Here is a 55,212-nt window from a genome sequence, read left to right as displayed (position 1 = left end):
GGATTTCTGTCGCTTGGACATCTGGTTGGAAATGAAGATATTGGGCGCGTAAAAGCCGAGATAGCCAAACCCCAGCACGGCCATCAGGCGAATGCCGAACGGTCGCGTGCCCAGATTTCCCATGACGAAGACCCACAGAAACGCCAGCAGCAGGAAAACGAAGGGGAGGAGGAAGCGGGCTGCGAGAAAGGTGTTCAGCGCGTTTTGCGAGCGATAGCCGGCAGCGCGCAGCTTGTTGACCGTATTGGCGTCCACCAATGCTTCACGCAGGTTGAAGCGCTCGACGATCTTTCGGGCCGACTTGTTGTTGTTGGCCCGCAACGACGCCTTTTCACCCTTCGCAGCTTCGCTCATGCGTTCGCGCTCGCGGCTTCTGATCTGGTCGCGCTCGGTGGACACCGCTTTCATGCGTTTGTTGAGATCTCCCTTTTCGAAATAGGGAATGGCCAGCGTATAGAACGTCGCAAACACCGCCACGGACACCAGAATGGCGATGATCAGATGTGGGTTCATGAGGCTGGATGCGAATTGCTCTGACATGGTGCTGCCGCCTCAAAAATCGAAGTTGATCATCTGGCGCATGACGACGATACCGATGGACATCCACAGCGCCGAAGCACCCAGAATGAGATGGCCGCGGGAATCGGTGAAAAGCACCGATATGTAGTCTGGCGACGTCAGATAGACGAGCGTTGCTACGATGAAGGGAAGCGCGCCGATGATGACGGCAGACGCCTTCGCTTCCATGGAGAGCGCAGCCACTTTCGCCTTCATCTTGCGACGTTCACGCAGCACCTTCGACAGATTGGCCAGCGCTTCGGACAAATTGCCACCGGCCTGGGCCTGAATGGTGATGACGGTGCCGAAGAAGTTCACTTCCGGTAGCGGCATCGTCAGCATCATGCGGCCGATCCCCTCCGGGATCGTCATGCCCACCTGCTGCGCTTCGACCACCCGCTGGAACTCCGTCTTGACCGGCTCCTGCCCGTCCGATGCAATCAGCCGGATGGAATCGTTAAGCGGCAGACCTGACTTGATGGAGCGGTACATGACGTCGAGCGCGTTCGGAAACTCCTCGAGAAACTTGTTCTGGCGACGTTTGACCAGAAAGCCGAGCACCCAACGAGGTAGACCGAGCGCACCCACAAAGCCGCCGCCAAGCGCCAGAAAAAGCGGTGCCGCATAGAGCAGCGCAACCAGAAAAATGGCAAGCCCGAGGCCTGCGCTGATGAGATAGAATTTTTGAACGGAGATGGAAAGACCAGCCTGCACCAGCCTGCCGCGAAGGCTGGTATCTTTCCGGTCCTTCGATTTTTCGTTCTGCTTCTTTTCCAGGTCTTTCAGCGTATCCTGCACCGATTTACGCCGCTTGCTCATTTCCTGAACGCGGTCTCTTGCGGCCTTGATCTTGGTGTGGTCGGTCTCTGCGGATTTGACGCGGCTGACGCGGCTGGCGGTCTTCTTCTCAACCTCGATCTGCGGGAACAGAAAGACATAGGCTATCGCTCCTGCCGAAATGGCGACGAGGATCACGAGCAGCATCACCGTCATGTTCATTTGCTGTTCCGCCTTGACCTGGCCTTACGTTGCGACATTTGACACTTTCTACTGGGACTTGCTTTCCATTTCATCCAAGGCCGCCGCCAGGCGCTTCTCCTCGTTGAAATATCGGGCCCGGTCCCAGAAATGCGGTTTGCTGATACCCGTTGAGACATGGCGCCCGATGATCCGGCCACCCGCGTCTTCGCCGTCCATCTCGAAACGCATCAAATCCTGGGTGATGATCACATCGCCTTCCATGCCCATCACTTCCGTAATCTGCGTAATCCGACGCGAGCCATCGCGAAGACGGGCGGCCTGAATGACGATATCGACCGATGAGGAGATGATTTCGCGTACCGTTTTCGCAGGCAGGCTGAAACCACCCATGGCGATCATCGATTCCATACGGCTCAGACACTCACGTGGCGTGTTGGCATGGATCGTCCCCATGGAGCCGTCATGGCCGGTGTTCATGGCCTGCAACAGGTCGAAGACCTCAGGTCCACGCACTTCACCGACGATGATGCGTTCGGGGCGCATACGCAGGCAGTTCTTGACGAGATCACGCATGGTGATTTCGCCTTCGCCCTCGATATTGGGTGGCCGTGTTTCCAGCCGCACCACATGCGGCTGCTGAAGCTGAAGTTCGGCGGTATCTTCGCAGGTGATGACCCGTTCGGTCTTGTCGATATAGCTGGTCAGGCAGTTCAAGAGCGTCGTCTTGCCTGAACCCGTTCCGCCCGAGATGACGACATTGCAGCGTACACGCCCGATGATCTGGAGAAGAACCGCGCCTTCCGGCGTGATCGCACCGAAACGTACAAGCTGATCGAGCGTCAGCTTGTCCTTCTTGAACTTGCGGATCGTCAGCGCCGGGCCGTCGATGGCCAGCGGCGGCGCGATGACGTTGACACGCGAACCGTCCGGCAGGCGGGCATCACAAATCGGGCTGGATTCATCGACACGACGACCGACTTGGCTGACGATGCGCTGGCAGATGGACAGGAGCTGGGCATTGTCGCGAAACCGGATATCGGATTCGATGGTCTTTCCACCCACTTCGACGAAGGTCTGGCCTGAGCCATTGACCATGATATCGGAAATGTCGTCGCGCGCCAGAAGCGGCTCCAGCGGACCGTAACCCAAAACGTCGTTGCAGATGTCTTCCAGCAGCTCTTCCTGCTCGGAAATCGACATCGCAAAATTCTTGATTGTGATGATATCGTTGACGATATCGCGGATTTCCTCGCGTGCGCTCTCGGTGTCGAGTTTAGCCAGCTGCGACAGATCGATGGTGTCGATCAGCGCGGAAAAGACCTGCGCCTTCGTCTGGTAATACTCCTCGGTGCGCGCACGCTTGCGTGTCTGGGGCGGTGCCGCATGGGTTGGCGGGGCAGGTGGTGCGAGCACCAGGGTCTCTGCGGGTTCGGCGCGCGGCATGGACGCAACAGAAGACGAGGCAGGGGGAGACGCCACCTGCCCGATCTGTGCGCTCCTGGGGGAGCCTTCGTTGCCACGTTTTCCGAACATATCTGTCTTCCGGTCGCCTGCTGCACGCGGTGGCGTGCATCACTTGCGCTTTATGAGGTCCATGAATTTGCCCAGTCCGGCTCGCTTTGCCTTGCGTGCTGAAGACCGGCCCGTCACGATGTGGGATATCTGCGAGATGGTTTCGGCAATCGGCGATTTCGCGTCGATCTCGCTGATCATGCGCCCGCTATTGGCCGCATTGCCAAACAGCTGCACATCGAACGGAATGATGGCAATCGGTTCGATCTCCAGGGGCTCGAAGAAATCGGCAGGCGCGATTTCCGGGCGTTTGAGCATGCCGACCTGATTGAGCACCAGATGCGGGACCTTGTCGTTTGGTCTCAGCCTTTTCAGGGCATCCAGCAGGTTTTTGGTGTTGCGAAGATTGGCAAGATCCGGCACCGCCGTGATCACGACCTTGTCGGCCTCGGCCAGCACAGTCTGCGTCCAGTCAGACCAGATATGCGGGACGTCCAGAACGGCAACGGGAGAGCTGCGTTGCAGCAGTTCCAAAAGTGGCTGAAAGGCCAGACGTTCGAAATCATAGGGCCGGTCGAGCAGGGAGGGGGCGGCCAGCAATGACAGATGCTCGGAGCATTTGGTCAGCAGGCGATCCAGAAAAACCTCGTCCAGACGTTCCGGTGCATAGACGGCTTCTGCAATGCCCTGCGCAGGGTCCTGATCGAAATCGATATTGGCGGTTCCGAAGGGCAGGTCGAGATCGGCCAGAATGGTCTCTGTCGAAAACAACGTCGAAATGCCGAAGGCGCAATTGTGGGCGATCGTGGACGAACCGACGCCGCCCTTTGCCCCGATGAAAGCGATGTTACGGCCAAGTGGCTCGGATTCGGGATCCACGAAAATGGCCGAGATCGATGCCAGCAGATCCGGCATGGTCACCGGTGCGACGAGGTATTCCGAAATGCCATTGCGGATCAGATCGCGATAAAGCGAAATGTCGTTGTGGCGACCGATGATGATGACGCGTGTGGTCGGATCGCAGACCTCGGCAAGCGGCGCGAGATCATTGAGAAGGGTCGATGGCTCGCGCGCTGTTTCAAGAATGATCAGGTTGGGCGTTGGACTTGCCGCAAACATGGTTGCAGCGGCTTCGACCTCACCATTGGTCACCCGCAGGCTGACCTTGTTCATGCGCCGGTCGCCCGAAAGGCGCTCGATCACCCGCTGCAAACCGTCGCTTTCGCAAAAAGCGTGCACGGAGATGCGCGGCAGGGGCCGAAGCGCGTCGAGATCGCTCGTCCGCACAGGCTCGTCCGCGTAGGGTTCCTGCGAAGGTCCGCGTTGAATGTCGTAATCAACCGAGCTCATGGTTTATCCTGTTGCCGCAAACGGCCTGTGCTGAACGTCATTCCGTTGTTGCCGTGTTCTTGCCTGCACGATAATTGCCGATGACAGCGGAGCGGCGCTCCGCATCGATCGGGCTCATGCCGCGCGGACCGACGAGGTCCATCGGGTTTGCGATTTGTGCGGCGAGGTTGTTTTGAGACGCGCAGCCGAAATTGTACCAGTTCTTGTTGGAATAGGTGTTGTCGGATAGGTCTTCCGGCCATTGGCCGCACTGTCCGGTCATGGCGGTCATCGCGATGAAGCTCAAGCGAATGGGAGCGGCATCACCCGTGGGGGCCGCGCCATAATGGGTTTCCACGATCTTGCTTGACGCTATGCCGGACGACGTGAGCACGGAACGGATCTGGCGCTTGAGGATGGACGCTGCGGCGGAATTCGCAGATCCTGTCGGCACCTGAATCTGGACGACGCCGGAAGATGTCGCGGTATAGCTCTGGGCAAACCCCTTGATGGTGTCTGCCATGCCCACCGTCAGGCGGTTGTCTCCGGCCGAGACTGGAATATCGAGGGAATGCTGCGCTTCCGAGAGCGTAATCGGGTGGCGGGTGCGATAATCGTCGGGAATGGCGCCGGTCGACATCGGGTCGCGTGCACATCCCTGCGCAAGCGCTGCCGTGGTCAACAGCGCCAATACCAGGCCTGCCCGGCGGAGCGAGCGCGCATGTGCGAGCGGTTTCATCTGATCCATCTGTGTCATTTGTAGATAAATCCTACCGAGCCCTGATAGGGCTGTGTGTGTGCCTCTTGCCGGTTGCCGTAGACCTTGTTCACCCGGTTCATGAAATACATGGCGGCATCATTTTCCGGGTTGAAGTTGTCGTCGGGCCGCGCGATCTCGTTGCGCGATACCGGACGCACGAGGTAAGGCGTGGCGATGATGACGAGTTCGGTTTCGTTGCGAATGAAGTCCTTGCTGCGAAACAACGTGCCCAGAACGGGCACCTTGGAAACACCCGGTATGCCGGACATGGCCTGACGCACATTGTCCTGAACCAGACCGGCGATGACGATGGAGCCACCCGAGGGCAGTTCCACGCTGGTGGAAGCCTCGCGCTTGCGGATCGACAGATAGGTGCTGCCGGGAACCGAAACGCTGCTGCCATTGCCCGTCGCAGCGCTGCCTTCGAAGGTAGGCTCGGATACGTTGGTTTCGATTTTCAGGCTGATCCGTCCGGGCGACAGCACCACAGGGCGGAAATTCAACTCGATGCCGTAATCCACCGTATCGGTGGAGCGCGTGACTGTCGGGCGGCCGGTGGCGTCATCGATGGCCACCTCCTGTTCCGCGGGTAGGCGGAATTCGCCGCCGACATAGAACTTGGCCTGCTCGCCGGAAATTGCGGTGAGGCTCGGTTCAGCCAGCGTGCGCATGACGCCAGCCTGCTCCATGGCATTGAAATAGCTGCCCAGCGTCAGCTTGCCGATGGTGCCCGCGACATTGCCCGTAGCGGCGAGACCAATGGCGTTGCCGAGATTGGAGGGATTGGAGAACGCGATGCGCCCGCCCAGATCACTGCCTGAACCGCTGATCGAGCCGTTGAAGCCCAGTTGCTTCAACACCTGACGGCTGACCTCCGCAACCGTGACCTTGAGCGTGACCTGATCTTCACCCTCGATGGTCAGCATGTTGACGATGGAGGATTGCTGACGGTCTTCGGCAAAAATCGCGACTGCGCCATCACCGTTGCTCTGGCTGGTCTCGGTAATGTTGCGCGTGGTGGCCTCGCCACCCTTGAGAAAGGCGGATGCCAATTGCACGGCGCGGGCCGAATCCTGTGGCGTGCGCACGCTGCCCGACAGCACGATATTATCCGAGACGATCTCGACGCGAATGTCCGATTCGGGAATGAAGCGGCGCAAATTGGCCTGGAGGCCTGAAATGTCGCGTTCGACCTCAAGGTCGAGGCTGACGATTTCCTGGCCCTGATCCCCGAAGATGAAGATGTTGGTTTGTCCCACCGACTTGCCGAACAGATAGATCCGGCGCGAGCTGCGCGTGACCGCATCCGCCATGCTGGGGTCGGCGACGAGAATGTCGTGCGCATCCTGCGGCAGATCGATGACGAGCGCCTTGTTCAAGCCAAGTTTCAGCCGTTTGCGAACGCCCTGTCCGCTTTCGCTGATCCGCACGATGCTGGCGCTTTGGGCGAGCGCCTCAGATGTCGAAAGACCGAGCGGGGCATGCAGACCGGGAAAGCCGGAGAACGCAATGCAGAACGCCAGGCCGCCGGCAACGGACGAGCGCATGGACTGTACAAGGCGGGAAAATGCGCGATATCTGGTCATTGTGACGACCCTCCCTGTCCGTCCCGCACGATCGAGCCGGATTTGATAATCTGGATGGCCGGTTTTCCCGAACCGCCGCTCAAGAGGTAATCGGCTGATGGGGTTTCGCTTTCCTGGGCATCGGCGACGGATCGAAGCGACAATGTCAGCCGGTCCGCCATCTGTTGGGCGACCGTCATGATCTTGGCCTGTTCGGGCGTCAGTTCCAGCGTGGCGGTGGCACCGACGACTGATGTGGTGCCGTTTTCGCCTTCCTTGATCTGCTGGTCGATGGCCAGAACCCGGACATTGTTGAGAACATTCTCGGTCAAGAAGGCCCCGCCATCGCCCTTGCGGACCATGATGACGTCGACACGGTCATTGGGCAGCACGAACCCGCCTGCACCCGTAGCGACCGAAATCTCCGTGGCGACGGCGCGTTTGCCCGCAGGCAGCAACGAAGACATGATGCTCGTGCCGGAATCGACAACTTTTTCCGGGCGCAGCGGCTCACCTTCGAACAGTGGCAGGCGCACGATCGAACCGGTCAACTCGGCAATGGCGTCAGGCCGTTTGCTCTCGGTCAGGTAATTGTCGTTGATGCTGCCTTGCGGCCATGGTGCCCAGCGCACGGAATCCGCACTCAGCCGGCTCCCGACGGGCAGATTGATGGAGGAGACCAGAATATTGACGGTCGGCTCTTTCTGGATGATCGCTTCGGCCTGCTCGACAACCTGCTGCGGACCACCGAGCTGCATGGCCAGCAACCCTGCAAGACCGGCAGCAACAACAGCTACGGAAAGAATGACGACGCGCGACGGTTTCATGCTCGGGCCTTGAAGGAGTCAGAATCTTATCTCTGACCATGGCCCGCCATTGGTGTAATTATGGTTAATAAAATGTGTTGGCTTGTGGTTAATGAGAAATAAACGGTGCAATATCGCTGTCTATTCGCCTCACATCATAGCCTGCATGGCAAATTGCACGATGGGTGCCTCTGGATAAGTGAGCAAGCCCGCCGCAGCAATCGCAATGCCGTAAGGAACTTTGTCAGCGACGAGAAGCGAGTCTGGAACCGGAAGGCCGGTAGCCATAATCTGTTGGTGACGGGAGCGGATGAATAGAATTCCTATAGTCAGTATGCCACCGAAAACGGCAACGGCTACCATATAGAGTGCCAACGCTTGGTCAAAGCCAAACCAGACGGTAGATGCCGTCAAAAGTTTGGCGTCGCCTCCGCCCATCACGTTCAGCGCAAAAAGTGCGAAGCATGCGGCGAATACTGCAAGCCCAGCCAGCAGGCTCATGCTGATGCCTTGCCAACCCAAGTCCGTGAACGGCGAAACTATGACGAAGGAGCAGAAAAGGATCAAGGAAATCCGATTCGGTATCGTCATTGTAAAAAGGTCGGTTAGTGCAGCCAAAGCAAGACATATCGGGAGGATAAGGAATATTGATGCGGCTATCATAAATCACCTCCAGTACTAACCGATAAGTATCGGACTCTTTAAAATTTAAAGCAAAATGCCGCCCTAGTAAAAAAAGGGCGACATTGTGAGTCTGGTATTTACGGTCTGATCAACTACTGGTTGGCAGTCGTCAACTCGGTTCCAATATTGTTGAATAGAACAGTCAACTGAGTACCGACTGTTGTCGCGCCAGTGATGATGGCAACGGAAATCAGAGCTGCGATCAGGCCGTATTCGATGGCGGTCGCGCCGGACTCGTCTTTCATGAAGCGAGCGAAAATGTTTGTCATGGTTTGTCTCCTGAGACTCGTCGATTGTTGATCAGCACGCCGCCAACTGTTTGCCGTTGTTCGGTTGACGCCAAATTACAGACGGTCACTTTCCAATCGCTTAAAAAATTTCCTTAAGAAGTCGTAAACAGCCCATGTAATTTGGTGTAGTAAACAATATATCAAAGTAAAATATCGATTTTTACAGAACGGGAGACATGCTTATTCTCAAGGGTTTCGAGATGTTTTGCTTGCAGTAATATTTCCCGGGATGATGCAAGTCCCGTGTCATTATGATGCATTGTTATCACATAAAATCTATATTGGTGGTGCCTGCATTGCTGCGTCTCATTGTGGGATTTGTGTTTAACGGTTGATTCACCAATCCAGCGCATGATGTCCGGGATTAGAGACCGCGTGATGCGTCAACAAGGGCTGCCCATATCCATGTCATCCGTTTTCGTGGCCAGAATTGCTGTTGCGCTTGTCGTGCTTGCCGCGATACCGGCCACGGCGATGTCCAGCGAGGACGACATGTTGCGCGTTTCCATGAACCACGCCCGTGTCCTGAAACTGGATCGGCCGGTCAGCAAGGTCATCATCGGCAATTCCAAGGTCGCAGATGCGACGGTTGCGGATGCGACAACCATCGTCCTCACCGGACGAAGCTTCGGCACGACCAATCTGGTTCTTTTGGATAGCGACGGAAACGCCATCGTTGATCAACGCGTGCTCGTGTCCATCGATGAAGGCAACACCGTCCGCGTCTTCCGCCAGACCGCCCGCACGGTTCTGTCCTGCACACCCAATTGCGAAGAGCATTCCCCCAATGAGGGCTCGACTGGTAGCGGCCAGTAATCGTAACCAGCATATTCCGAGTGGATGATATCTGCTGCGACGAAGCCCCATCAAGCCAAGCGCGCATCAACGCAAAAAACGCCCGAAGGCGCTGTTTTTTGTGCGATTTTTTTAGCTAAGTGTCTGATCTGGCTAAGATCAAAAATGGAATGGTGCCCAGAAGAGGACTCGAACCTCCACACCCTTTCGAGTACCAGCACCTGAAGCTGGCGCGTCTACCAATTCCGCCATCTGGGCGACGAGGAGCCATGTACGGGGGCAGCCCTCTGGTGTCAACAAAGATTTTGAAGTTTTGTGACGATCATTGATTTTTCAGCGAAAAAATCGATGCGGCAGACCAATGGGCCAGACCAATGCCTGTTCTGCAAGGCGGGTGATTGCCTTAGATGTTCATCGAGAATCAGGTGTCCAGTCCTTCGTTTTTCGGCCTGTCGAGGTGGCCGAGGTCACGGGTAGGGTCTATCACATCTCGAACGCGCTGCTTGAGGTCTTTTACGCCGGGAAAACCGCCATCGCGTTTGCGCTCCCAGATGACGTTGCCGTCCACCAGGATTTCAAAACGCCCACCGGTCGCTGGCACGAGCGCGACTTCGCCGAGACCGTCGGCGAAGGTCTGCAGAAGCTCCTGCGCCATCCAGGAGGAGCGCAAAAGCCAGTTACACTGCGTGCAATAGACAATGGAAATGCGCGGTTTGGGGGGTGCGTCTGCCATGGTGCCCTCATTCGTCCTGCGCGGGATCATTCTTCAGTCGGCGCGGCTTTGCAAGGGGCGGTCGCTTGCCCTTTTCGTTGGTCGAGACATGAGGCGCTACGCGATCCGCTTGTAAAACAAAGTAGTGCCACAAAAAGCCCCGTCGGGGAAAAGCGCATAGTCCGGGATGACGCCTACGCGTTCCCAGCCAAACCGAGGGTAGATCGTCTCTGCGTCGCTGCCGGTTGCCGTATCCAGAACGAGAAGCGTTCTTCCGCGACTTGCGGCCTCTGCCTCCACATGTGTCATCAGCCGGCGCGAAAGGCCAAGTCCGCGTGCCGAACGGTGCACCAGAAGCTTCATCAGATCACCCCGGTGGGGCTGGTTGGGTTTGGAGGCAAGTCCGATCTGAACAGTGCCGACTGTCTTTCCATCCATCTGTGCCACGCCGTGGATCGTGTCGCCATGATCCACGGCCTCTGCCACGCTTTGCCAATAGGCCATCGCATCGGCGGGTTCGAAAGGCAGCATGAAGCCGACAGAGGCACCGCCATTGACGCAATCGGCCAGGATGTCGCAAAGGTCTGGCAGTGCGGCCAGTGTCTCGCCACCGGTTAATGTGCGGATGATCGTCATTCAAAATCTCCTGAAATATCAGCGTTTACGCTGGTCCAGCACCACGGCGTAGCGGGCGGGGGTGTCAGACGGGTTATGGAATGTGTGGCCTTCGCCAACGGGCATGAACAGGCAGTCCCCCTGAGACATCCGGTGCACTCCATCGCCCGTGGTCATTTCGAGCGTGCCCTCCAGCAACCAGACATATTGCGTCATGCCATGGCTGGCCGCATGCGGCGGAAAGCTGACTTGTGCGCGCGCGGGAAAATTCACCTCGACGATATCGACATCCGAGCCGACGCGGGGAGGGGAGATGGCGCGCCGTGTGTAGCCCGTATCCGGGTCCTGCCATATCGGTTGGTCCTGCCTTTTGATCAGCGGCGACACGGCGTCTTCATTCTTCGCGAAGAAACCCGACAGCGAAAGCCCGAATGCCGCGCAGATCCGGGCCAGAAGCGCTGCGGTGGGGCTGGCCTCGCCACGCTCGATCCGGGAGATCATGGCGCGGCTGACGCCGGATGCGTTTGCCAGTTGGTCGAGTGTCAGGTTGGCTTTCAAGCGCAGCTGTCTGATGCGGTCTGCGAGTGAACGTTCAAAGTTATCGTTTTCCATTATGTGATATTATAATTCTCTTATGGTGGAGTCAATGACCAGATATCGAGATATCCAGTGCCGTCACCATCCATCACGCTTTGCAGGTTGGAAAAAGCCCGATTTAAAAGGCTTTTAACCAAATTCCCGCTTTTCCAGCGCAAAGGCCCCTGCTATAGCGCGGGGCATGAGCACACATTCGACCCGCACCCCGCTTGACCATATCCGCAACTTCTCCATCGTCGCCCATATCGACCATGGCAAATCCACGCTGGCCGACCGGTTGATCCAGTCGACAGGTGGCCTTGCCGAGCGCGATATGTCCGAGCAGGTGCTCGACAATATGGATATCGAGCGGGAACGCGGCATTACCATCAAGGCACAGACCGTGCGCCTGCATTACAAGGCGAACAACGGCGAAATCTATGTGCTGAACCTCATCGATACTCCTGGCCATGTGGACTTCGCCTACGAAGTCTCGCGCTCGCTGTCGGCCTGCGAAGGCTCGCTCCTGGTGGTGGATGCGTCCCAGGGCGTGGAAGCGCAGACGCTGGCCAATGTCTATCAGGCCATCGACAACGACCATGAGATCGTGACGGTCCTGAACAAGATCGACCTGCCAGCCGCAGAGCCCGACCGCATTCGCGAACAGATCGAGGAAGTTATCGGCATCGATGCGTCTCAGGCCGTGCTGATTTCGGCCAAGACCGGCCTTGGCATCCCCGACGTTCTGGAAGCCATCGTCCACCAATTGCCACCGCCGAAAAGCGAGCTTGGTGAAAAGGGTCCGCTGAAAGCGCTGCTCGTGGATAGCTGGTACGATACCTATCTCGGTGTCATGGTTCTGGTGCGTGTGCTCGATGGCGTGCTGACCAAGGGTCAGACCATCCGCATGATGGGTACGGACGCGAAATATCAGGTGGAGCGCGTTGGCGTTCTGACGCCAAAGATGGTGGCTGTCGATAGCCTCGGCCCCGGCGAAATCGGTTTCATCACCGGCTCGATCAAGGAAGTGGCGGACACCCGCGTTGGCGACACCATCACCGAAGACAAGAAACCGACCGCCCAGGCGCTGCCGGGCTTCAAACCGGCTCAGCCGGTGGTGTTCTGCGGTCTCTTCCCGGTTGATGCGGCGGATTTCGAAGATCTGCGCGCTGCCATGGGCAAGCTTCGCCTCAACGATGCGTCCTTTTCCTTCGAAATGGAATCGTCCGCCGCTCTCGGTTTTGGTTTCCGCTGCGGCTTCCTCGGTCTGCTGCATTTGGAAATCATCCAGGAGCGTCTGGAACGCGAATTCGATCTTGATCTGATCGCGACGGCCCCTTCGGTCGTCTATCAGCTGACGATGACTGATGGGTCTGAGCGCGAGCTGCACAACCCGGCGGATATGCCGGATGTTGTGCGCATCTCTGAAATCCGCGAACCTTGGATCAAGGCAACGATCCTGACGCCGGATGATTATCTCGGCGGCATCCTAAAACTTTGTCAGGATCGCCGTGGCATACAGACTGAACTCACTTACGTCGGCAAGCGCGCCATGCTCACCTACGAGCTGCCGCTCAACGAAGTCGTTTTCGATTTCTACGATCGCCTGAAATCCATCTCCAAGGGCTACGCGTCCTTCGACTACCATCTGGACGGTTACCGCGAAGGCAATCTTGTGAAGATGTCGATCATGGTCAATGGCGAGCCGGTCGATGCGCTTTCCATGCTGGTCCACCGCACCGCAGCCGAAAAACGCGGCCGCGACATGTGCGAGAAGCTGAAAGACCTTATCCCGCGCCATATGTTCAAGATTCCGATTCAGGCGGCCATCGGCGGCAACGTCATCGCCCGCGAAACGATCTCGGCCATGCGCAAGGACGTCACGGCCAAATGCTACGGCGGCGACGCCACCCGCAAGCGCAAACTTCTGGACAAGCAGAAGGAAGGCAAGAAGCGCATGCGTCAGTTTGGCAAGGTGGACATCCCGCAGGAAGCCTTTATCGCAGCGCTGAAAATGAGCGACGATTGATATAAAAAGGGCGCCGCGGCGCCCTTTGTTTTGCGATTTTTCACCAGCTCTTTCCGGCAGGTAAGCCTCATGCCCGGAGGCAAGCGGTCTATGTCTGACGAATATATCAGTCCTATGGCTGTGTCTGCGTACCGCCGGTGTTCGGCGAAGCGGGAGCCGTGTTGCTTGGCGCGGCGGGCGTCATGGGCGCTGGCGTTGACGTCGTTGCGTCAGTGGTTGACGGGGTACTCATCTGCATCCAGATGAAACCGCCGACCAAGAGAACGACGATAACCGCTACCCACGGCGCCCAGCTAGCCGATTTGCGGGCTGCTGCGGGTGTTGTACGAAGCTCTGGACGGTCTGGACGAAGATTGGGGTCACGGGGCAGGTTTGGATCGAATGTCATGGTGTTTCTCCTCTTCCTATCAGATAAAATACAATTTTGCGTGATTGGTTCCGGAGATCTATAAGGGGTGAAAACTGGTAGCTCTATGATGTCGCGCGCGCGATATCGATTGCTTCCTGCAAAACCTCTGTGAATTTTGGGTCGTCGCATTGTGAGATATTGAACCGCATGTGTGATGACGCGCTTTTCGACTGACTGAAGATATTGCCTGGGGCGAGGACAACATCTTTCGAGAGGGCAACTCGAGCGACAGCTGCCGCATCGACACCGTCAGGCAGGCTGCACCACAAAAACAGACCCGCCTGCGGCTCGATCCATGGCTTGATGTCAAGCGTGCGAAGCCGTGCTGCCGTTTCCATCCTTGTTCGCGACAGTCTGACTTTCACCGCTTCCATGTGACGCCTGTAGCCGCCATCCTTCAGCGCGGCCAGGACCAGTGCCTCGCAAAGCTGGTTGCCGGAAAAACTCGTGGCGATCTTGAGGTCTGTCAAAGGCTCTATCCACCTTTGTGGCGCGGCGATGTAGCCGCAGCGAACGGACGAAGAGAGTGTCTTGGAAAAACTGCCGATCTGCACGACACGGTTCAGCCCATCGAAGGCCGCAAGTCGCGGTGCTCTATGGTCTTCGAAATCCGCAAAAATATCGTCTTCAATGATCGTCAGTCCGGCTCTTTCCGCCAACATCAGCACCCGATGCGCTGTGACCGGTGAAAGAACCGCGCCGGTTGGATTATGGATCGCAGAATTGGTTATGTAGAGGCGCGGCTGATATTCGTTCAGCACCTGTTCAAACGCCGCCACATCAGGTCCGGACGGCGTGTACGGCACGCCGATGACCTTGACCCTATGGGCGCGCAGGAGAGCGTGGAAGTTGAAATAGCAGGGGTCATCGACCAGGACCGTCTCCCCTGGCTCCAGCAGGAAACGGCAAAGCAGATCTATGGCATGCGTGCCGCTATCGGTCAGCATGATGTGTTCCGGTGCAGCATGTACGCCGTTTTCCGACAGTCGCCGTGCCAGCAGTTTCCTCAAGGATAGAAGTCCGAGCGGTGTGCCGTAGTCGGTCAACAGGTGTGGATCTGCGCGTGCCACGGTGCGCATGGCTCGGCGCATTGCCTCTTCCGGCATCCATGAAGGCGGCATCCAGCCACAACCGGGCTTGATCATGCCGTCCTGACCATCGAGCGCAAGGCGCGAGACCCAGAAGGGATCAACCGCGCGGTCGAGCTTGGGGCCGATCTCGGCTAGAGACAGTGGAGCCAAAGCAGCGACGACATAGAATCCCGATCCGGGCCGAGATTGAAGGACACCCTCTGCAATCAGTCGTTCATAGGCTTCAACGACGGTTGAGGTTGAAACCTGCATTATCTTTGCAAACGCACGCACGGATGGGAGTTTTGCCCCCGCCGCAAGGCTGCGTGAAGAAATTCGCTGCCTGATTTCCATCATCACGCTAGTGATGCGCGGCGCGCGATCACCAGGTTCAGGTGCCGTTGAACTCATCTGTATCGCTCATGTTGCCATAACAGTTTTTACAAACTGTATCGTACTGTCGCTATCAGTACCATCCGTTCCCGCCCATACCTTTATGGCAACGGAGTATTCAAATGGACCGGAAGTCGAGTGGTTGGTGGAGCGGATTTTTGGGCGTGGTGATTTTCAGTGGCTCTTTGCCTGCAACGCGCTTGGCGGTCTTGGGGTTCGACCCCGTATTTCTGACCTTGGCGCGAGCCAGTATTGCAGGACTGCTCGGCGGAGCGCTTCTCATGGTTTTTCGACAGAAGCGTCCCGCGCGGCCCGACATGCTGTCCCTGGCCATCGTTTCGCTGGGTGTCGTCGTCGGCTTCCCGTTGCTGACAGCCATGGCGTTGCAGCACATCACCTCAGCCCATTCTGTCGTCTTCATCGGCCTGCTGCCATTGGCCACGGCCATATGTGCCGTTGTGCGAGGAGGTGAGCGCCTGCCTTTGACCTTCTGGCTGTACTCATGTGCGGGAAGTGCACTGGTCGCGGGCTTCGCGATGACACAGGGCGGGTCGGCATCGCTGGCCGGCGATCTCCTAATGTTGGCGGCCATCGCGCTTTGCGGCATTGGCTATGCGGAGGGTGCCACCTTGTCTCGCAGGCTTGGCGGTTGGCAGGTCATTTCGTGGGCGCTGGTTTTGTCGCTGCCCATCATGCTGCCGCTCGCGCTCTTCACCCTGCCAGCAACGTGGAGCACGATTGGAGTTGCCGCATGGGGAGGGCTTGTCTACGTGTCGCTGTTCAGCATGTTGATCGGCTTTATCTTCTGGTATCGCGGACTGGCGCTGGGCGGCATCGCAGCCGTTGGCCAGTTGCAATTGCTCCAGCCCTTCATGGGCCTTGTGCTGGCAGCAAGCTTGCTGGGCGAAATTGTCAGCATCCCGATGCTGCTGACAACCGTTGGCGTCGTGGCCTGTGTCGCCGGCGCGAAAAAATCCGCGACGAAGCCGCAGCCTGATTAGCCCTTGCCACGGCGCGATGTCCAGCGAAGCCAGCTTTCCTCGTTGCCGCTGAAGACGTTGAGGTCGATTTTGCCCTCCACGCCATGGGACAGGCCGGAGCCGGAATATTGCCAGAACATCCATTTGCGATCGGGATAGACCTTGGAGGGATGCTGGGCGACAGCGCGCAGCCAGAAGGGATAGTTCAGGAATTCGCCCGACAGGTGGTCCTTGTAGAAATCCGGTGCCGTGTAGATGATCGGGCGTTGGCCGTAATGGCGTTCCAGCATGTCCATGAAGACCTGCATTTTTTCCAGAACCTTGGCGCGTGGCAGGCGCATCTTGCAGCTGGATTCGCCATTATATTCCACGTCGATGACGGGCGGCAGCGCATCCGGATCGCGCGGGACGTTGCGAATGAACCAGTCCGCCTGCTGGCTTGCGGGACGGCACCAGTAGAAGAAGTGGTAGGCGCCCCTGCGTAGTCCTGCGGCCTTGGAGCGGTTCCAGTTGGTCTTGAACATCGGGTCCAGATGGTCGCCGCCATCGGTCGCCTTGATGAAGGCAAAGTTCGCACCGCGTGATCTCAGCCTCTCCCAATCGATATTGCCCTGCCAGCGAGACACATCGACGCCATGCACGGCGAAATGCCGTGGCGTAATCTTGCCGAAATTGATCGGCTTGGCATCGCTGAAGTTGGACCGGAAGATGCGGGAACGTACGGCTGGGCCGGCATTGATGGCGGGTGCGGCAGCCATGGCCATCTGCACCGACGCCTCGTCTGGAAGTCCGACACCAGCTTGTGGCGACATGGATGTGTCGATCTGAGGCACGACACGGCGCGGCGCAGCCTCTTGATCGAGAGCGGCAAAAGCTTTGGGTTCCTGCGGAACCGGTCCGCCCCAGGCCAACACCTTCTGGGCAGGTTCGGCCCGAAGTGGCGCGCGCGTCTGGCCGACACTGGCCTGCGGCACCGGTGCCGAAGGCGTGACCGAACTCGTCGTTTCCTTGGAAGGAATTCCCGCCATCAGGCTTTCCGGCCCGGAACTGGACGTACATCCCGCAAGGGATAGGCAGGCTAGAAGAATGGCTGGCACTGTCGATCGATACATGAGAATCCGTACGCAAAACAGACGGGAAAGCACGAGATGCACCACCCTGGAACCGTGAAAAAAGATGACTAACGACAAATTATCAAAAAAGGCTGAATCCAACCTTTACGATGGGAAAATCACGAGAAAGACGAGATGACGTTTGCGTGAGACGACGTTGAGGGTGACAGCAAAAAGCGCGGACGAAACCGCCCGCGCTTACGTTCTGGATTTCCGTTCTGGCGTCAGGCAGCGCGCCGGTGATCTCGCGTGCTGTCAAGGCGGAACTGCTCCAGCAGACCGAGCAACTGATCCGTCTCTTCGTTCAGCTGTTCGCTGGCTGCACTTGTCTCTTCCACCATCGCCGCATTCTGCTGTGTCAGCAGATCCACTTCACCCACGGAGCTGTTGATCTGCTGCATGGCAACCGATTGGTCCTGCGTGGCCTGCGTGATCTGCCGGACATGGTCGCTGACATCGGAAATCTGCGTGCCGATCTGTGCCAGCGCTTCGCCGGTCTGGGTCACGAGGCTGGAACCTGCGGCAACCTCCTGGTTTGAAACGGCAATCAGCTGACGGATTTCCCTGGCAGCTGCGGCCGATCTTTGCGCCAGCTCGCGAACTTCATGGGCAACGACGGCAAAGCCCTTGCCCGCCTCACCGGCGCGTGCGGCTTCGACGCCGGCATTCAGAGCCAGCAAATTCGTCTGGAACGAAATGGAATCGATGACCTCGGTAATGTTGCCGATGGTCTTCGATGCATTCTCGATCCGCTCCATGGCCGATATCGCATTGCCGACGATGACGAGAGAATCATCGGTGTTGCGGCGGGTCTTGTCGACAATGGTGTTGGCTTCACGGGCACGGTCCACGGCGTTACGCATATTGGAATTGACCTCATCCACGGCTGCCGCCGTTTCCTCCAGCGAGGCAGCCTGACGTTCCGTGCGACGCGCAAGATCGACGGCAGATTCCGACATTTGCCGGGCGTTGCCCCTGATGGCGCCGACATTTTCCAATATGCCGCCCATGGTTTCGCGCAATCGCAGCATGGACTGGTTGAAATCGACGCGCAACTGCTCGAGACGATCACTGAAAGGGGTGTCGATGGTGGTGGAAATGTCGCCTGCGGACAGTCGCTTGAGACCGTCGGCCAAAGCGGCAACAGCAAACTGGATCTGGCGATCCAGTTCTTTTCGTTCGGCATCGTTCAACTGGCGGGCCGCTTCGGCGGAGGCGCGCTGTTCCCGCGTGGAGGCTTCAAGACGGGTGCGCTCTTCGGCATTTTCCTTGAAGACTTCAAGCGCACGCGCCATATCGCCGATTTCGTCGTAACGGTTCTTTCCATCCAGCGGAATGTCGATCTCTCCCTTTGCCAGACGTTTCATGGCGCTGACGATACCGAGGATCGGTCCCTTGAAGGTCATGACCAGACCAATACCGGCGAAAATCGCGACGAGCACACCGATGACCATGGCGGACAGAGAGATATCATTGGCCTTGCTGCGCTCGGTATCGGCGGCGGTGCGCTGCTTTTCTGCAAACGACGTGAGGCTTGCCCAAACGTTGCGAATTTCGTCTTCCGCCATGCCAAACGCAACCTTGCGCTGCTGGGAAATGGCAAGAAGCGCGGTCGCGGAACCATCCAGCTTGGTGGCCAGACCATCGATGGCCTTGGCGCTGTTGCGTGTAGCGTCAGACATCTTGGTGTCACCAGTCATTTCGCCGGTGGAAACATTCAGGCGAAAGGCAGCATCGCGGAAGGTCTCGAGCGCCGCCTTGCTAGGTGCGGCCACATATCGCACCATTTCAAGTTCGAGATTTCTGGCGTCGTCGCCAATCTGTCGGGCGGTCGCAAGGAAGGCCGTTGCCTGTTCGATAGGCTGGTCGAGCTTGCCGAACACTTCGGTTGCCTGCCGTGATTTCACGGAGGCAAATCCCTGTAGGCGAATGGTCGCTGGGCGCATCAGGTTCACGACGCGGTCTATGGCCCCGACGGTGGCGTCATTGACCACACCGATGTCCAACTGCGCGCGGATCTGCGTCACGCCATCGGCAAGCTGGTCGACAATCATCTTCTGATCGACATTGGCGATGGCGACAAGTTCCTTGACGGTACTTTCCAGTGTGCCGATGGCAGCTTTTACGACTGCGGTCTTTTCGTCAGGCGCCGTGACCTTGTTGAAGTCGGTGACGACGGTTGCGATGATGGTAGCGCCGCGGTTCAGCTTGTCGGCTTCGCGCAACAGCAGCTTGGCTTTCGCCTCATCTGTTTGCAGCGTACTTCTGATGTTTGTGGCGTTGGCCAGAAGACCGTTCAGCTCGCGGGTGATGGTTACGAGATCGGCGCTCATTCCGGCGCGCAGGGTCTGTTCCTGATTGTGGCTGGTCCAGAGCTCATCGACCTGCTTGTCGATGGTTGCTGTGCGCTCGATGGCTTCTTTTATTTCCGGAGAATTGCCGTCTTCGGTTGCACGCAGAAAATTGGCCTGCTCTGAAAGCTGGCGGTGCAGCGCCGCCCGTGTATCATCATTAGTATTGCTGAGAAACGATGTCATGCCGCCATAGACTTCCTTGAATCCGGTCAAGGATTGCAGGATCGTGTTGGAAACATCCATGCGGCTTTGAAGCAGGTTCGATGCGTATAGTCCCGACAAACCGACAGCCAGAATACTGGCAACGAATGGCGCGATGAACACAATGACCTTGGTTTGTATCTTAAACCGCGCCAGCAAATTATCGATGATCATTAACTTTCCCCAAAGCCCGCTTCTGAACTGACGTCCCCGTTTCTCGTGGGATCGTCGTGTTTCAACTTGTGCAACCGAGGTTTGAAAAAAATGTTAAGACCGAAGGGCTTGGCGATAGATGAGCTTGATATCATGAACGCCGGCGCAATCATCCGGCGTCCTGCTAAAGTGTGGTTGTAACCGTTGGCTTTGGTCAGTTGTCGGCTTTCAGTGTTGTGCGAAATGCACTGACGATCAGCGTTGCCAGTTGCGCGTGGATGTCGTCCCGGTCGCGGCCAGTGGGTGTGCAAATCGGGTCAATCTCTCCAACCGATTTCAGAAGCTCTGCCGCACCCGGCTTGCACACCGGCAAAAAGCTGAAGTGGTCCGCATCGTCGATCTGCACATATGTCCCGTCCTGCACCTCTCTGGCGAGTTGATCGGACAGGACAGAGACGGGAATTTTGCCGACACTGCCCAAATTGATAAAGGACAGCGGTATCTGGATATCTTTCAAGCTGTCTTTTGTGAAGGCAACCTCAAGGCCGGGATCGACCAGCACTGCGGTGTGGATGCGCACATCGTGGTTGGACTGTTCAAAGCGCGCTTTATCGACGCTGCGCAAATCAAACGGGGGCACTTGGATACGCTCTCCATTTCTATAACCACGCCCGCCAGTGAACCATGTGCAATCCATGGATTGCGCGTAATCGATGCAGTATTTCACATAGGCGTCGAGATCGGCCCGCGCGCCTGCCAGTTCCAACGCCGTGCTGCCGCCCAGGGAAAAGCCCAACACTCCGATGCGATCTGGATCGATGGAAGACAACCATTGAGCATTATGGGTCAAGGACGTGATGACGGTGGAGATGTCATCCGTACGCTCCCAGATTTTCGGCGTATCTTCAGGGGCGGAATCGCCACTGGTCGTTCCCGGATGATCGGGTGCTGCAACGATGAAACCCGCTTGCGCCAGTGCAGTGGCGATCCAGGCCATGCCGATGCCGCGAGAGCCGGAGCCATGCGACAGGAGCACCAGGGGTCGTTGGCCGGATTGAGGCGTAGCGTTCTTGAGTGCGGGAGCGCCCATAAAAATCCTGTTTTCGCCGACATCGACACGCTCACCCTGTTCATCGGTAGGATACCAGAGGGTCACGGCAAGGTCCTTGCCGCGCGCGGGCGAGTGGATGGAAATGTCGCGGGTGCCGACATCGCCACCTGCAAACGCGGGCGTCATGGCGATGGTGGAAAGGAAGATAGCGGAGAGAATGGTTCGCATCGAAAGGCCTCATGGGTTGGAGCAACGATGCCGGTTTCGTCCCGCATTATTTTTTTCACGCCCTGAAACACGTTTGAGGTCGTCCGCGAACACGATTCAGTCCATGTAGGAGCCATTGTCGGTTCAAGTTATGGGTCAGCCCACGTGCTTTTCATTCCTTTACCCATTGTCGTTTCACTTCTGCTGTTCCTGATGCTGGTCTCGATCCTCCATGGAGATGGGACAGGTAAAGCCAACCGCCCGTTTCTGGCGCTGATTGCGCTCAGTGCCGTGCAATCCGCGCTCGTGGGTCTGCGCTGGGGGTATCAGATCGAATGGCTGCGATTTGCCCTGCCGATCATGGCCTCGCTTTTGCCACCGCTGGCCTTTGCCAGTTTTCGCAGCCTGATGCACGGCTGGCGTCTGGAAAGCGCGGCGACGATTACGAGCGTCGTCGTGCCGCCCTTGGTGATCGCAGCGCTTTTGGTCGTCTATCCCGTGGCCATCGACGCCACGCTGATTGCGCTGTTTGTGGGCTACGCCATCGCCATCGTGCTGCTCGGCAGCCGTGGCCCGGACGGGCTGGAGGAGGCGCAATTCGCAAGCGTTGTACCGGTCCATCGCGCGCTTTATCTCGCCGCCGCCGCACTGTGCCTTTCGGCGGCTTTCGATATTCTCGTTGTGCTGGATTTTCATTGGGCGCGCGGAGAAAATGCGGGCGTCATCATCAGCAATGGCAACTTGCTGGGTCTGCTTCTCATTGGCCTTACCGCATGGGTCGCGGGTGATAGCAAACCGGAGGTATCGTCAAGCGGCGTACAGCTGGAGCCAGAGCCATCCAGCCCTACGGCCGAGGATCATGACATCATGGTGCGGCTTGGGGCATTGATGGTGGGGCAGAAGGTTTACCGCGACGAGAACCTCAACCTGTCCCGTCTTGCCCGCAAGCTGGCTCTGCCCAGCCGCCAGATTTCCCAGGCCATCAACCGTGCCACGGGTGGCAATGTCTCGCAATATATCAATCAGTTGAGGGTTGCAGATGCCTGCCGCCTGCTGGAAGAGACCGAGCAATCAGTCACAGCCATCATGCTGGAAAGCGGTTTCCAGACCAAGTCCAATTTCAACCGCGAATTTCGCCGCATCACCGGCATGAGTCCCCTTGCCTGGCGCGAACGTCAGGTCTGGAAACTGGTGTCAGCCAACAACAAAGGCCACGCGGAATAACCACGTGGCCTTTCCAATGCGTCTGATCGGGTTGATTACAGCGTGCCGTTGCGCTGCTGGATCATCATATAGGTGTCGTAGGTATATTCGGAAATCTGGGCCCAGAGATAGGCATCTTTCTTGAACGCCTGCTGGCTCTCATAGATCTTCTTGAAGTTCTCGTTGACCGAGGAAAGCTCCGCATAGGTTTCGAGCGCCGCCTTGTGGCAGACGTCCAGGATTTCCTGGCTGAAGGGACGCAGGATAGCGCCTTGCGCGACCAGTTCCTTCAAAGCCTTGGGGTTGCGGGCATCGTAACGCTCCAGCATTGAGGCGCTGCCCGCGGCGCAGGCATCTTGAAGCATGCGCTTGTAATTATCAGGCAGGCTGTTGAACTTTTCAAGGTTGACGAAGGCATGGCATGCCGGGCCACCTTCCCACCATGCGGGATAGTAGTAGTATTTTGCGACCTTGTAGAAACCGAGTTTCTGGTCGTCGTAGGGCCCGACGAATTCGGTGGCGTCGATGGTGCCCTTTTCCAGTGCCGCATAGACGTCGCCGCCTGCGATCTGCTGCGGTGTGATGCCGACCTTCTGCATGACCTGGCCCGTCAGGCCCGCGATCCGCATTTTCAGACCCTTGAGATCATCGATCGTATTGATTTCCTTGCGGAACCAGCCACCCATCTGCGCGCCGGTATTACCCAGCAGAATGGAGTGGATGTTATGTTTGGCCAGAAACGCGTTCAGCAGCTCGTTGCCACCCGCCTGGTTGAACCAGGCATTGGTCTGGCGGGCGTTGAGGCCGAAGGGAATGCTTGTGCCAAGCGCAAAGGTCGGGTCTTTGCCGACGTAATAATAGGAGCAGGTATGGGCCATTTCGACCGTTCCTGCCGTTACTGCATCTGCGGCCTGAAGGGCAGGGACGATCTCGCCACCGGCGAAATGCTGAATGGTGAAATTGCCGCCGGAGGCTTCCTTTACATGATCGGCAACGATCTGACCTGCACCGAACAGGATGTCTAGGCCTTTCGTGAAGGACGATGTCATGCGCCAGTTGATCTTGGGGTTTTCCTGCGCAATGGCAGGTGCGGCAAGAGCCGTTGCTGTGACGCCTGCGCCGACGGCACCAGCCCGGCGGATAAATGATCTGCGATCCATGTCGATTCAAGCCCTGAAAGTAGAAAAACAGGCGAACCGCCTGGTACGCCTCCCGCGAACTAATAACCATGTCCTCCATGAGCCTTCAAGATAATCTTGGTGATATTGAGTCTGGGAGGTCAGTTTTCCGGGCCCGGGAGACCCACGGCACGTCCTTGTCACGCTGCGGTTTAGGACCTTGATCGAACTTTTTAGAATAGTTCTAATTTATCTTGCGCTTTTGTGGGTGTGGCTGTAATTAGAATTATTCTAAAGAGGATAGATCCATGTTCCGCAGCATCTTGCCAGGGTCAAAGCGCCCCTTCTCATCCCTTAGCGAGCGGGAAATTCTTGCCCTTGCCATATCGTCTGAGGAGGACGATGCGCGCATCTACCGCTCCTATGCAGAGCATCTGAAGGCGCAATTTCCGCAATCCGCGAAAGTCTTCGAAGATATGGCGGAGGTGGAGCACGCACATCGCAATATGCTGATCGGCATGCACCAGGATCGCTTTGGCGAAACGATTCCGCTCATTCGGCGGGAACATGTCAGTGGCTTCTATGAGCGCAAGCCTGATTGGCTGGTGAAAAACCTGCCGTTGGAAAAAATCCGTGCACAGGCCGAAGAGATGGAGCAGCAGGCGATCCGTTTCTACGACGAGGCGGTCAAGCATGTAACCGACGCCTCGACGCGAAAGCTGCTGGGTGACCTCGCCGAAGCCGAACGCGGGCACGAAGACATCGCCGGCATGCTGGATGGGAAGCATCTGCCTGATGATGCGAAGTCCGAGGAAGAAGAGACTGCAAAACGGCAATTTATTTTGACGTATGTCCAGCCGGGTCTGGCGGGGCTGATGGATGGTTCTGTCTCCACGCTCGCCCCCATCTTCGCCGCCGCCTTTGCCACGCAAGACACCTGGCAGACCTTTCTGATCGGTCTGTCCGCATCCGTCGGGGCTGGCATCTCCATGGGCTTTACGGAAGCCGCGCATGATGATGGTAAGCTGTCGGGTCGTGGATCGCCGTTAAAGCGCGGACTTGCATCCGGCATCATGACGGCCATCGGTGGTCTCGGACATACGTTGCCCTATCTCATCTCACATTTCTGGACGGCAACCGCCGTCGCTGCCGTCATCGTCTTCATGGAGCTCTGGGCCATCGCCTTCATTCAGAACCGCTATATGGAAACCCCGTTCCTGCGGGCAGTCTTTCAGGTGGTGCTGGGTGGTTCTCTGGTGCTGGCCGCCGGTATTCTCATCGGCAATGGTTGACGATGGTGAGGGCGGGCGAAGCCGCCCGCCCTATCTCTATGTCAGTCCTTCGACGGAAGTCGCGCAATGACCTTGATCTCGAAATCGAACCCGGCCAGCCAGGTTACGCCAACCGCCGTCCAGGTGGGGTAAGGCTTCTTGTCGAAAACTGTCTCCTTAACGCTCATGATGGTTTCGAGCTGGTTTTCCGGGTCGGTGTGGAAGGTCGTCACGTCAACAATGTTGTCAAAGGTGGCGCCTGCCGCCGCCAGAACGGCTTTCAGATTGTCGAAAGCAAGCTGCACCTGTTTGGCGAACTCCGGCTCGGCCGATCCGTCGTCGCGGCTGCCGACCTGACCTGAAACGAACAGCAACTCGCCCGAGCGGACCGCAGGCGAATAGCCGTGCTTGTCATAGAGGGCGTGTCGATTGGGTAGAAAAACGGCGTCGCGTGTGCTCATGATGATCTCCGGTTTTGAGGCAGCCATCCCCGATGCCTGGCAAGGTGCTTGCAGGGTTTGGGGTCGGCTTGTCATTGATGTTCAGGCCGTAGTTTGATATACGGCTCGTATGTCTATATAGGTAACATACGCAACGTATGTCAATGAACATACGTTGCGTATGTGATTTAAAGGACGGACTATGTCACCCAAGACGCGCGCGCAAATGGTGGAAGAAACACGCGGAAAGCTGATTGCCGCTGCGCGAAAAGCATTCGCATCAAAGGGTTATGCAGCATCTTCCATGGATGATCTGACAGCGGAAGCAGGTCTGACGCGGGGCGCTCTCTACCATAATTTCGGAGATAAAAAAGGTCTGCTCCAAGCCGTCATCGATCAGATCGATGCAGAAATGCTGGAGCGCCTGCGGGTGGTGCAGGAGGGCGCTGAAACGCCATGGCTTGGTCTGATGTCCGAAAGCACCGCCTATATTGAAATGGCACTGGAGCCGGAAATTCAGCGGGTCATGCTGTTGGACGGACCGGCGGTTTTGGGCGATCCGGCCCAATGGCCCAACCAGACTGCTTGTCTTCGCCGCATCGAGGAAACCGTTCAGGCCTTGGTCGATGACGGAACGCTCGAGCGGGTCGATGCAAAAGCGGCAACATGGCTGCTCAATGGTGCCGTCTTGAATGCGGCTTTGTGGATTGCGGCCGCCGACGATCCACGCGCCGCTTTTCCAAAGGCAGTCGAAGCCTTTCGCCACATGGCGTCCGGCCTGTTGGCCGAACCTTGAAGCGGAATCAGACTGTTATCGCAGCGCGCCGACCAGAACGTCGCGGCCATCTTCGATGGAAACCCAGCGTCCCGTGTTGAAGGAGGCCTGACGCTTGAGATAAGTGTAGTTGGTATCTGTCCAGAGTTTGACGTCATCCGACAGGTTGTCAAGAATGAAATCGCCATCATTGGTGCGCAATGTCAGAACGGCATGGCCCTCACCATCCGGCTTGCGCACGACGGTGACCAGAAGGTCGGAAACGGCAAAGCCGCGTTCGGTGAGCTTCTTTCGCTTCAGCAACACGAAATCTTCGCAATCACCAGCCGTTTTAGGATATTCCCAGACTTCTTCCTTGCCGTACACTTCCATGTCGGTCATCGCGATGATGTTGGAGTTCACCTCCGTATTGATCTCGCGAATGACCTTCCAGCCATAGTCGGTGACACGCGGCGGCGGGGTCAGCTTGCTGCGGATATCGCACTCGGACACATATTTCTGGCAGAACTCGTAGTGACCGATAGGCTGAGAGGTAATGCCTCCGGTGACCATGGACGGGCTGCCCTTGTTCTCTGCCAGCGCAGAGGCCGCAGAAAGTAGTCCGGCCGCAACTGCGATGAGCAGAGCAAGCGCCCGAGGTGCGTTCTTCATGAAACCCGTCCCTTAAAATCTTAACGAAAAGTTAAGAGACGGCAGGGGTATGTGTCAATCGGAACTCAACGTCCATGAACGGAAGATGAATAATATGGTTAAGACCGTGACCGGTTTGCCGAAGCAGCAAGGCTTTTGACCGCCGCCAACATGCGCTCGATGTCCTGCGGACGCGAGAGACGATGGTCACCGTCGCGGATAAGGCTGAGCACCACATCGTCGATGGGCAGATGCTCGAGCAGTTTCAGGGCATGTGTGTAGGGCACATCATCGTCTTTCATGCCCTGGAGAATGTGAACAGGGCATCCCGTTTCGATGATGCCGTGCAGCACCAGGTTGTTGCGCCCATCCTCGATCAGGTCGCGGGTAAAGATGTTTGGCTCTGAACTATATTCGGACGGCTCCTCGAAATAACCGCGCTCGACAAGCGAGGTCTTTTCCGCATCCGAAAGATTGGGTTCGATCAGTTCGGCGGTAAAGTCCGGAGCCGGGGCGATCAGCAGCAGACCCGATACCTGCGGCCCGGTCTTGTCCTTGCGCAGTTCATCAATCAGTCTCAGCGCAATCCACCCGCCCATGGATGACCCGATCACCACGATGCGTTTTGGTGCCTTGTAGCGCAAGACGGCGATGGTTTCTTCCAGCCAGCGCGAAATCGTACCCTTGTTGAAATCACCCTTCGATGCGCCGTGACCGGAATAATCCAGGCGAATACAGGCAAGGCCGTGTTCTGCGGCAAAGCGGTCCAGTTCGACAGCCTTGGTGCCGGTCATGTCGGAGCGATAGCCGCCAAGCCACACCAGGGTTGGAGCATCGTCATCGTCTCGCGCGTCACGGGAAAGAAGTGCGATCTCGCGTGTGTCGCCTGCGGCGCCGACAGTAATGAACTCGATGGGTTGCTCGGTCATGATGGTGTTATTCTCCTGAAATTTGCCCTTCATGTAGTGCAAATTCTGAAAAAGCACGACAGGAGGTGATTTTTTTGCGTAAGCGTGCTATTGACTTCGCGGCGGCATTCACGACATTTCCGCCATTTGCACCGACAAGCTGGTTTTTGCCGACGCGATCCCGAAACAGATCAGGAGAATACGACCATTCGCAGACCGTTCAAAGCCGATGCCCCCGTCAAAGAGGGCCCGCGCTCCAACAGGGAAATTCGAATTCCCAAGATTCAGCTGATTGATGAAGAAGGCCAGAACCTTGGCGTCATGGCGACGGACGAGGCTCTGAAGATGGCGGAAGACGCCGGCCTCGATCTCGTTGAGATTTCGCCGAACGCCGAACCTCCGGTATGCAAGATTCTTGATCTCGGCAAGCTGAAATATTCGTCGCAGAAGAAGGCGGCAGAAGCGCGCAAGAAGCAGAAGATCGTTGAGGTCAAGGAAATCAAGATGCGTCCCAACATCGACACCCACGATTACGAGGTGAAGATGAAGGCGATGAACCGTTTCTTTGACGAGGGCGACAAGGTAAAAGTTACGCTGAAGTTCCGTGGCCGCGAAATGGCCCACCAGGAACTCGGCATGAAACTTCTGCTGCAGGTCAAGGAAGACACCGTGGCCATTGCCAAGGTCGAAGCCGAACCAAAGCTCGAGGGACGTCAGATGATGATGGTCCTGGCACCAAAATAAACCGGAAGCGTCTGAATTTCGGACGCTTTGACCACCGCGCAGGGGAATTTCTCATTCCCCGTTGCTCTTTTCCGTGAACGCGGTTATACGAGCGCGTCCGAACGGTCCGGCAGGGCATGCCGTGGCCGTTCTAGAATAGCTTGAAAGCAGGCTTCGTCTGCCTGTCTTTCGATACAAAATAATGGAGTAGCAAAATGCCCAAGATGAAGACGAAGTCCGCCGCTAAAAAGCGGTTCAAGATCACAGGCACCGGCAAGGTTCTCGCAGCCGCCGCCGGTAAGCGCCACGGCATGATCAAGCGTTCCAACAAGTTCATTCGCGACGCGCGCGGAACCATGGTTCTGGCCGAAGCTGACGCCAAGAAGGTCGTCAAGAACTATCTGCCGAACGGTCTCTAAGACTTTTCCGCACTTTTGGACATTTTAAGGAGATCATGACATGGCACGCGTAAAACGTGGCGTAACTTCCCGCGCCAAGCACACCAAGACACTCAAGGCAGCCAAGGGCTTCTACGGCCGCCGCAAGAACACCATCCGCGCAGCCAAGGCTGCCGTGGATCGTTCCAAGCAGTACGCCTACCGCGACCGCAAGGTCAACAAGCGCAACTTCCGCGCTCTGTGGATCCAGCGTATCAACGCCGCTGTTCGCGAATTCGGCCTGACCTACGGCCGCTTCATCGATGGCCTGAACAAGGCTGGCATCGAAGTCGACCGCAAGGTTCTGTCCGACATGGCGATCCATGAGCCAGCAGCATTCGGCGTTCTCGTCGACAGCGCCAAGAAGGCTCTTGAGTACCTCAAGGACGCAGGCACCACCAACGAGTTTGAAACCGCTGTAAAGTAATTACGGCGCGGACAATCTGTTGTTCATTTGAAGCCCGCGCCGGTCTCCGGCGCGGGCTTCTGTCTTGTCACGAAGGCACTCTCTCAATCGGTGCAGATTATCATGATCCAAACGGCAGACGATCAGGCGAAACATGATGGCTTCCGCGTTCATCTGCACGACGAGGACATCTCGGCTTTGATGCAAACGCTGCTTGCAAGCAAAAAGCGTGTTCAGCAGGTCAAGCTGTCCTCCGGCACGGTCTGGATCAAGCGTCAGGGCACGGAAAAGCCGTCCTGGTGGGTCAAGTCGCTCGGGGTTTTCGCCAAGCTTCTCCCCTATGCCTTCATGCGGCCCTCACCGGCGCTCGATCCTACCAGCATGATGCGCCGCGAGATCGACGCCATGGAGCGCTTTGCGGCCAAGGGTTTCCCCGTTCCACAGATCATCTACGCGTCCGATACGGCCATGGTTCTTTCCGACGCCGGTCTGACCATCGCCCAGCGGCTGGATCGGCTGGAGGATGCGCCGGCGGAGCATGACGCGCTGATGGTGGAGTGCGCCGCCGCCCTTGGCGATTTGCACAGGGCCGGTCTGTGTCACGGACGCCCGCATGTGCGGGACTTCTTCATGCAGGACGGGCGCATCGGCTTCATGGATTTCGAGGAGTTGCCGCAGTCGGTCATGCCGCTGGAAACCGCCCAGGCGCGGGATCTGTGGTTGCTGTTTCTGCCGCTTTCCACGCGGGTCTTGAACGGCGAACTGACGCTGGACGCAGCCTACCGCGCCTGGGCTGCACGTGCCCCACGGGCGGCCATTTCAGAATTGCGGCGGCTGACCATGATTCTGGGGCGTTTTTTGCCGCTTGCCCGGTTGATTGGCCGCGTGCAGATGGGTAGTGATCTGCGACGCTTTATCGTGGCTACCGATTTTTTGATGAATGCTCTCAAACGCGATGCCATCGAGACCGATGCTGGCAAGGCAGGACAGAATGACCGAACTTGATACATTGAAATCCCAACTGATCTCGGACATTGCCGCAGCATCGGATGAACCCGCCATCGAGGCCGTTCGCGTTTCGGCGCTCGGCAAGAAAGGTTCGGTCTCCGAGCTTTTGAAGACGCTGGGCTCGATGACGCCGGAAGAGCGCCAGACCCGCGGTGCCGCCATCAACCAGCTCAAGACAGAAGTGACGGACCTGATCACGGCCCGCAAGAGCGAGTTGAAAGATGCCGCCATCACCGCGCGTCTGACAGCGGAAACGCTGGATATCAGCCTGCCGGTTCGCCAGTCTCCGGCGGAGCGCGGCCGCATTCACCCGATCAGCCAGATCGTCGATGAAATCACCGCCATCTTTGCCGATATGGGTTTTTCCATTGCCGAAGGCCCGGACATCGAGACCGACTATTATAACTTCACAGCTCTGAACTTCCCTGAGGGACATCCAGCCCGTGAAATGCACGACACCTTCTTCTTCCCGCCGGATGAGAAGGGTGAGCGCAAGGTGCTGCGCACGCACACCTCGCCGGTGCAGATCCGCACGATGGAAGCGCAGAAGCCACCGATCCGGATCGTCATTCCCGGCAAGACCTACCGTCAGGACAGTGACGCCACGCACTCGCCGATGTTCCATCAGGTCGAAGGTCTGGTCATCGACAAGAAATCCCATGTCGGCAATCTGCGCTGGATATTGGAAGAATTCTGCAAGACCTTCTTCGAGGTCGACAGCGTCACCATGCGCTTCCGCCCGTCCTTCTTCCCCTTCACGGAGCCAAGCTTCGAGGTGGATATCCAGTGCGACCGCTCCGGCCCCATCGTCAAGTTCGGCGAAGGCAAGGACTGGATGGAAATCCTCGGCTGCGGCATGGTGCACCCCAATGTCCTGCGCGCTGGCGGGTTGGACCCGGATGAATATCAGGGATTCGCCTGGGGCATGGGGCTGGACCGCATAGCCATGCTGAAATACGGCATGCCCGACCTGCGCGACTTCTTTAACGCAGACGTCCGCTGGATGAACCACTACGGCTTCCGCCCGCTCGACATGCCGACATTGTTTGGTGGTTTGAGCGCGTAACCATGCCGACCGTGCTCCGAAAATATGGCTTCCGGTTCCATTTTTATGGCTTCGATATGCATGAGCCACGGCACATTCATGTTTCGGGCCATGGCGGGGTGGCAAAGATTTGGCTCGAGCCGATTGTGCTAGTCGATTCCAGAGGCTTTAAATCCAGTGATGTGAAGCGTATTCTGGATGTCGTGAATGAACACAGAGATCAACTTATGGAGGCGTGGGATGAGTTCTTCAAATCCGTATCCTGATAATGAAAGACCCGTCGAAGCTTGGTGTGATCCACACAATCTCCACGTCAAACTTGCTGATGGACGAGAAGTTGTGACGCCTCTTTGGTGGTATCCGCGGCTCCATTCTGCCTCGCCAGCAGACCGTAACAAGGTCGAATTGATGTTCGGTGGCGTTCACTGGCCAGAGGTTGATGAAGACTTATCCATTCGCGGTATGCTGAATGGTTGGAAGTATCCAGGGGTGAGAGCGCCTGAAAAGGCTGCCTGAATTATCTGTCTGGAAGACACAATACCGTTAAGGACGCATAGACATGAAATTCACACTCTCCTGGCTGAAAGAGCATCTGGAAACGGATGCCTCCCTTGAGCAGATTTGCGAACGCCTGACCGCCATTGGCCTTGAGGTTGAGGACGTGGATGACAAGGCGGCGTATAAGCCCTTCGTCATCGCCAGGGTTCTGACCGCTGACAAGCATCCGGAAGCAGACCGCCTCAAGGTGCTCAGCGTCGATGCGGGCGACGGCAAGCCGGTGCAGATCGTGTGCGGTGCGCCGAATGCGCGTGCGGGCCTCATCGGTGCGCTGGCGCGGCCGGGCACGTATGTTCCGGGTATCGACGTGACGCTGGCCGTTGGCAAGATTCGTGGTGTCGAAAGCCACGGCATGATGTGCTCCGAAAAAGAGCTTGATGTGTCCGATAGCCATGACGGCATCATCGATCTGCCTGACGATGCGCCGGTCGGTACGTCGTTCGCGGCCTATGCCGGTCTGGACGATCCTGTCATCGAAATCAACCTGACGCCGAACCGTCCCGATTGCACCTCGATCTATGGCATTGCCCGTGATCTTGCAGCGTCCGGTCTCGGAACGCTCAAGACCAAGCCAGCACCGAGCTTCAAGGTGGACGGCGTCACGCCTGTGGATGTGACGCTGGATCTGGATGATGCAGCGCTTTGCCCCGGCTTTTCCCTGCGCATCGTGCGTGGTGTAAAGAACGGTCCCAGCCCGAAATGGATGCAGCAGCGGTTGATCGCCATCGGCCTGCGTCCGATCAATGCGCTGGTGGATATCACCAACTACATGACCTTCGATCAGGGTCGTCCGATGCATGTGTTCGATGCGGCCAAGGTTGCGGGTAACCTCACCGTGCGCCGTGCCAGGGACGGAGAAACGATCCTTGCGCTGGATCAGCGTGAATACAAGCTTGGACCCAACAACGTCGTTATAGCAGATGATAATGGCCTTGAATCCATCGGCGGCGTCATGGGCGGCGAGCATTCCGGTTGCGATGAAAACACCACGGATGTGCTGATCGAATCCGCTCTCTGGGACCCGATCAACATTGCCAAGACCGGTCGTTCGCACGGCATCATCACCGATGCGCGCTATCGTTTCGAGCGCGGCGTCGATCCCGAATATATGCTGCCCGGTCTGGAGCGCACGACGGAACTGGTTCTGGACCTGTGCGGCGGTACGGCAGGCGAAGCCAAGATCGTTGGTTACAAGGGCTTTGAACCGAAATTCTTGGATTTCCCGCTGTCGGAAGTCAAGCGTTTGACCGGTTTGGACGTTTCCGCCAAAGAAAGCCTCGATATCCTCAAGGGTCTCGGTTTTGGCATCGAAGGATCGGGCGAACGCGTCAGCGTTTCGGTCCCTTCATGGCGTCCCGATGTGGATGGCAAGGCGGATCTGGTGGAAGAGGTCATGCGCATTCATGGCGTCGACAACATCAAGCCGGAGCCGCTGGAAAATCTCGGCGCGGTCAATGGCCGTATCCTGACGACGCTGCAAATCCGCACCCGCACGGCACGGCGCGCGCTGGCAAGCCGTGGCATGCTGGAGGCCGTCACATGGTCCTTCATTCCTGAAGCCCAGGCCAAGCTCTTCGGTGGCGGTTCGGCATCGCTCAAGCTGGCCAACCCCATTGCTGCCGATATGTCCGACATGCGGCCTTCGCTGCTGCCTGGTCTTTTGACTGCGGCGCAGCGCAATGCCGACAAGGGCCATGGGGACGTGGCTGTTTTCGAAGTCTCCGGCACCTATGAAGGCGATACGCCGGACGCCCAGCGCCGCGTGGCTGGTGGTATCCGCCGTGGCACGGCGTCGCTGTCCGGTTCCGGCCGCATGTGGTCCAACGCGGCCAAGGGCGGTGGCAAGCCTGTGGATGTTTACGATGCCAAGGCCGATGCGCTGGCCGTCGTTGAAGCCTGCGGCCTTCCGATGGGCAATGTTCAGATCGAAGCGGGTGCACCCGGCTGGTATCACCCCGGCCGCTCCGGCACCATCAAGATGGGACCGAAGGTCATTCTGGGCACTTTCGGCGAATTCCACCCGAAGACCCTGTCTGAACTGGACGTCTCCGGCGTTTACGCTGGCTTCGAAATCTATCTCGACGCCATGCCCGAGCCGAAGAAGAAGGCAACCCGCACCAAACCTGCTCTGGAACTGTCACCGTTCCAGACCGTCAAGCGCGACTTCGCCTTCGTGGTGGACAAGAGTGTCGAAGCCGGTGCCGTTATCAAGGCGGCAACGAGCGCCGACCGCAAACTCGTGACTGGCGTCAATGTCTTCGATGTCTTCGAAGGCGCATCGGTCGGTGAAAACAAGAAGTCCATCGCCATCGAAGTCCAGATCCAGCCGGTCGACAAGACGCTCACGGACGAGGACTTCGAAGCGCTGACCGCCAAGATCGTCGGCAATGTCGAGAAATCAACGGGCGGTGTTCTCAGGGCTTAAATACCTGTTCTGATTAACAAAGGCCGCGGAAACAGCTTTCCGCGGCCTTTGTTGTTTAACGGTTGGCCATCGCCGCCATTTGCTCGGGATATCGCCCACCGGCGACCTTGGTCGGCGAGAGAAGATCGCCAAGCCTTTGGGCTTCCTCCGCGCTCAAAGAAACATTAGCAGCAGCCACGTTCTTCTCCAGGTTTGCGATTTTGGTGGTGCCGGGAATGGGCACGATGAAATCGCCTTGCGCCATCACCCAGGCGAGTGCCAGTTGACCGGCCTCGACGCCTTTTTCTACCGCCATCTCCTCCAGCAGTGTGATGAGCGCCAGATTGGCATCGAAGTTTTCGGCCTGAAAACGGGGCAGGGAACGGCGGAAATCTGTGTCTGACAGGCCGTCGAGGTTTTTCAGCGCGCCGGTCAGGACGCCGCGACCCAGCGGGCTGAACGGTACGAAGCCGATGCCGAGTTCGCGGCAGGTATCGAGCACGCCATTTTGTTCGACATCGCGCGTCCATAGCGAATACTCGCTCTGAAGTGCGGTGATGGGATGGGTGGCGTGCGCCTTGCGGAGGGTTGCCGCATTGGCTTCCGACAGGCCCAGATGACGGATCTTGCCTGCCTCCACAAGTTCCGCCATCGCACCCACTGTCTCCTCGATCGGTACATTCGGATCGACGCGGTGCTGGTAGAACAGGTCGATGACCTCAACACCCAGACGCTTGAGCGAGGCTTCGGCAGCAGCGTGAACGTTCTCCGGGCGGCTGTCGGTGCCCACCATCATCTGCCCCGATGGTTTGCTGGCATCGATCCTGAAACCGAATTTGGTGGCAATGGTAACCTTGTCGCGGAACGGTTTCAGACCTTTTCCGACGAGCACTTCGTTGGTGTAAGGGCCGTAAACTTCCGCCGTGTCGAAGAAGGTCACGCCGAGGTCCACGGCGCGGTGAAGTGTGGCGATGGATCCGCTTTCGTCTGCCGCCGGGCTATAGGCGTGGCTCATGCCCATGCAGCCGAGGCCCAGCGCCGAAACGGAAAGATTGTCTCCGAGAATTCTGTTTTGCATCTGTCTGCCTTCCATAAGGAACTGCCCGTTAGCGGGCATGTTGGTACCATAGCGCGGCAAGGCGGCAAAAATAATCACGACAAATTCGCGCGGGTTGTTCTATCATTTAGAACAATGAACCGAATGCAACTTTCACAACTGGCCGTTCTGGCCGCCGTCGCAGAGGGCCGCAGCTTCCGAAAGGCAGCAGCAGAGCTCGGCATTGCACCGTCTGCCGTCAGCCACGCTGTGTCCGCGCTGGAGACGAGCCTTGGTATGCGCCTGCTTCACCGCACCACACGCAGCGTTTCTCCCACGGAAGAGGGCAGGCGTCTTCTTGAAACGCTGGCCCCCGCCCTTGCCGATATCGATGCGGTGATCGGCGCACTGGCCGAACAGGGTGGACGTCCCGCCGGGCCGCTACGCATCACCATGCCGCGTCTGGCCGCAGAAGATTTGATCGTGCCGAGACTTGGTGAATTTCTGCGTCTGTACCCGGATATCTCACTCGAAATTTCCACCGATGACCGGTTCGAGGATATCGTCGCCAAGGGGTTCGATGCGGGTTTGCGGCTGGGTGAGAATCTGGAAGCCGACATGATTGCGGTGCGTGCCAGTGGCTCGTGGCGGGGTGCCATCGTCGGTTCGCCAGCCTATTTCGCGCATCATCCCATCCCGCAGCATCCCCGTGACCTGATGCAGCATCGCTGCATTCGCCGCAGGTTTTCCAGCGGGCTGATCTATCGCTGGGAGTTGGAAAAAGACGGCAAATCGCTTGTCGTGGATGTGCCGGGACCGCTGATCCTTACCGACCAGAGCCTTATCCGGGCAGCGACCATCGACGGGGCAGGTCTCGCCTTCGTGTTCGAGCAGCGCGTTGAGGATGATGTGCAGCACGGCAGATTAATCAGGGTACTGGAAGACTGGTGTGCGCCGTTTGACGGGTTTTACATCTATTACCCCTCGCGCCAGCAGATGCGGCCAGCGCTCAGGGCGTTCGTCGATTTCTTTCGGTTCAAGGGGTAGCAGTGCTGATGAGTGTTACCACAGGCACCAGCACTGCTAAGCCATGTCAGAACTTGATGCGGTACCGGATGTGGCCGTCACTCTCCATATAGCTGTCATAAAGCTTGCGGGCGCGCGCATTGTCCTGGTTGGTGTGCCAATACAGGCGCGACCACCCCTTGTCCTCGCAGATGGAAATCAGATCATCGATCAATGCACGGCCAATTCCCTTGCCACGAATGGTCTCGTCAATAAAAAGGTCTTCGAGATAACAATCGGGCGTCTTGACCCAGGTGGAGTCGTGGAAATGGTGGATGGCAAAGCCAACCACCTGTCCATCCAGAACAGCAAGGCGGGCGGAAACGCGAGAGGTCGGATCGATGATCCTGTCCCATGTGTGGGCAGTCACACCCTCAGCCAGATCGACGCTATAAAACGCCAGATAGTCGTTCCACAGCTTTAGCCAATCCGCCCGGTGATCCGGGCGGGCGTCATGAATTGTCAGGCTCATTTATGCGCCAGCCTTGTCGAGAATCGCGACCATCTCGTCCGTCAGTTTCAGATTGACGGCGCGCGTGAAGCTTTCGAGCTGCGAAAGACTGGTGGCGCTGGCGATCGGTGCCGTGACCGTCTTCTTGCGCAGCAGCCAGGCAAGCGCGATGTCGGCAAGCTTTGCCCCGGTTTCGGCAGCGATCGTATCCATGGCACCGAGAATGGTGAGACCGCGCGTGTTGACATAATCTCCGACGCGGTAGGAGCGCGCGACACCTTCCGTATCCGCCTTGCTGCGGTACTTGCCAGTCAGAAATCCTGCGGCGAGGCTGTAATAGTTGATGACGCCGATGTCTTCCTTCTGGGTGAGTTCGGCAAGCGGTCCTTCAAATCTCTCGCGGGTGTAGAGATTGTATTCCGGCTGTACGACATCGAAGCGCGCCAGCCCGGTCTTGGCGGATACATCGAGTGCCGCTTGCAGGTCCGGCGCGTCGTAGTTGGAGCAGCCGATGGCGCGCACCTTGCCTTGTTCCTTCAGCTTGGTGAAGGCGCCGAGTGTTTCCTCGATCGGCGTTTCGGCGTCCGGCTTGTGCGCCAGGTAAAGGTCGATGTAATCCGTTTGCAGACGGCGTAGCGACGCATCGACGGCCTCGGCAATCCGCTCGGCTTTGAGACCCTTGTCATATCCAACCTTGGAAACGATGATGGCCTTGTCGCGCGCAACGCCCCCGCGCTTCAGCCATTTGCCGATGATGGTCTCGGACTCGCCGCCCTGATGGCCAACGACCCATGCGGAATAGACATCCGCCGTGTCGATGGTGTTGAAGCCTGCATCGAAAAACGCATCCAGCAACTGGAAAGATGTCTTCTCATCTGCCGTCCAGCCGAAGACGTTTCCGCCAAAGACGATCGGAGCGAGGGAAAGGCCGGTCCGGCCCAGTGCGCGTTTCTCCATGGATGATACTCCCTGTTTTTTCTGATGTTTCGCGACAGTAGCAAGCGGCTGGATGCTGAACCATTGAATTTCCTTGATGGCTGGCCGTGGCTTGCGTGATGGAAACGACGCTCAGGATGAAAGGGTTCGGTAAAAACTGGGTGGCTGTTCATGATGTTGCTGCCAGACGCGGCGCAGATGGCGGGCGGAAGCAAAGCCGGAGCGCTCGGCCACAGCCTCCATGTCGAGCCTCGAATGCGCAAGAATATCGCGGGCAAGGTTCACCCGCATCAGGTTGATGTAATCGACCACGCTGACCCCGGTATGGTCGCGAAACAGCCGCGACAGGTGTCGTTCGCTCAGGCCCGCCGCTTTGGCTATTCTGGCCAGGGACCAGTCGGCGGCGGGATCCGCGACGATGGCGTCCTGGGCCTTGTGGACGGATGGGTGAATGTGGTTGCGACCTGAAAGCCAAGGCGAGATCTGTGGATCATGCGCCGTGCGCCTGATATAGATGACCATGATCTGGGCAATGCGCGAGGCGATCACGGGGCTTGTGAGGGACGAGACGATGTGCAGCAGAAGATCGATGCCGGTGGAAATCCCAGCACTCGAAAAGCGCCTGCCATCCTCGACGAACAGCCGATTGTCCAGAACATGCGCCAACGGTGCCAGCCGTCTCAGTTCGGTGATGCAGTCTGCATGGGTGGTGCATTGATGACCATCGAAGACACCGGCTTCTGCGGCAATCAACGCGCCGGAGCAGATGGAGACGATCGTTGTGTCGTTTCGCACAACCTGGCGTAGCCAATCTGCGAGAACACGCCGTTCCTGCCCCGCGCCACCTTGTTTCGTTTCCAGCAGAGAGCCACCGGAAATCAGCACCAGGGCATGAGGGGGCAGTTCCTCCGGCAAGGCCTCCAGCCCGGCCAGCGCAAGACCGATGGTCGTCGTCTGCGTGTCGCTTGCCGCGACATATCGGCAATCAAACCGGACAGCATCCTGCTCCTGGTTGGCATACCGCAGAACCTCCACAGGGCCGGCAACATCCAGCAGCAACGTTTGCGGCGGCAAGACCACGAAGACTGGAATGAGGATGGTCTGGGCGCGGCCGCCACTCATTGTCATGCCGCTTCTTGTCGTGGCTGCAAGGCTTCGTCCACGGTTACGATCCGCGCGAAACGCCCGGAAAGGACCAGTTCGGTACGCATGGCGATATCCGCCGCTGAAAAGACCTTGCCGGACGCATGCGTCATCGGGAACGTCAATGTGGCCTCGGTCACGAAATCGACCGTATAGCCGAGATCAGAACCTTGGCGTGTGGTGGTTTCACAGCACTGTTCAGTGCGAATGCCGGAAACAATCAGGCGGTTGATGCCGTTTTGGGTCAACCAGATATCGAGGCCCGTACCGATGAAAGCCGAATGGCGGTTCTTGCGAAAGGTCACGGTCGGCTGGATGCGAAGCCCCTCCAGCGCCCGGACAAAGCCGCTCTCCTCGGCAAAGGCCCGGTCGCCATCGACATGAAAAATCTGCACGATGGGCATGCCCGCCGCTTCTGCGCCATCGATCAGCTTTTGCTGAGCTGCGAGATAGCCAGCCAGCCCGTTTTCATCAAAGTAGGGGGCATGACGGAAAGATTCCTGCACATCAATGACCAGCAGTGCTGTTTGTGGATGGGACATTTTCTGTAACTCCAATTTCTGATTGTTACAGTCTTTCCCATTATCCAATAGGGTAAAAGTACACGTAGCGCCGAATAAAGGACATTTTCAGCCATAGGGGTACGTGTTGTACCCTTGGGTGTCAACGGTTGCGTGTCTGCATTCGCATGCTAAGGTACCCCCATCACAGTGGAGGCATGCATGTTGCGTTTTGGAATATTGTCGACGGCGAAAATCGGTCGTGAGCTTGTTATCCCGGCTATTCAGGATGCGGAAAACGCTGTCGTGACAGCCATTGCCAGCCGTGACCTGACCAAGGCCCGGCAACTGGCAGACCGCTTCTCCGTGCCGCATGCCTTCGGGTCCTATGAGGAGATGCTGGCGTCCGACGTCATCGACGCCGTCTATATTCCGCTGCCCACGGCACAGCATGTGGAGTGGTCCATCAAGGCCGCCGACGCGGGCAAGCATGTGCTGTGCGAAAAGCCGATTGCGCTGAAGGCAGACGAGATCGACAGCCTGATCGCCGCGCGAGACCGGAACCGGGTGCTGATTTCGGAAGCCTATATGGTGACCTATGCACCGGTATGGCTGAAGGTGCGCGAATTGTTGACGGCCGGTACCATCGGCACGCTGAAACACGTGCAGGGCTCCTTTACCTATTTCAACCGCGATCCCGGCAACATGCGCAACATCCCGGAACTTGGCGGTGGCGCGCTTCCCGATATCGGCGTCTACCCGACCATCACCACCCGCTTTGCGACGGGCAAGGAGCCAAAACGCGTCCAGGCCGTGGTCGAGCGCGACCCGGAATTCGGCACGGATTTCTATGCCAGCGTCAAAGCGGATTTTGGCGATTTCGAACTCAGTTTCTACATTTCCACCCAGCTTGCCGGCCGCCAGCTCATGGTGCTGCACGGCACCGAAGGCTATATCGAAGTGAAGTCACCCTTCAACGCCAACCGCTGGGGTGCTGAAGAGGTGGAGCTCACCAATCAGAGCCACGGCCACTCGCAGGTTTTCCGCTTTCAGGATAGCCGCCAGTACCGTCGTGAGATTGAGGCCTTCGCGACGGCTGCGGGCGGCGGCAAAGCCGAGGTCGTTTCGTTGGAAAGTTCAAGGAACAGCCAGCGCTTCATCGATGCGATCTATCGCGCAGCTGAAAAGGACGGGTGGGAGACGGTCTGATCCGGTTCATTCCGCGTCGGAGGTCTGAGCACAAAGTGTAGCTGAGATAAGCCGGGATTGTGGCAATAGGTAGGGGCACACGCCCGCTCACACTGCGTTCAACTGCAGGGCAACTCAACGAGTGGGAGCTTCAAGCGACGCGTTCCGTCTCGGATCACCGAAACGACGCGCAATTGCACCCCGAATGTACACCGCGTTCAAACGGCGCGCAGTCCTCGCATCGCAAGCGCGGCGCCGAAGCCGGTTGCAATTCCGACATTATAACCTGCCAGAGCAACCAGAAGCGCTAAGAATTGGACGCTGGATGCAGAAACCAGGGCTGCCACAGTGAAGGCGACCAGGATCAAGATGCCGGTGGCCGCAATAGCGGTCAAGGAGCGAAGGGCAAGCGCCGCAACGCCGAGCGAAAGTCCAAGAACAAATACCATGATGCCGCTCCTCCTCCAGAGGGCCTGAGGAAAGGCACCGTCATCCTCAAAGACCCGTATTCTCCTCCGTATATGCACGTTCAACTTCCAAAATAGCAGATTGTTGCAATTTTGTGAAATTTAATCGGCAGAAAATTGTCAAATCCGCGTCATCAAGCCGGTTTGCGAATCGCCGGACATGGCGGTAGTAAAGGGCATGAGCGACATTTTCAGCCAGCCCCTCACCAATCTTGCCGAGTTTTCCGTTTCGGAGCTATCGGGCTCGATCAAGCGCACGGTTGAGACCGCTTTCGATCAGGTCCGCGTGCGTGGGGAGATTTCCGGCTATCGTGGCCAGCACACGTCAGGCCATGCCTATTTCTCGCTAAAGGATGACCGTGCCCGCATTGATGCCGTCATCTGGAAGGGCAGCTTTTCCAAGCTGAAGTTCCGGCCGGAAGAGGGCATGGAGGTTATCGCCACCGGCAAGATCACGACCTTCCCCGGCTCATCCAAATACCAGATCGTCATCGAAAGCCTGGAGCCTGCCGGTGCCGGCGCGCTCATGGCGCTTCTGGAAGAGCGTCGTCGCAAGCTGGCCGCCGAAGGTCTGTTCGATCAGACGCGCAAGCGCCGGCTGCCCTATATGCCCCGTGTCATCGGTGTCGTCACATCGCCGACAGGCGCCGTCATCCGTGATATTCTGCACCGCATCTCCGATCGCTTCCCCGTGCATGTGCTGGTCTGGCCGGTGAAAGTGCAGGGCGAAGGGTCGGGCGAAGAGGTTGCCAATGCCATCAGAGGCTTCAACGCGCTGGAGATTGGTGGTCCCATTCCGCGTCCAGACGTGCTCATCGTGGCGCGCGGCGGCGGTAGCCTGGAGGATCTCTGGAGCTTCAATGACGAGATCGTCGTGCGGGCTGCCGCAGAAAGCCAGATCCCGTTGATCTCTGCCGTCGGCCACGAAACCGATACGACACTCATCGACCACGCCGCCGATGTGCGTGCGCCGACGCCCACGGGTGCAGCCGAAATAGCCGTACCTGTTCGGGCTGATCTGGAAGCGCAGCTTGCGGGCCTGTCTGCGCGGCTGTCCGGTTCCATGTCCCGGCAGATGGACAATCGCCGCCAGGGCGTGCGGGCCCTGGTTCGGGCACTCCCTTCCATCGATCAGTTGCTTGCCCTGCCACGTCGTCGTTTCGATGAAGCCGCCAGTGGTCTGGGTCGTGGGCTGGAACTCAATACGCTCAACAAGCGCCGAAGTTTTGAGCGCACCGCATCGGGCCTCCGCCCGGATGTGCTGGCCCACGGCCTCAAACAACAACGCCAGCGTATTCAAGAGCGCATGCAGCGCGCCGAAAGTCTGGTGGAGCGCCGCCTCTTGCAGGCGCAATCGCGCGTGTCGTCCTCGGACTCTTCGCTGCGTGCTCTGCCGGCCCGGCTTCTTGGTCAGCTGGAGCGCCAAAAGGAAAGGGTGGCCAGCGCCGCCCGCCGCACCGATACCGCCGTTTTGCACCGCATGGCGCAAAACCGCTCGGGCCTTGCCGCCCATGACCGTATCCTGCAATCGCTGTCCTACAAGAATGTACTGAAGCGCGGCTACGCGGTCATTCGCGATGAGGATAACAATCCGCTGACCCGTGCGGCCGCTGTCACGTCAGGTACGATGGTGTCGATGGAATTTGCCGACGGTCGCGTTTCGGCGGTTGCCACAGGTGAAGACGTGGCCACAGAAGGCGGCATTGCATCTGTGCCGAAGAAAAAAACCACAAAGGCGCCGATATCGGGTCCGGCTGGTCAGGGCAGCCTGTTTTAGCCGGTCGCCGCCGCCTCACTCAAGGCCGGCGAGAAACGTTTTCAGCAGGCGGTTGAACTCGGCTTTGTCTTTTTCGCTGATGGCGGCAAGCAGCCGGTGCTGGTTTGCGACATGCGCCGTCACCGCCGCGTCCACCGTCGCAAACCCTTTTTCCGTCAAGGCAATCAGCACACTCCGCCGGTCATCCGGATTGTTGATCCGCTCCACCAGTCCTGCTTTTTCCAACTGGTCGATGCGGTTGGTCATGGTGCCTGAGCTGACCATGGTCATTTCAAGCAAGTCGCCGGGCGAGAGTCTGTACGGCTTTCCTGCCCGGCGTAGCGTTGCCATCACATCGAAAGCTGAAGAGGACAATCCGTGTTGCAGCAGAACGGTCTCAACCTCGCGGCTGAGATGGGTGGCCAGACGGTGCAGACGGCCCATAATGCCCATGGGTGCGACATCGAGATCAGGCCTTTCCCGTCCCCATTGGGCCAGAATGGCGTCGACGTGATCAGCTTCGGTTTTTTGACTCATGAACGAAAGATATCAGCAAGTCTCTTGACGTCAAGATAAAGATGCGTACACTGGATTTATCTTGATATAGAGATTCTTGAAATGAAGAAATATGCGCATAACATCTCTGACGTCGCCTTGACGGCAATCGCCCCCGCCATTTGGGGGAGTACCTACTTCGTCACGACCCAGTTTTTGCCGCATGGCTACCCTATGCACGTCGCCATGCTGCGTGCCCTGCCTGCAGGACTGCTGTTGCTGCTGTTTGTTCGCAGGTTACCGTTCGGCATCTGGTGGGGCCGGGCGTTTCTTCTGGGTGGGCTGAACTTCGCTGTCTTCTGGGCCATGTTGTTCGTCGCTGCCTACCGTCTGCCCGGCGGAGTGGCGGCCACTGTAGGCGCAGTACAGCCTCTGATCGTCATCGCGCTATCGCGAGTGTTTCTGGCGCGTCCCATTCGCGCCTTGGCGATCGCCGCCGGTATCATCGGCATGGCAGGCGTGGCATTCTTGGTGGTGACACCCCATGCGGCGTTAGACCCCGTTGGGATTGCAGCCGCTCTTGCCGGTGCTGTCTCCATGGCGTTCGGTACGGTCCTGACGCGCAAATGGCAGCCGCCGGTCTCCAGCCTGACATTTACCGCGTGGCAGCTCACGGCGGGCGGCCTCTTGCTCGTGCCGGTCGCCTGGTATCTCGAGCCCGCTTTGCCCGCACTCAGCGCGGCAAACATTCTCGGTCTGGCATATCTCGGCTTGATCGGCGCGGCCTTTACCTATCTCCTGTGGTTTCGCGGGCTTTCGCGCATCGAGCCATCGGTGGCGGCATCACTCGGCTTCTTAAGCCCCGTGGCAGCGACGCTTTTAGGCTGGCTGGCGCTCGGTCAAAGCCTCGCGCCAGTCCAGATCGCCGGTTTTGTCATGGTGCTGTCCAGCGTGTGGATCAGTCAGAAAACTATGGCGCCACGCTAGACCTCGTCAGGCCCACTCGCCCTTGCGCATCACGGGTACCGCGGTGCCATCGTCTCTGACGCCATCGATATCCACCTGGTCCGAGCCGATCATCCAGTCGATGTGAATGAGGCTGGAGTTGCCCCCCTGCGCCTTGATCTGATCCTGCGTGAGTGACGCACCATCCAGGAAGCACTTGGAATAGCATTGACCCAGCGCGATGTGGCAGGACGCATTTTCATCGAACAGCGTGTTGTAGAACAATATGCCGCTGGCGGAGATGGGGGAGGAGTGCGGCACCAGGGCCACTTCCCCCAGACGTCTTGCGCCCTCGTCCGTATCCAGAACCTTGTTCAGGACGGATTCGCCCTTGGACGCTCTGGCCTCCACGATGCGACCTGCCTCGAACTTGACCTGGATATCGTCGATCAATGTGCCCTGATGCGACAGCGGCTTGGTCGAGGACACGTAGCCATCCACCCGCAGCGCATGCGGCGTGGTGAAGACTTCTTCGGTCGGAATGTTGGGATTGCAGGTGACGCCATTCTTGGCGACAGAGGCACCACCGTGCCATTCATGGCTGTCTGCCAGACCGATGGTCACATCGGTGCCGGGTCCGGTGAAATGCAGGGCGGAGAACCGCTCGCCATTCAGCCACTTGGAGCGCTTTGCAAGGTTGGCATTGTGCTCAGCCCAAGCGGCAACCGGATCGGCCAGATCGACGCGTGACGCCGCAAAAATCGCATCGGCCAGCTTCTTCACAGCCTCGTCTTCGGGAATACCCGGAAACACCTGTTTGGCCCAGGATGGATTGGGGTAGGAGATGATGTTCCAGTTGATATCGAAGTTGGAAATCTTCTCGAGGGCTGGCTTGTAGGCTGTGGAGTTCGCCTTGTTGGCGCGTGCCACCTTGGCTGGGTCAGCATCGGCCAGCAGCATCGGGTTGTCGCCGGAGATGGCCAATCGGGCAGCTCCGTTTGCATAGGCTTTCGCCATGCCTTCATAAAGCCAGCCGGAGGCCCGGTCGAAATTGGCGTCACTGGCATGGTTGTAACGCGCCAGTGTCGTTTCCTCGTCGGAATAGAAAGCCGTCACCAGACCGCCGCCAGCCATATAGGCGTGCTTGGTCAAGAACCGCACCAACGGCAGCGCAGCCAGCGGTGCCGTGATGACCAGATCCTGGTCCTTCTGCAATTGCAGCCCGACCTTGATCGCAACTTCAGCCAGCTTTTCCAGTTTGACGGGATCGATGGGGGAGACTGTCATGATACGCCTTCACGTCTGTATTGAGAGGCGCGAAACATAGCCCATTCACCGCGAAAGCCAACCGGCTTTCTGCTATTCGGTCATGAGCGGCGCGGCGATGGCCCTGAGAACGGCCTGTGCATCGGCAGGTGAAAGCCGGACCTGCAATCCCCGCTGGCCGCCATTCATATAGACGAGATCATGGTGCATCGATTGGTGTTCTATGGCCGTCGGCACCTGCTTTTTCTGGCCGAAAGGGCTGATGCCGCCGACATGATATCCGGTGGCGCGTTCGGCATCGGCTGGCTTCATCATATGGGCAGATTTGCCGCCAAAAGCCGCAGCCAGCTTCTTCATGCTGACCTCATGATCGGAGGGTACGACAACGCAGACCGCCTTGCCATCGACCTCGGCCATCAGGGTTTTCAGCACCAGATGCGGTTCGGCACCGATGGCTTCTGCCGCCTGAAGACCGATGCGCTCCGCATTTGGATCATAGTCATAGGTGATGGTCGTGAAGGAGATACCGGCTTTGGTCAGCACCTGAGTCGCGCGTGTCGTCTTCGACATGGATCTCGCCTAACCGAAAAGCGCGGCATAGGCATCAGGCTTGAAGCCAACCGTGATCTTGCCCTTTGCCTCCAGAACCGGCCGCTTGATCATGGAAGGCTGCGCCTGCATCAAGGTGATGGCCTTTTCGCGGTTCAGATTGGCCTTGTCGGCCTCATCCAGCTTCTTGAACGTTGTGCCTGCGCGGTTCAGCACCGTTTCCCAACCCGTTGCGTCGCACCACGCGTTGAGGTGGGCGTCATCAATCCCGGCATTCTTGTAGTCATGAAACACATGGTCGATGCCCCTCGCTTCCAGCCAGGTGCGCGCCTTCTTCATCGTGTCGCAGTTCTTGATGCCGTAAATCGTAACCGTCATATCATCAACCTTTTCATGCCTGCGCCAGACATAGCAAAATCTCGAACGCTTTCAAATCGCATCGAGCCATGCAAATTTGCACGGTCTGACATCCAAATGAGTTCGAGCTGCGCTGCATGGCTTGCCTGCTATATCATGAGTTGTGCAAAAGCCTTCGCATGCTCATATTCTGGGCAACACGAAGGAGATAACCACATGCGTAACGTGACCAAGACATCCCGTAAATTCTTTGGCGAAACTTTTGCCGTTTTCGGCGCAGCTCTGGCCGTTTCCGCTGCTGTTCGCTCCCACCGCAAGCCAGCAGGCGCTGACCTCGACGCACTCGGCATCGACCGCACGGCCTTCGACAAGGTTCAGCTCTAAGCCTGAATTCTTGTTGGCTGAGCGGCAGCGTTTCGCCTGATAAATATTAGATCAATAAAAAGCCGGTCGATGTGTTTTCATCGACCGGCTTTTTCATTGCAGAACTGCTGACTTTATTCCCACTCGATCGTGCCAGGCGGCTTGCTGGTCACGTCATACACGACGCGGTTGATGCCTTTGACTTCGTTGATGATGCGGGTTGCCGCGCGTCCCAGGAAGTTCATGTCGTAAGGGTAGAAATCTGCCGTCATGCCGTCCACCGAGGTTACGGCGCGCAGGGCGCAGACGAAGTCGTAGGTGCGGTAATCGCCCATAACGCCGACAGTCTGCACCGGCAGCAGCACGGCAAAGGCCTGCCAGATGGTGTCGTAGAGACCAGCCTTACGGATTTCATCGAGATAGACGGCATCGGCCTTGCGCAGAATATCCAGCTTTTCGCGCGTCACGACACCGGGGCACCGGATGGCGAGGCCGGGGCCGGGGAAGGGGTGGCGGCCGATGAAGCTTTCGGGCAGACCAAGCTCGCGGCCAAGCACGCGCACCTCGTCCTTGAACAGTTCGCGCAGCGGCTCCACCAGCTTCATATTCATGCGCTCTGGAAGACCGCCGACATTGTGGTGGCTCTTGATGGTGACGGATGGACCGCCGGAGAAGGACACGCTTTCGATGACGTCAGGGTAGAGGGTACCCTGCGCCAGAAATGCGGGCGCGCCCTTGCCGTCGGACGCGATCTTGGCGGCTTCGGCCTCGAAGGTCTCGATGAACAGACGACCTATGGTCTTGCGCTTGACTTCCGGGTCGGAGACACCGGCCAGTTCCGTCAGGAACACGTCTGACGCATCCACATGCACCAGAGGAATATTATAGTGGTCGCGGAACATGGTCACGACCTGATCGCTTTCGGCCAGACGCATCATGCCGTGATCGACATAAATGCAGGTCAGCTGGTCGCCGATGGCTTCGTGGATCAGCACCGCGGCAACGGAGGAATCGACGCCGCCCGACAGGCCGCAGATCACCCGCTCGGTACCGACCTGCTCGCGGATCTTGCGGATCATCTCGGCGCGGTAGGCTGCCATGGTCCAGTCTGATTTCAGACCGACGATCTTGTGCACGAAGTTTGACAGCAGCTTTGCACCGTCAGGCGTATGCATGACCTCCGGGTGGAACATGGTGGTGTAATAGCGGCGCTCTTCATCGACGGCGATCGCAAACGGCGCGTTTTCGGATGTCGCGGCCACTTCGAAACCATGCGGCAATTGCGTCACCCGGTCGCCATGGCTCATCCAGACCGGGTAGCGTCCGCCCAGTTCCCAGAAACCGTCAAACAGCGGGCTTGCCTTCTTGATCTCGATATCGGCACGGCCGAATTCCGCCGCGTGCCCGCCTTCGACTGTGCCACCCAGCTGGGTGCAGAGCGTCTGCTGGCCGTAGCAAATGCCCAGGATCGGGATGCCGGAATCGAACACAGCCTGCGGTGCGCGCGGGCTCCCCTCTGCCGTCACGGAAGCGGGACCACCGGAGAAGATCACGCCCTTGGGTGCCAGCTTCTCGAACGCATCTGCGGCGTTCTGAAATGGATGGATTTCGCAATAGACTCCGGCCTCGCGAACACGGCGCGCAATAAGCTGCGTCACCTGGCTGCCGAAATCGATGATGAGGATGCTGTCGGGATGGGCTATCTGGGTCATGGCGAGCCTTTAAAGAAATCCGGGGCTTTAGGCAACCCGTGACATGGCCTGAAAAGCCAGAAAATAAGCGATTTAGCAAGACCTTTAGAGCGCGATCTCGCCATCTTCCACGGCGCGACACAGCCTGTCGACCGCTTGCGCCAGCTTCGCGTCGATCACGTCCAGATATTCCGTCCAGTCATCGATATGGCTGACATCCGCCTTGCCATCGGAGATACCGCGCAGACCGATCAGTGGAATGTCGAAGCGCTGGCAGGCCCGTAAAACGGCAAACGTCTCCATCTCCACCATATCAGCATCTACCCCGTCATAGTCCGCACCCGAGACGACATTGGCGCCGGTGGAAAGCCGCGCTTGCGCCACCTCTGGAATGCGCAAAGGCAAAGCGATTTCGGCAGGAAGATCGACAAACGGCGTGCAGCCTTTCTCGAACCCGAAGGCGGACGCATCCATGTCACGATAGGATACGGAGGTGGCCTGATAGACCTGCGCCTGCTCCAGCGTGCGCGATCCGGCAGAACCCAACGACACAACGAGATCGGGCAGACTGTCCCGCATCCGCAGTTCGGCAAGCGCGGTCGCCACCGAAACAGCGGCTTCCACCGGGCCAACGCCCGTCATCAGCGGTGTGAAACGCGCTTTCAGGTGCGGGCCATATTCGGCATCGGCAGCCATCACGAACAGCAGACGTTTGCCCGCCACATCGACAGTGTCATCCGTCATTCGTCGAAGCCTTCGCGGCCCTTCATCACCATCATCGTGCCGGTCATGGAGGCAATCAACTTGGCGGGTCCATCGGACAGCGCATAGGCGCGACCGTCTGCGACGATGATGTTGCTACCCGGCTTGGTGATCTCTCCGCGAAACAGAAACCGCTCGCCGCGCCCCGGCGACATAAGATTGACCTTGAACTCGATGGTCAGGAGCGAAGTCTCCGGCGCGATGATCGTATAGGCGGCGTAGGTGCAGGCGGTGTCCAGCGCGGCTGCAATGACACCCGCATGCAAAATGCCGTGCTGCTGCGTGAGTTTGGCATGAAACGGCAGCTCGATTTCCACCAGCCGGTGCTCGATGCGTGAAATCTCGGCGTTGATCGCCTGAACGACGCCCTGACGTGCGAAGCTTTTTTCTATCCTCTGGCGAAAATCGCCGGGATCGGTGAAATTCATTCCCCTGCCTTTCCTGTTCTTTGAAAAAACATGGCGCGTTGATCGCGGCATGGCAAGGGGAGGCTGGGTGCTAATTCAGATAAACGATGCTGGCATTGAGCAGTGTGGCGAACGCAACCCACACCGCGTAGGGCACGAAAAGCCACATGGAGATGCGGTCGCGCGTGGCGGTCATGAGGATGAACGCGACGACGCAGATCAGCATCGGCACGATCAGGATCAGCGCGCCGGCGGGGCTCTGCATCGTGAAGAAGATCGGTGACCACATGAAGTTCAGCAGCATCTGGCTGCCCCACAGCTGCATGCGCCCGCCCATGCGGCTTTGCAGCCACGTGCGTGCTCCAGCAATCGCGATCATCACGTAAAGTGCCGTCCAGACAGGCCCGAAAATCCAGTTGGGTGGATTGAAAAAGGGCTTGTTGAGCGACTGGTACCATTCGCCCGGCACGTTGTTCATGCCGATCAACGCGCCGGTGGTCACGACTGCCAGAACGAAAAGGAAATAGACCAGCGCTTTTTTCATAGACATGAAATGCATAGACGTGCCTTCTGTTCCGGTGTTATTTTAGCAATTTATCAGGCAAGTCTCACAATGTGCTGGTCCCACGCCACAGCACTGGTTTTGGTCCCGAATTGCCCGTCATAGGACGAGGTGACGATGCCTTTTGTCGCAGCTGCCACACCTGCGGCCTCGCGAAGCGCCGTCTCGCCGACAACCCTTCCGTTTTTCTCATCCAGCATCACCGTCGCATTGCCATTGGGCGATGTCAGGCCGACGATGCCGTCGTTTCGATTGATGGCGATGGCCCCGACATAATTGGCCAGTCGCGCGGTGGTTTCTTCCGGCAGGTCGATGAAATGGAGATCATCACCCTTGGAAAAATACCCCACCAGCGGCGGCAAATCGTTGCGCGGCCCCTCATACTGACAGGCAAACCAGATGCGCCCGTCACGTCCCAGATCGACATGGCGGGTTGAAAGCTGGCGCAGGTCTTTCGCAAGCCCATGCCGCTGGATCAGCCGCCCCGTCGCCGCATCGAGCAGCACCAGCGAAGGCTCCATCGCATCGATGTTGAGTTTGGTGCGACCAAAATCGGGGTGTGTCTCAATGCCGCCATTGGCGATGATGATCATCCGCCCGTCATCGCTGACAGTCATGTCATGGGTGCCGATGCCGCGCGCATCATATTCACCGATGCGCCTGAAGCCATCACGGGCATCGTAGAGACCGATCACACCACGATTCCTGTCAAAGTCGTTTTCGCTGGCATAGAGGATCGATCCATCCGGTGAAAACTGCCCGTGGCCGTAAAAATGCCGGTTCTCGGGCGTGTGCATCACGATGGGTTCGTGCCGTTTGGCCGGGTCGAATGCCATGAAGAAGGTGCCGGGCCTGCGAGCAAAGGCCACCGTCACGCCGGTTGCACGGCTGGTCGCCATGCCATGGGCGCGGGAGGGCAGAACCAGCCGATCGATGATCTCTCCCGCTTCGCTCACCGTCGCAACGCCGTAGGAACCGTCGCGGTCGCGGAAAGCCGAGGCGAAGACCGCATCTGTTCGCTCCAGCGCATAGAGCGAGCGCGGCGCAAGCGTTGCCAGAAACGGCAATCCCGCCGCCTTGATGAACGTGCGGCGATCGATCAGCAGTCGTTTGTCCCTCGCCACCCTTCAATCTCCATCCGCGAACGAAAAGCCGGAGCTGAGGCCGACGGCCCCACCATACTGGTCGTTGATGCGGTAGATAAGGTCCTTGCCGTTCAACAGAAGATAATCGACCTTGGCGCGTTCCTTGTCGTCATCCAGCGCCTTTTCCACATCGGGCTCGATAGTGCCGGACACGCGGACCATCGATTTGGCGATGAAGTCGATAGAGCCCATGATCGAGCGCTGGTCGGGTGGCAGAAGTTCGTTCATGCCTGCCTTGTGCAGCAGCGTCTGAACAGCGAACACGTTGTCGCCGATGCTCTTCCATGTCAGGCCCGATCGCCAGTAGATCGCGGTGCGCGGAAATTTGGCATTGTCCGGGCCCTTGTAGAAGGTTTCGATGCGTTGGTCGCGAATGGCTTCCGATCCATGGACCAGAATGCCCAGCAGCGCCACCAGCGCTTCTCGCTCGTCACGAAACACCGGATTGGCAGGTCCGGGTTCCTTCCAGTTCTTCGCCATCCCATCGGGCGCGTCCCAGAGTTCGGACAGTTCCTTGCCGATATTGGCAACATTGCCCGCAATGGCCGCGCCATAGCGGCAACGGAAGCCGTTCCTGTCCGTCAGAATGGCGTCCGCACCCGTGCCGTAAAGCACATATTCCAGCGCACCAAAACCCTGCGCCGCAACGCTTTTTGCCCGCAACCCCTGCGGCGTCGTCACGCTCTCGTCTTTTTCCGAGAGATACCGCTGCACCTGCTTGAGGCCGAGACCCTTCTTGTCGGGATAATACAGCACCCGCTCGAAACGGTTCTGCTCGATGACGGGGCCGACGCGGACGATCTCGATGCCCGCCCATGCGTGGGCCGCATCCGCAAAGCCTGCTTTCGCCGCCGCCATCGTGTCTGCGGAAGGCGCGGCGCACAGCGCCTGCATCTTCCCCTCCAGCGCCTCGGCGCTATCGCGAAAACCGTCATAGCCGGGGCGAATGAAGCCATCCACGGCCTTTTCCATCACGCTGCGGACTTTCACCGGGTCCAGCGGTGGCGGCGGCATCAGTTCCACATCCTGCGCAATTGCATGGCCGAAGCTGCATAGAAACGCGAGTGGCAGAAGGGCGTGAATTTTTCGCATCGCATTTTCCATCAAAGGGACTCCAGAAATTTGAGCAAAGCCTGCCGATCGGACTTTTGCAAGGCAGCAAAATCATCGCGCGCTGTTTGCGCCTCGCCGCCATGCCACAAGATCGCTTCGCTCAGGCTGCGCGCGCGCCCGTCATGCAGGTAAAAACCATTGCCATTGACGGCTTGCGTCAGGCCAATGCCCCAGAGCGGCTGGGTGCGCCATTCCTGCCCGCCCGCTTCGCCCACCTGCTGACCATCCGCCAATCCCTCGCCCATGTCGTGCAATAGAAAATCGGAATAGGGCCAGATCAGTTGAAAAGAATGCAGCGCATCGTTGGCGTCGCGCTTGGTCACGAATTTCGGCCTATGGCAGGACGCACATCCCGCCTCATAGAACTGCTGCTTGCCCCGCAGAACTGAGGGGTCATCGACATTGCGTCGCGCGGGGACGGCCAGATTCTCAGTGTAGAAGGTCATCAGATCCAGCACGGGCGAGGGCGCTTCCACGTCGCCCAGTCGCTTCTGCACACCGGTCGGCATGGCCAGACAGTCCGGCTCCTTGTCCGTGCAGTCGCCAAAGGCATTCGGCGTATCCGGCGAGGAGATGCCGATATCATGGGACAGCGCATTGGCGGCCTGATCCCGCACGCTGGCATTCTGCGCCTTCCAGCCGAAGCGACCGAGTTTCAATTCACCTGTCCGGTGGTCCCGCACCCATGCCGGTCTGCCGCCGTCAGGCCTGGCATTGGCCAGAATATCTTCGTCTGTGATAGCCTCGATCAGGCCCAGACCCAGCGTCGGCTGGGCAATGCGGGGAGAGAGCGTCGTGTCGGGCTCCAGCGGTCCGTAAGTCAGCCCGTTAATAGTATATGTGGGCTTTCGCAGCGATACGGTCTCTCCGTCGCCAAGCGTGACCATCTGCTCCTCATAGGAGATGGTAAGCTTGCCTTCCGCCTTAAGGCCCGGGACGGCAAGGTTCTGTAGCTGCCCACCATAGGTCGCATCGGGAAAGTTCACCACATCGTGGTCGCGGATCGCTCGTAATTCGTCCGGGGTGCGTGCGGGCCGCGCCAGGCGCAAAAACATCGAAACCGCGTCTTCATTCTCCACCGGTGGACGCCCGCGCCCATCCTTGATGTGGCAGGTCTGGCACGACCGCGCATTGTAAAGCGGCCCCAGCCCGTCGGAGGCCTGCGTGGAAGACGGTGAAGACACCCACAATTTCTGAAACAGCGCATTGCCCAGCTTGAAATCCTGGCCACGCTCGAAGGTCATATTGGCGGAGGCCTGCGAAAACGGATCGCGCATTTCAGTTGTTGTCGCCGCACCGGCAGACATGGCCTCGGACGGCTCTGCCTTGGAAAAGTCTGTTGTTGGTTGCGTGACGTTTCGGACACGCACTGCGTCTTGCGCAGAAAGGACAGGCTGCTTGCCTGTTTCAGCCGCCGTCAGCAACTCGCCAGTGGCGGCCACGATCAGAAGCGGACAGAGGAAAAGAAGCGACCGCAAGCGTTTCACACCCATCGACCTAAAGGGAGAAGCGGGCCGCATGTTATCAACGCGGCCCGCCTCATTATCCTACTTGAAGACAGCGTTCGGGCTATCAAGGCTGTCGGAGCCTTCGAGCTGGATCTTGCCCAGATCGAGAGCTGCAATCACGCGTTCAATGGTCTTGGTCTGGTCCAGAAGCCCGTCGATCGCAGCCTGCACGGTCGCGTTGCCGTCCTTGTTACCCTCGGCAATCATCTGGTCGTAAGCCTCAACCGTCTGGCCGCGCTTTTCCATGGCGTGCATGGCATCCAACGTCTTGGTCAGCTTGGCCTTCATTTCGGCATCCAGCGTCTTGTCACTGGCGGCAACGAGTTGCGAAAGCGATGGGCCGGTCAGGGTCTTGCCGTCCACGGTCGTGTACTCACCGCTATAGGCGGCTGCGATGCCGATGGCGTCGTTCAGATGCGAGTTGTAGGTGTTGTCGGAGAAGCAATCATGTTCTTCTTCCGGGTCGTGCAGCAGAAGGCCAAGCTTCATGCGTTCACCTGCCAGTTCGCCGTAAGACAGCGAGCCCATGCCGGTCAGAATGGCCGTCAGCCCCTTCTTCGGGTCGGCTTCCACGGTTTTTGCCGCTTCGCCATCCGGTGCCCAGTTGTCCGTCATTTCCTTGAGGTCGGCCACCAGAAGCGTCGAGGCCGCCTTCAGATAATCGGCGCGACGGTCGCAATTGCCTCCGGTGCAATTCTTGGTGTCGTAATCGGTATAGGGTCGGTTGCCCGCACCCGGTCCCGTGCCGTTCAAGTCCTGGCCCCAGAGCAGAAACTCGATGGCATGGTAACCGGTGGTCACGTTGGCTTCCACTTCGCCCGCTTCCGCAAGGCTGCGGATCAGATCCGGCGTGATCTTGGAGGCATCGACCTCTTCGCCGCCGACCTTGATTTTTTTGTTGGCGATGATGTTGGCGGTGTAAAGCTCGTTCTCGTCGCTTTCGGTGCCGTAGGCGCTGTCGACGTAATCGATCAGGCCTTCGTCCAGCGGCCAGGCATTGACCTTGCCTTCCCACTCATCGACGATCGAGTTGCCGAAGCGGTAGACTTCCGTCTGCTGATAGGGAATGCGGGCCTTGATCCAGGCTTCACGCGCAGCCTTCAGATTGGTTTCGCTCGGCGTGGCGATCAGCGCGTCGATGGCCTTGTCGAGTGTCTGCGCCGTCGTCAGCGCGTCCTGATATTTTGCAAAGCCCAGCTCCGCATAATGTTTGACCACGGCTGCCGGGTCGGTCGCGGCGCTGGCGGGAAGTGCAGTGAGGGTCACGGATGTGGCCAGAAGCGCAAGACTTGCGCCAAAAATGGATTTGCGGAACATGGTCTCTCCTATCGGCCCCCTTGTAACGAGGCCGTGAAGGCGAGTTCTGAACCAATCGCAAACTTGTGTCAAATATTCTAGTTTAGAAGCTTTCCAAGCAGGCTGCCGGATTTCGGCTCTTG

Annotated in this window: 58 protein-coding genes and 1 tRNA gene (1 of these 59 running past the window's edge); 19 read left to right on the top strand and 40 right to left on the bottom strand. The window is 58.2% G+C overall.

Annotation, left to right across the window (positions count from 1 at the left end; translation table 11 throughout):
• The 9 genes from EKM04_RS18940 to EKM04_RS18900 all read right to left on the bottom strand — a co-directional run.
• A protein-coding gene (locus tag EKM04_RS18940; RefSeq protein WP_174151862.1) for a type II secretion system F family protein crosses the window boundary here: on the bottom strand, positions 1-540 show its 5' portion. The gene continues 447 nt to the left of window position 1, outside the view; the window shows 540 of its 987 coding nt (coding positions 1-540); it begins with the start codon at positions 538-540; its stop codon lies beyond the left edge, outside the window.
• A 12-nt stretch (positions 541-552) separates the two neighbouring features.
• Positions 553-1,557, bottom strand: a complete 1,005-nt coding sequence (locus EKM04_RS18935) for a type II secretion system F family protein (RefSeq protein WP_183896674.1) — start codon at positions 1,555-1,557, stop codon at positions 553-555.
• Positions 1,558-1,605: 48 nt separating this feature from the next.
• Entirely contained in the window at positions 1,606-3,072 is a 1,467-nt protein-coding gene (locus tag EKM04_RS18930; protein WP_183896673.1) for a TadA family conjugal transfer-associated ATPase, read from the bottom strand.
• 39 nt (positions 3,073-3,111) lie between these two features.
• Positions 3,112-4,401, bottom strand: a complete 1,290-nt coding sequence (locus EKM04_RS18925) for a CpaE/TadZ family protein (protein WP_183896672.1) — start codon at positions 4,399-4,401, stop codon at positions 3,112-3,114.
• A 37-nt stretch (positions 4,402-4,438) separates the two neighbouring features.
• On the bottom strand, positions 4,439-5,137 hold the full coding sequence (locus tag EKM04_RS18920; RefSeq protein ID WP_412762977.1) for a CpaD family pilus assembly protein: 699 nt from the start codon (positions 5,135-5,137) through the stop codon (positions 4,439-4,441).
• On the bottom strand, positions 5,134-6,726 hold the full coding sequence (locus EKM04_RS18915; protein WP_183896671.1) for a type II and III secretion system protein family protein: 1,593 nt from the start codon (positions 6,724-6,726) through the stop codon (positions 5,134-5,136). The genes EKM04_RS18920 and EKM04_RS18915 overlap by 4 nt, the downstream gene beginning before the upstream one ends.
• A complete protein-coding gene (gene cpaB / locus EKM04_RS18910; protein WP_183896670.1) occupies positions 6,723-7,532 on the bottom strand; it encodes a Flp pilus assembly protein CpaB in 810 nt (269 codons plus the stop codon). Before cpaB ends, EKM04_RS18915 begins: the two co-directional genes overlap by 4 nt.
• Positions 7,533-7,661: 129 nt before the next feature.
• Positions 7,662-8,174 (bottom strand): A24 family peptidase, encoded by a 513-nt coding sequence (locus tag EKM04_RS18905; RefSeq protein ID WP_183896669.1) that lies wholly within the window; start codon positions 8,172-8,174, stop codon positions 7,662-7,664.
• Positions 8,175-8,287: 113 nt separating this feature from the next.
• A complete protein-coding gene (locus EKM04_RS18900) occupies positions 8,288-8,464 on the bottom strand; it encodes a Flp family type IVb pilin (protein WP_183896668.1) in 177 nt (58 codons plus the stop codon).
• A gap of 495 nt (positions 8,465-8,959) precedes the next feature.
• Here EKM04_RS18900 and EKM04_RS18895 point away from each other — a divergent pair, with 495 nt between their 5' ends.
• A complete protein-coding gene (locus EKM04_RS18895) occupies positions 8,960-9,301 on the top strand; it encodes a pilus assembly protein N-terminal domain-containing protein (protein ID WP_234900158.1) in 342 nt (113 codons plus the stop codon).
• 150 nt (positions 9,302-9,451) lie between these two features.
• On the opposite strand, the gene EKM04_RS18890 is transcribed toward EKM04_RS18895, so the two are convergent.
• The 4 genes from EKM04_RS18890 to EKM04_RS18875 all read right to left on the bottom strand — a co-directional run bounded on the left by EKM04_RS18890 (position 9,452) and on the right by EKM04_RS18875 (position 11,219).
• Positions 9,452-9,538, bottom strand: a tRNA-Leu gene (locus EKM04_RS18890).
• 163 nt (positions 9,539-9,701) lie between these two features.
• A complete protein-coding gene (locus tag EKM04_RS18885) occupies positions 9,702-10,013 on the bottom strand; it encodes an Rdx family protein (protein WP_183896667.1) in 312 nt (103 codons plus the stop codon).
• A 96-nt stretch (positions 10,014-10,109) separates the two neighbouring features.
• The gene (locus EKM04_RS18880; protein ID WP_183896666.1) at positions 10,110-10,628 is read right to left on the bottom strand and encodes a GNAT family N-acetyltransferase; all 519 of its coding nucleotides are present in this window, start codon (positions 10,626-10,628) and stop codon (positions 10,110-10,112) included.
• 18 nt (positions 10,629-10,646) lie between these two features.
• The gene (locus EKM04_RS18875; protein ID WP_183896665.1) at positions 10,647-11,219 is read right to left on the bottom strand and encodes a helix-turn-helix domain-containing protein; all 573 of its coding nucleotides are present in this window, start codon (positions 11,217-11,219) and stop codon (positions 10,647-10,649) included.
• Positions 11,220-11,373: 154 nt separating this feature from the next.
• Between EKM04_RS18875 and lepA the strand changes: the two genes are divergently transcribed.
• Positions 11,374-13,212: a translation elongation factor 4 gene (gene lepA / locus EKM04_RS18870; RefSeq protein ID WP_174151946.1), complete on the top strand. Its 1,839-nt coding sequence runs from the start codon at positions 11,374-11,376 to the stop codon at positions 13,210-13,212.
• Between the two features lie 112 nt (positions 13,213-13,324).
• Here lepA and EKM04_RS18865 read toward each other — a convergent pair whose 3' ends face one another.
• Positions 13,325-13,600 (bottom strand): hypothetical protein, encoded by a 276-nt coding sequence (locus EKM04_RS18865; RefSeq protein ID WP_183896664.1) that lies wholly within the window; start codon positions 13,598-13,600, stop codon positions 13,325-13,327.
• Between the two features lie 83 nt (positions 13,601-13,683).
• Positions 13,684-15,102 carry an aminotransferase-like domain-containing protein gene (locus EKM04_RS18860; protein ID WP_210290113.1) on the bottom strand — a complete coding sequence of 473 codons (1,419 nt, stop codon included), beginning with the start codon at positions 15,100-15,102 and terminating at the stop codon, positions 13,684-13,686.
• Positions 15,103-15,206: 104 nt separating this feature from the next.
• Here EKM04_RS18860 and EKM04_RS18855 point away from each other — a divergent pair, with 104 nt between their 5' ends.
• On the top strand, positions 15,207-16,085 hold the full coding sequence (locus EKM04_RS18855; protein ID WP_183896663.1) for a DMT family transporter: 879 nt from the start codon (positions 15,207-15,209) through the stop codon (positions 16,083-16,085).
• Here EKM04_RS18855 and EKM04_RS18850 read toward each other — a convergent pair.
• From EKM04_RS18850 to EKM04_RS18840, 3 genes are all read right to left on the bottom strand, one after another.
• Entirely contained in the window at positions 16,082-17,176 is a 1,095-nt protein-coding gene (locus EKM04_RS18850; protein ID WP_183896662.1) for a glycoside hydrolase family 25 protein, read from the bottom strand. The two genes, EKM04_RS18855 and EKM04_RS18850, sit on opposite strands and share 4 nt — an antisense overlap.
• Before the next feature lie 224 nt (positions 17,177-17,400).
• Positions 17,401-19,905, bottom strand: a complete 2,505-nt coding sequence (locus EKM04_RS18845; protein ID WP_183896661.1) for a methyl-accepting chemotaxis protein — start codon at positions 19,903-19,905, stop codon at positions 17,401-17,403.
• Between the two features lie 193 nt (positions 19,906-20,098).
• The gene (locus tag EKM04_RS18840) at positions 20,099-21,163 is read right to left on the bottom strand and encodes an alpha/beta hydrolase family protein (RefSeq protein WP_183896660.1); all 1,065 of its coding nucleotides are present in this window, start codon (positions 21,161-21,163) and stop codon (positions 20,099-20,101) included.
• 144 nt (positions 21,164-21,307) lie between these two features.
• Between EKM04_RS18840 and EKM04_RS18835 the strand changes: the two genes are divergently transcribed.
• Positions 21,308-22,366 (top strand): helix-turn-helix domain-containing protein, encoded by a 1,059-nt coding sequence (locus EKM04_RS18835; protein ID WP_183896659.1) that lies wholly within the window; start codon positions 21,308-21,310, stop codon positions 22,364-22,366.
• 35 nt (positions 22,367-22,401) lie between these two features.
• Here EKM04_RS18835 and EKM04_RS18830 read toward each other — a convergent pair whose 3' ends face one another.
• Positions 22,402-23,505 carry a TRAP transporter substrate-binding protein gene (locus EKM04_RS18830; protein ID WP_174151879.1) on the bottom strand — a complete coding sequence of 368 codons (1,104 nt, stop codon included), beginning with the start codon at positions 23,503-23,505 and terminating at the stop codon, positions 22,402-22,404.
• A 266-nt stretch (positions 23,506-23,771) separates the two neighbouring features.
• Between EKM04_RS18830 and mbfA the strand changes: the two genes are divergently transcribed.
• Positions 23,772-24,755 carry an iron exporter MbfA gene (gene mbfA / locus EKM04_RS18825; protein ID WP_183896658.1) on the top strand — a complete coding sequence of 328 codons (984 nt, stop codon included), beginning with the start codon at positions 23,772-23,774 and terminating at the stop codon, positions 24,753-24,755.
• 41 nt (positions 24,756-24,796) lie between these two features.
• Here the strand turns inward: mbfA and EKM04_RS18820 are convergent, their stop codons facing one another.
• The gene (locus tag EKM04_RS18820) at positions 24,797-25,195 is read right to left on the bottom strand and encodes a RidA family protein (RefSeq protein WP_183896657.1); all 399 of its coding nucleotides are present in this window, start codon (positions 25,193-25,195) and stop codon (positions 24,797-24,799) included.
• Between the two features lie 181 nt (positions 25,196-25,376).
• Here EKM04_RS18820 and EKM04_RS18815 point away from each other — a divergent pair, with 181 nt between their 5' ends.
• The gene (locus EKM04_RS18815) at positions 25,377-25,970 is read left to right on the top strand and encodes a TetR/AcrR family transcriptional regulator (protein WP_183896656.1); all 594 of its coding nucleotides are present in this window, start codon (positions 25,377-25,379) and stop codon (positions 25,968-25,970) included.
• 15 nt (positions 25,971-25,985) lie between these two features.
• Here EKM04_RS18815 and EKM04_RS18810 read toward each other — a convergent pair whose 3' ends face one another.
• Entirely contained in the window at positions 25,986-26,600 is a 615-nt protein-coding gene (locus EKM04_RS18810) for a transglutaminase-like cysteine peptidase (RefSeq protein ID WP_183896655.1), read from the bottom strand.
• 98 nt (positions 26,601-26,698) lie between these two features.
• Positions 26,699-27,508, bottom strand: a complete 810-nt coding sequence (locus tag EKM04_RS18805; protein ID WP_183896654.1) for an alpha/beta hydrolase — start codon at positions 27,506-27,508, stop codon at positions 26,699-26,701.
• A 186-nt stretch (positions 27,509-27,694) separates the two neighbouring features.
• Here EKM04_RS18805 and infC point away from each other — a divergent pair, with 186 nt between their 5' ends.
• The 8 genes from infC (at position 27,695) to pheT (ending at position 34,089) form a co-directional block, all read left to right on the top strand.
• A complete protein-coding gene (infC, locus tag EKM04_RS18800; RefSeq protein WP_174151947.1) occupies positions 27,695-28,231 on the top strand; it encodes a translation initiation factor IF-3 in 537 nt (178 codons plus the stop codon).
• Positions 28,232-28,425: 194 nt separating this feature from the next.
• Complete coding sequence (gene rpmI, locus EKM04_RS18795) at positions 28,426-28,629, top strand: 50S ribosomal protein L35 (protein WP_045230036.1); 204 nt, start codon at positions 28,426-28,428, stop codon at positions 28,627-28,629.
• Between the two features lie 40 nt (positions 28,630-28,669).
• Entirely contained in the window at positions 28,670-29,074 is a 405-nt protein-coding gene (gene rplT / locus EKM04_RS18790) for a 50S ribosomal protein L20 (RefSeq protein ID WP_045230035.1), read from the top strand.
• 102 nt (positions 29,075-29,176) lie between these two features.
• Positions 29,177-30,058, top strand: coding sequence for a lipopolysaccharide kinase InaA family protein (locus tag EKM04_RS18785; RefSeq protein WP_183896653.1), 882 nt, complete (start codon positions 29,177-29,179; stop codon positions 30,056-30,058).
• Entirely contained in the window at positions 30,045-31,127 is a 1,083-nt protein-coding gene (gene pheS, locus EKM04_RS18780) for a phenylalanine--tRNA ligase subunit alpha (protein WP_174151886.1), read from the top strand. Before EKM04_RS18785 ends, pheS begins: the two co-directional genes overlap by 14 nt.
• 2 nt (positions 31,128-31,129) lie before the next feature.
• Complete coding sequence (locus EKM04_RS18775; RefSeq protein WP_183896652.1) at positions 31,130-31,372, top strand: DUF4160 domain-containing protein; 243 nt, start codon at positions 31,130-31,132, stop codon at positions 31,370-31,372.
• Positions 31,314-31,622 carry a DUF2442 domain-containing protein gene (locus tag EKM04_RS18770; RefSeq protein WP_234910960.1) on the top strand — a complete coding sequence of 103 codons (309 nt, stop codon included), beginning with the start codon at positions 31,314-31,316 and terminating at the stop codon, positions 31,620-31,622. The genes EKM04_RS18775 and EKM04_RS18770 overlap by 59 nt, the downstream gene beginning before the upstream one ends.
• Positions 31,623-31,665: 43 nt before the next feature.
• Positions 31,666-34,089, top strand: coding sequence for a phenylalanine--tRNA ligase subunit beta (gene pheT, locus EKM04_RS18765; RefSeq protein ID WP_183896651.1), 2,424 nt, complete (start codon positions 31,666-31,668; stop codon positions 34,087-34,089).
• Positions 34,090-34,144: 55 nt separating this feature from the next.
• Here the strand turns inward: pheT and EKM04_RS18760 are convergent, their stop codons facing one another.
• The gene (locus EKM04_RS18760; RefSeq protein ID WP_183896650.1) at positions 34,145-35,146 is read right to left on the bottom strand and encodes an aldo/keto reductase; all 1,002 of its coding nucleotides are present in this window, start codon (positions 35,144-35,146) and stop codon (positions 34,145-34,147) included.
• Between the two features lie 114 nt (positions 35,147-35,260).
• Here EKM04_RS18760 and EKM04_RS18755 point away from each other — a divergent pair, with 114 nt between their 5' ends.
• Positions 35,261-36,151 (top strand): LysR family transcriptional regulator, encoded by an 891-nt coding sequence (locus tag EKM04_RS18755; protein WP_183896649.1) that lies wholly within the window; start codon positions 35,261-35,263, stop codon positions 36,149-36,151.
• Positions 36,152-36,197: 46 nt separating this feature from the next.
• On the opposite strand, the gene EKM04_RS18750 is transcribed toward EKM04_RS18755, so the two are convergent.
• The 4 genes from EKM04_RS18750 to EKM04_RS18735 form a co-directional block, all read right to left on the bottom strand.
• Positions 36,198-36,641, bottom strand: coding sequence for a GNAT family N-acetyltransferase (locus EKM04_RS18750; protein WP_183896648.1), 444 nt, complete (start codon positions 36,639-36,641; stop codon positions 36,198-36,200).
• Entirely contained in the window at positions 36,642-37,577 is a 936-nt protein-coding gene (locus EKM04_RS18745; protein WP_183896647.1) for an aldo/keto reductase, read from the bottom strand.
• Between the two features lie 111 nt (positions 37,578-37,688).
• The gene (locus EKM04_RS18740; RefSeq protein WP_183896805.1) at positions 37,689-38,678 is read right to left on the bottom strand and encodes a GlxA family transcriptional regulator; all 990 of its coding nucleotides are present in this window, start codon (positions 38,676-38,678) and stop codon (positions 37,689-37,691) included.
• A 2-nt stretch (positions 38,679-38,680) separates the two neighbouring features.
• Entirely contained in the window at positions 38,681-39,241 is a 561-nt protein-coding gene (locus EKM04_RS18735) for an isochorismatase family protein (protein ID WP_183896646.1), read from the bottom strand.
• 180 nt (positions 39,242-39,421) lie between these two features.
• On the opposite strand from EKM04_RS18735, the gene EKM04_RS18730 reads away from it, so the two are divergent.
• Positions 39,422-40,408 (top strand): Gfo/Idh/MocA family protein, encoded by a 987-nt coding sequence (locus EKM04_RS18730; protein ID WP_174151895.1) that lies wholly within the window; start codon positions 39,422-39,424, stop codon positions 40,406-40,408.
• A 197-nt stretch (positions 40,409-40,605) separates the two neighbouring features.
• Here EKM04_RS18730 and EKM04_RS18725 read toward each other — a convergent pair whose 3' ends face one another.
• Positions 40,606-40,836, bottom strand: a complete 231-nt coding sequence (locus tag EKM04_RS18725) for a hypothetical protein (RefSeq protein ID WP_183896645.1) — start codon at positions 40,834-40,836, stop codon at positions 40,606-40,608.
• Between the two features lie 196 nt (positions 40,837-41,032).
• On the opposite strand from EKM04_RS18725, the gene xseA reads away from it, so the two are divergent.
• The gene (gene xseA, locus EKM04_RS18720; protein ID WP_183896804.1) at positions 41,033-42,631 is read left to right on the top strand and encodes an exodeoxyribonuclease VII large subunit; all 1,599 of its coding nucleotides are present in this window, start codon (positions 41,033-41,035) and stop codon (positions 42,629-42,631) included.
• A gap of 15 nt (positions 42,632-42,646) precedes the next feature.
• On the opposite strand, the gene EKM04_RS18715 is transcribed toward xseA, so the two are convergent.
• Positions 42,647-43,147 (bottom strand): MarR family winged helix-turn-helix transcriptional regulator, encoded by a 501-nt coding sequence (locus tag EKM04_RS18715; protein WP_183896644.1) that lies wholly within the window; start codon positions 43,145-43,147, stop codon positions 42,647-42,649.
• A gap of 81 nt (positions 43,148-43,228) precedes the next feature.
• Here EKM04_RS18715 and EKM04_RS18710 point away from each other — a divergent pair, with 81 nt between their 5' ends.
• Positions 43,229-44,092, top strand: a complete 864-nt coding sequence (locus tag EKM04_RS18710) for an EamA family transporter (protein ID WP_183896643.1) — start codon at positions 43,229-43,231, stop codon at positions 44,090-44,092.
• Between the two features lie 6 nt (positions 44,093-44,098).
• Here EKM04_RS18710 and EKM04_RS18705 read toward each other — a convergent pair whose 3' ends face one another.
• From EKM04_RS18705 to EKM04_RS18695, 3 genes are all read right to left on the bottom strand, one after another.
• Positions 44,099-45,337, bottom strand: coding sequence for an aminopeptidase (locus EKM04_RS18705; RefSeq protein ID WP_183896642.1), 1,239 nt, complete (start codon positions 45,335-45,337; stop codon positions 44,099-44,101).
• Between the two features lie 72 nt (positions 45,338-45,409).
• Positions 45,410-45,886, bottom strand: coding sequence for a Cys-tRNA(Pro) deacylase (gene ybaK / locus EKM04_RS18700; RefSeq protein ID WP_183896641.1), 477 nt, complete (start codon positions 45,884-45,886; stop codon positions 45,410-45,412).
• A 9-nt stretch (positions 45,887-45,895) separates the two neighbouring features.
• Positions 45,896-46,243 carry an ArsC family reductase gene (locus tag EKM04_RS18695; RefSeq protein WP_174151902.1) on the bottom strand — a complete coding sequence of 116 codons (348 nt, stop codon included), beginning with the start codon at positions 46,241-46,243 and terminating at the stop codon, positions 45,896-45,898.
• A 195-nt stretch (positions 46,244-46,438) separates the two neighbouring features.
• Between EKM04_RS18695 and EKM04_RS18690 the strand changes: the two genes are divergently transcribed.
• Positions 46,439-46,606: a hypothetical protein gene (locus EKM04_RS18690; RefSeq protein ID WP_183896640.1), complete on the top strand. Its 168-nt coding sequence runs from the start codon at positions 46,439-46,441 to the stop codon at positions 46,604-46,606.
• A gap of 113 nt (positions 46,607-46,719) precedes the next feature.
• On the opposite strand, the gene guaA is transcribed toward EKM04_RS18690, so the two are convergent.
• The 8 genes from guaA to EKM04_RS18650 form a co-directional block, all read right to left on the bottom strand.
• Positions 46,720-48,297 (bottom strand): glutamine-hydrolyzing GMP synthase, encoded by a 1,578-nt coding sequence (gene guaA / locus EKM04_RS18685; RefSeq protein ID WP_183896639.1) that lies wholly within the window; start codon positions 48,295-48,297, stop codon positions 46,720-46,722.
• Positions 48,298-48,381: 84 nt separating this feature from the next.
• A complete protein-coding gene (locus EKM04_RS18680) occupies positions 48,382-49,020 on the bottom strand; it encodes a 5'-methylthioadenosine/S-adenosylhomocysteine nucleosidase (RefSeq protein ID WP_183896638.1) in 639 nt (212 codons plus the stop codon).
• Positions 49,017-49,466 carry a PaaI family thioesterase gene (locus tag EKM04_RS18675; RefSeq protein ID WP_174151906.1) on the bottom strand — a complete coding sequence of 150 codons (450 nt, stop codon included), beginning with the start codon at positions 49,464-49,466 and terminating at the stop codon, positions 49,017-49,019. Before EKM04_RS18675 ends, EKM04_RS18680 begins: the two co-directional genes overlap by 4 nt.
• Before the next feature lie 70 nt (positions 49,467-49,536).
• Positions 49,537-49,989, bottom strand: a complete 453-nt coding sequence (locus EKM04_RS18670; RefSeq protein WP_183896803.1) for a TspO/MBR family protein — start codon at positions 49,987-49,989, stop codon at positions 49,537-49,539.
• A gap of 53 nt (positions 49,990-50,042) precedes the next feature.
• Positions 50,043-51,131: a DUF1513 domain-containing protein gene (locus tag EKM04_RS18665; protein ID WP_174151907.1), complete on the bottom strand. Its 1,089-nt coding sequence runs from the start codon at positions 51,129-51,131 to the stop codon at positions 50,043-50,045.
• 3 nt (positions 51,132-51,134) lie between these two features.
• Positions 51,135-52,256, bottom strand: a complete 1,122-nt coding sequence (locus EKM04_RS18660) for an imelysin family protein (RefSeq protein ID WP_183896637.1) — start codon at positions 52,254-52,256, stop codon at positions 51,135-51,137.
• On the bottom strand, positions 52,256-53,758 hold the full coding sequence (locus tag EKM04_RS18655; RefSeq protein WP_183896636.1) for a di-heme oxidoreductase family protein: 1,503 nt from the start codon (positions 53,756-53,758) through the stop codon (positions 52,256-52,258). Before EKM04_RS18655 ends, EKM04_RS18660 begins: the two co-directional genes overlap by 1 nt.
• Before the next feature lie 54 nt (positions 53,759-53,812).
• The gene (locus tag EKM04_RS18650) at positions 53,813-55,090 is read right to left on the bottom strand and encodes an imelysin family protein (protein WP_183896635.1); all 1,278 of its coding nucleotides are present in this window, start codon (positions 55,088-55,090) and stop codon (positions 53,813-53,815) included.
• Between the last annotated feature and the right edge of the window lie 122 nt (positions 55,091-55,212).

The organism is Rhizobium skierniewicense Ch11, assembly GCF_023757665.1.
In the GTDB taxonomy this organism is placed as follows: Bacteria; Pseudomonadota; Alphaproteobacteria; order Rhizobiales; family Rhizobiaceae; genus Agrobacterium; species Agrobacterium skierniewicense.
Note: the sequence above shows the minus strand (reverse complement) of the source record. Positions and strands in the feature narration are given on the sequence as shown.

What these genes read in the sequence shown, in the direction of transcription:
- EKM04_RS18815 (WP_183896656.1), top strand. Translation starts at nt 25,377, where the DNA reads ATGTCACCCAAGACGCGCGCGCAAATGGTGGAAGAAACACGCGGAAAG.
- EKM04_RS18855 (WP_183896663.1), top strand. Translation starts at nt 15,207, where the DNA reads ATGGACCGGAAGTCGAGTGGTTGGTGGAGCGGATTTTTGGGCGTGGTG.
- EKM04_RS18670 (WP_183896803.1), bottom strand. Translation starts at nt 49,989, where the DNA reads ATGAAAAAAGCGCTGGTCTATTTCCTTTTCGTTCTGGCAGTCGTGACC.
- cpaB (WP_183896670.1), bottom strand. Translation starts at nt 7,532, where the DNA reads ATGAAACCGTCGCGCGTCGTCATTCTTTCCGTAGCTGTTGTTGCTGCC.
- EKM04_RS18740 (WP_183896805.1), bottom strand. Translation starts at nt 38,678, where the DNA reads ATGAGTGGCGGCCGCGCCCAGACCATCCTCATTCCAGTCTTCGTGGTC.
- EKM04_RS18875 (WP_183896665.1), bottom strand. Translation starts at nt 11,219, where the DNA reads ATGGAAAACGATAACTTTGAACGTTCACTCGCAGACCGCATCAGACAG.
- mbfA (WP_183896658.1), top strand. Translation starts at nt 23,772, where the DNA reads ATGTTCCGCAGCATCTTGCCAGGGTCAAAGCGCCCCTTCTCATCCCTT.
- EKM04_RS18895 (WP_234900158.1), top strand. Translation starts at nt 8,960, where the DNA reads ATGTCCAGCGAGGACGACATGTTGCGCGTTTCCATGAACCACGCCCGT.
- EKM04_RS18905 (WP_183896669.1), bottom strand. Translation starts at nt 8,174, where the DNA reads ATGATAGCCGCATCAATATTCCTTATCCTCCCGATATGTCTTGCTTTG.
- pheS (WP_174151886.1), top strand. Translation starts at nt 30,045, where the DNA reads ATGACCGAACTTGATACATTGAAATCCCAACTGATCTCGGACATTGCC.
- EKM04_RS18865 (WP_183896664.1), bottom strand. Translation starts at nt 13,600, where the DNA reads ATGACATTCGATCCAAACCTGCCCCGTGACCCCAATCTTCGTCCAGAC.
- EKM04_RS18930 (WP_183896673.1), bottom strand. Translation starts at nt 3,072, where the DNA reads ATGTTCGGAAAACGTGGCAACGAAGGCTCCCCCAGGAGCGCACAGATC.
- guaA (WP_183896639.1), bottom strand. Translation starts at nt 48,297, where the DNA reads ATGACCCAGATAGCCCATCCCGACAGCATCCTCATCATCGATTTCGGC.
- EKM04_RS18770 (WP_234910960.1), top strand. Translation starts at nt 31,314, where the DNA reads ATGAACACAGAGATCAACTTATGGAGGCGTGGGATGAGTTCTTCAAAT.
- EKM04_RS18880 (WP_183896666.1), bottom strand. Translation starts at nt 10,628, where the DNA reads ATGACGATCATCCGCACATTAACCGGTGGCGAGACACTGGCCGCACTG.
- EKM04_RS18840 (WP_183896660.1), bottom strand. Translation starts at nt 21,163, where the DNA reads ATGCGAACCATTCTCTCCGCTATCTTCCTTTCCACCATCGCCATGACG.
- xseA (WP_183896804.1), top strand. Translation starts at nt 41,033, where the DNA reads ATGAGCGACATTTTCAGCCAGCCCCTCACCAATCTTGCCGAGTTTTCC.
- EKM04_RS18735 (WP_183896646.1), bottom strand. Translation starts at nt 39,241, where the DNA reads ATGTCCCATCCACAAACAGCACTGCTGGTCATTGATGTGCAGGAATCT.
- EKM04_RS18820 (WP_183896657.1), bottom strand. Translation starts at nt 25,195, where the DNA reads ATGAGCACACGCGACGCCGTTTTTCTACCCAATCGACACGCCCTCTAT.
- EKM04_RS18730 (WP_174151895.1), top strand. Translation starts at nt 39,422, where the DNA reads ATGTTGCGTTTTGGAATATTGTCGACGGCGAAAATCGGTCGTGAGCTT.
- EKM04_RS18805 (WP_183896654.1), bottom strand. Translation starts at nt 27,508, where the DNA reads ATGACCGAGCAACCCATCGAGTTCATTACTGTCGGCGCCGCAGGCGAC.
- EKM04_RS18675 (WP_174151906.1), bottom strand. Translation starts at nt 49,466, where the DNA reads ATGAATTTCACCGATCCCGGCGATTTTCGCCAGAGGATAGAAAAAAGC.
- EKM04_RS18755 (WP_183896649.1), top strand. Translation starts at nt 35,261, where the DNA reads ATGAACCGAATGCAACTTTCACAACTGGCCGTTCTGGCCGCCGTCGCA.
- rplT (WP_045230035.1), top strand. Translation starts at nt 28,670, where the DNA reads ATGGCACGCGTAAAACGTGGCGTAACTTCCCGCGCCAAGCACACCAAG.
- EKM04_RS18710 (WP_183896643.1), top strand. Translation starts at nt 43,229, where the DNA reads ATGAAGAAATATGCGCATAACATCTCTGACGTCGCCTTGACGGCAATC.
- EKM04_RS18860 (WP_210290113.1), bottom strand. Translation starts at nt 15,102, where the DNA reads ATGAGTTCAACGGCACCTGAACCTGGTGATCGCGCGCCGCGCATCACT.
- EKM04_RS18785 (WP_183896653.1), top strand. Translation starts at nt 29,177, where the DNA reads ATGATCCAAACGGCAGACGATCAGGCGAAACATGATGGCTTCCGCGTT.
- ybaK (WP_183896641.1), bottom strand. Translation starts at nt 45,886, where the DNA reads ATGTCGAAGACGACACGCGCGACTCAGGTGCTGACCAAAGCCGGTATC.
- EKM04_RS18935 (WP_183896674.1), bottom strand. Translation starts at nt 1,557, where the DNA reads ATGAACATGACGGTGATGCTGCTCGTGATCCTCGTCGCCATTTCGGCA.
- EKM04_RS18680 (WP_183896638.1), bottom strand. Translation starts at nt 49,020, where the DNA reads ATGACGGATGACACTGTCGATGTGGCGGGCAAACGTCTGCTGTTCGTG.
- EKM04_RS18885 (WP_183896667.1), bottom strand. Translation starts at nt 10,013, where the DNA reads ATGGCAGACGCACCCCCCAAACCGCGCATTTCCATTGTCTATTGCACG.
- EKM04_RS18750 (WP_183896648.1), bottom strand. Translation starts at nt 36,641, where the DNA reads ATGAGCCTGACAATTCATGACGCCCGCCCGGATCACCGGGCGGATTGG.
- EKM04_RS18850 (WP_183896662.1), bottom strand. Translation starts at nt 17,176, where the DNA reads ATGTATCGATCGACAGTGCCAGCCATTCTTCTAGCCTGCCTATCCCTT.
- EKM04_RS18810 (WP_183896655.1), bottom strand. Translation starts at nt 26,600, where the DNA reads ATGAAGAACGCACCTCGGGCGCTTGCTCTGCTCATCGCAGTTGCGGCC.
- EKM04_RS18745 (WP_183896647.1), bottom strand. Translation starts at nt 37,577, where the DNA reads ATGGAGAAACGCGCACTGGGCCGGACCGGCCTTTCCCTCGCTCCGATC.
- EKM04_RS18845 (WP_183896661.1), bottom strand. Translation starts at nt 19,905, where the DNA reads ATGATCATCGATAATTTGCTGGCGCGGTTTAAGATACAAACCAAGGTC.
- EKM04_RS18650 (WP_183896635.1), bottom strand. Translation starts at nt 55,090, where the DNA reads ATGTTCCGCAAATCCATTTTTGGCGCAAGTCTTGCGCTTCTGGCCACA.
- EKM04_RS18900 (WP_183896668.1), bottom strand. Translation starts at nt 8,464, where the DNA reads ATGACAAACATTTTCGCTCGCTTCATGAAAGACGAGTCCGGCGCGACC.
- pheT (WP_183896651.1), top strand. Translation starts at nt 31,666, where the DNA reads ATGAAATTCACACTCTCCTGGCTGAAAGAGCATCTGGAAACGGATGCC.
- EKM04_RS18695 (WP_174151902.1), bottom strand. Translation starts at nt 46,243, where the DNA reads ATGACGGTTACGATTTACGGCATCAAGAACTGCGACACGATGAAGAAG.
- EKM04_RS18760 (WP_183896650.1), bottom strand. Translation starts at nt 35,146, where the DNA reads ATGCAAAACAGAATTCTCGGAGACAATCTTTCCGTTTCGGCGCTGGGC.
- EKM04_RS18830 (WP_174151879.1), bottom strand. Translation starts at nt 23,505, where the DNA reads ATGGATCGCAGATCATTTATCCGCCGGGCTGGTGCCGTCGGCGCAGGC.
- EKM04_RS18690 (WP_183896640.1), top strand. Translation starts at nt 46,439, where the DNA reads ATGCGTAACGTGACCAAGACATCCCGTAAATTCTTTGGCGAAACTTTT.
- EKM04_RS18775 (WP_183896652.1), top strand. Translation starts at nt 31,130, where the DNA reads ATGCCGACCGTGCTCCGAAAATATGGCTTCCGGTTCCATTTTTATGGC.
- EKM04_RS18725 (WP_183896645.1), bottom strand. Translation starts at nt 40,836, where the DNA reads ATGGTATTTGTTCTTGGACTTTCGCTCGGCGTTGCGGCGCTTGCCCTT.
- EKM04_RS18920 (WP_412762977.1), bottom strand. Translation starts at nt 5,137, where the DNA reads ATGACACAGATGGATCAGATGAAACCGCTCGCACATGCGCGCTCGCTC.
- EKM04_RS18925 (WP_183896672.1), bottom strand. Translation starts at nt 4,401, where the DNA reads ATGAGCTCGGTTGATTACGACATTCAACGCGGACCTTCGCAGGAACCC.
- EKM04_RS18915 (WP_183896671.1), bottom strand. Translation starts at nt 6,726, where the DNA reads ATGACCAGATATCGCGCATTTTCCCGCCTTGTACAGTCCATGCGCTCG.
- EKM04_RS18715 (WP_183896644.1), bottom strand. Translation starts at nt 43,147, where the DNA reads ATGAGTCAAAAAACCGAAGCTGATCACGTCGACGCCATTCTGGCCCAA.
- EKM04_RS18705 (WP_183896642.1), bottom strand. Translation starts at nt 45,337, where the DNA reads ATGACAGTCTCCCCCATCGATCCCGTCAAACTGGAAAAGCTGGCTGAA.
- EKM04_RS18655 (WP_183896636.1), bottom strand. Translation starts at nt 53,758, where the DNA reads ATGGGTGTGAAACGCTTGCGGTCGCTTCTTTTCCTCTGTCCGCTTCTG.
- rpmI (WP_045230036.1), top strand. Translation starts at nt 28,426, where the DNA reads ATGCCCAAGATGAAGACGAAGTCCGCCGCTAAAAAGCGGTTCAAGATC.
- EKM04_RS18660 (WP_183896637.1), bottom strand. Translation starts at nt 52,256, where the DNA reads ATGGAAAATGCGATGCGAAAAATTCACGCCCTTCTGCCACTCGCGTTT.